Origin of the sequence: Streptomyces tauricus (assembly GCF_014650955.1) — a bacterium.
GTDB classification, from domain to species: domain Bacteria; phylum Actinomycetota; class Actinomycetes; order Streptomycetales; family Streptomycetaceae; genus Streptomyces; species Streptomyces tauricus.
In genome coordinates this window covers 1-57671 of sequence record NZ_BMVY01000012.1, presented here as the reverse complement: position 1 = coordinate 57671, position 57671 = coordinate 1, and the positions used below count along the sequence as shown (strand labels likewise).

34 protein-coding genes and 1 pseudogene (1 of these 35 running past the window's edge) are annotated in these 57671 nt (G+C 72.1%); 19 read left to right on the top strand and 16 right to left on the bottom strand.

Features of this window, described 5'->3' with window-relative positions:
* Both IE278_RS19965 and IE278_RS19960 read right to left on the bottom strand, forming a co-directional pair.
* A protein-coding gene (locus IE278_RS19965; RefSeq protein ID WP_189774191.1) for an acyl-CoA thioesterase crosses the window boundary here: on the bottom strand, nt 1-279 show its start. It extends 594 nt beyond the left edge of the window; only the first 279 of its 873 coding nucleotides appear in the window; the start codon lies at nt 277-279; the stop codon falls past the left edge of the window.
* Nucleotides 280-298: 19 nt separating this feature from the next.
* Nucleotides 299-2812 (bottom strand): DEAD/DEAH box helicase, encoded by a 2514-nt coding sequence (locus IE278_RS19960; RefSeq protein WP_189774189.1) that lies wholly within the window; start codon nt 2810-2812, stop codon nt 299-301.
* 145 nt (nt 2813-2957) lie between these two features.
* On the opposite strand from IE278_RS19960, the gene IE278_RS19955 reads away from it, so the two are divergent.
* On the top strand, nt 2958-3752 hold the full coding sequence (locus IE278_RS19955) for a metal-dependent hydrolase (protein ID WP_189774187.1): 795 nt from the start codon (nt 2958-2960) through the stop codon (nt 3750-3752).
* A 152-nt stretch (nt 3753-3904) separates the two neighbouring features.
* Here the strand turns inward: IE278_RS19955 and IE278_RS19950 are convergent, their stop codons facing one another.
* The 4 genes from IE278_RS19950 to IE278_RS19935 form a co-directional block, all read right to left on the bottom strand.
* On the bottom strand, nt 3905-4186 hold the full coding sequence (locus IE278_RS19950; RefSeq protein WP_189774186.1) for a type B 50S ribosomal protein L31: 282 nt from the start codon (nt 4184-4186) through the stop codon (nt 3905-3907).
* A 55-nt stretch (nt 4187-4241) separates the two neighbouring features.
* Nucleotides 4242-4712 (bottom strand): DUF5709 domain-containing protein, encoded by a 471-nt coding sequence (locus IE278_RS19945; RefSeq protein ID WP_189774185.1) that lies wholly within the window; start codon nt 4710-4712, stop codon nt 4242-4244.
* Between the two features lie 281 nt (nt 4713-4993).
* Nucleotides 4994-6784, bottom strand: coding sequence for an ABC transporter ATP-binding protein (locus tag IE278_RS19940; protein WP_189774184.1), 1791 nt, complete (start codon nt 6782-6784; stop codon nt 4994-4996).
* Nucleotides 6781-8598, bottom strand: coding sequence for an ABC transporter transmembrane domain-containing protein (locus IE278_RS19935; protein ID WP_189774183.1), 1818 nt, complete (start codon nt 8596-8598; stop codon nt 6781-6783). The genes IE278_RS19940 and IE278_RS19935 overlap by 4 nt, the downstream gene beginning before the upstream one ends.
* Before the next feature lie 201 nt (nt 8599-8799).
* Between IE278_RS19935 and IE278_RS19930 the strand changes: the two genes are divergently transcribed.
* Nucleotides 8800-9543 (top strand): L,D-transpeptidase family protein, encoded by a 744-nt coding sequence (locus IE278_RS19930; RefSeq protein ID WP_189774182.1) that lies wholly within the window; start codon nt 8800-8802, stop codon nt 9541-9543.
* Nucleotides 9544-9668: 125 nt separating this feature from the next.
* A pseudogene (locus IE278_RS19925) lies at nt 9669-11306 on the top strand (peptide-N4-asparagine amidase); the annotation flags it as partial.
* Nucleotides 11307-11319: 13 nt separating this feature from the next.
* Here the strand turns inward: IE278_RS19925 and IE278_RS19920 are convergent.
* Both IE278_RS19920 and IE278_RS19915 read right to left on the bottom strand, forming a co-directional pair.
* Nucleotides 11320-12792, bottom strand: coding sequence for a Gfo/Idh/MocA family protein (locus IE278_RS19920; protein WP_189774179.1), 1473 nt, complete (start codon nt 12790-12792; stop codon nt 11320-11322).
* A gap of 113 nt (nt 12793-12905) precedes the next feature.
* A complete protein-coding gene (locus IE278_RS19915) occupies nt 12906-13412 on the bottom strand; it encodes a MarR family winged helix-turn-helix transcriptional regulator (protein WP_189774177.1) in 507 nt (168 codons plus the stop codon).
* Nucleotides 13413-13507: 95 nt separating this feature from the next.
* Here IE278_RS19915 and IE278_RS19910 point away from each other — a divergent pair, with 95 nt between their 5' ends.
* The gene (locus IE278_RS19910) at nt 13508-15307 is read left to right on the top strand and encodes an ABC transporter ATP-binding protein (RefSeq protein ID WP_189774176.1); all 1800 of its coding nucleotides are present in this window, start codon (nt 13508-13510) and stop codon (nt 15305-15307) included.
* Between the two features lie 43 nt (nt 15308-15350).
* Entirely contained in the window at nt 15351-16196 is an 846-nt protein-coding gene (mltG, locus tag IE278_RS19905; RefSeq protein WP_189774173.1) for an endolytic transglycosylase MltG, read from the top strand.
* 193 nt (nt 16197-16389) lie between these two features.
* On the opposite strand, the gene IE278_RS19900 is transcribed toward mltG, so the two are convergent.
* Both IE278_RS19900 and IE278_RS19895 read right to left on the bottom strand, forming a co-directional pair.
* Nucleotides 16390-17523 (bottom strand): NAD(P)-binding domain-containing protein, encoded by a 1134-nt coding sequence (locus IE278_RS19900; RefSeq protein ID WP_189774172.1) that lies wholly within the window; start codon nt 17521-17523, stop codon nt 16390-16392.
* Nucleotides 17524-17599: 76 nt separating this feature from the next.
* Nucleotides 17600-18199, bottom strand: coding sequence for an ATP-binding cassette domain-containing protein (locus tag IE278_RS19895; protein WP_189774171.1), 600 nt, complete (start codon nt 18197-18199; stop codon nt 17600-17602).
* A 346-nt stretch (nt 18200-18545) separates the two neighbouring features.
* On the opposite strand from IE278_RS19895, the gene IE278_RS19890 reads away from it, so the two are divergent.
* From IE278_RS19890 to pgm, 3 genes are all read left to right on the top strand, one after another.
* Nucleotides 18546-18968 carry a YjbQ family protein gene (locus IE278_RS19890; protein WP_189774170.1) on the top strand — a complete coding sequence of 141 codons (423 nt, stop codon included), beginning with the start codon at nt 18546-18548 and terminating at the stop codon, nt 18966-18968.
* Between the two features lie 193 nt (nt 18969-19161).
* Nucleotides 19162-19821, top strand: coding sequence for a CHRD domain-containing protein (locus IE278_RS19885; RefSeq protein ID WP_246570412.1), 660 nt, complete (start codon nt 19162-19164; stop codon nt 19819-19821).
* Between the two features lie 253 nt (nt 19822-20074).
* Nucleotides 20075-21715 carry a phosphoglucomutase (alpha-D-glucose-1,6-bisphosphate-dependent) gene (gene pgm, locus IE278_RS19880; protein ID WP_189774169.1) on the top strand — a complete coding sequence of 547 codons (1641 nt, stop codon included), beginning with the start codon at nt 20075-20077 and terminating at the stop codon, nt 21713-21715.
* Between the two features lie 86 nt (nt 21716-21801).
* On the opposite strand, the gene IE278_RS19875 is transcribed toward pgm, so the two are convergent.
* Nucleotides 21802-22266, bottom strand: coding sequence for an SDR family oxidoreductase (locus IE278_RS19875; RefSeq protein ID WP_189774168.1), 465 nt, complete (start codon nt 22264-22266; stop codon nt 21802-21804).
* 119 nt (nt 22267-22385) lie between these two features.
* Nucleotides 22386-23096, bottom strand: a complete 711-nt coding sequence (locus tag IE278_RS19870; protein ID WP_189774167.1) for a GntR family transcriptional regulator — start codon at nt 23094-23096, stop codon at nt 22386-22388.
* Nucleotides 23097-23241: 145 nt separating this feature from the next.
* On the opposite strand from IE278_RS19870, the gene manD reads away from it, so the two are divergent.
* The 6 genes from manD to IE278_RS19840 all read left to right on the top strand — a co-directional run bounded on the left by manD (nt 23242) and on the right by IE278_RS19840 (nt 30578).
* Entirely contained in the window at nt 23242-24450 is a 1209-nt protein-coding gene (manD, locus tag IE278_RS19865; protein WP_281403184.1) for a D-mannonate dehydratase ManD, read from the top strand.
* Complete coding sequence (locus IE278_RS19860) at nt 24447-25925, top strand: mannitol dehydrogenase family protein (protein WP_189774164.1); 1479 nt, start codon at nt 24447-24449, stop codon at nt 25923-25925. Before manD ends, IE278_RS19860 begins: the two co-directional genes overlap by 4 nt.
* 69 nt (nt 25926-25994) lie before the next feature.
* Complete coding sequence (locus IE278_RS19855; RefSeq protein ID WP_189774162.1) at nt 25995-27389, top strand: MFS transporter; 1395 nt, start codon at nt 25995-25997, stop codon at nt 27387-27389.
* Nucleotides 27386-28447 (top strand): L-idonate 5-dehydrogenase, encoded by a 1062-nt coding sequence (locus IE278_RS19850; RefSeq protein ID WP_246570410.1) that lies wholly within the window; start codon nt 27386-27388, stop codon nt 28445-28447. Before IE278_RS19855 ends, IE278_RS19850 begins: the two co-directional genes overlap by 4 nt.
* Before the next feature lie 45 nt (nt 28448-28492).
* Nucleotides 28493-29560 carry a sugar kinase gene (locus IE278_RS19845; protein ID WP_246570408.1) on the top strand — a complete coding sequence of 356 codons (1068 nt, stop codon included), beginning with the start codon at nt 28493-28495 and terminating at the stop codon, nt 29558-29560.
* A gap of 202 nt (nt 29561-29762) precedes the next feature.
* Complete coding sequence (locus tag IE278_RS19840) at nt 29763-30578, top strand: SAM-dependent methyltransferase (protein ID WP_189774160.1); 816 nt, start codon at nt 29763-29765, stop codon at nt 30576-30578.
* Between the two features lie 49 nt (nt 30579-30627).
* Here IE278_RS19840 and IE278_RS19835 read toward each other — a convergent pair whose 3' ends face one another.
* The 3 genes from IE278_RS19835 to IE278_RS19825 all read right to left on the bottom strand — a co-directional run bounded on the left by IE278_RS19835 (nt 30628) and on the right by IE278_RS19825 (nt 45079).
* Complete coding sequence (locus IE278_RS19835) at nt 30628-31548, bottom strand: Sco1979 family transcriptional regulator (RefSeq protein WP_189774158.1); 921 nt, start codon at nt 31546-31548, stop codon at nt 30628-30630.
* Nucleotides 31549-31704: 156 nt separating this feature from the next.
* The gene (locus IE278_RS19830) at nt 31705-43818 is read right to left on the bottom strand and encodes a non-ribosomal peptide synthetase/type I polyketide synthase (RefSeq protein WP_189774156.1); all 12114 of its coding nucleotides are present in this window, start codon (nt 43816-43818) and stop codon (nt 31705-31707) included.
* Between the two features lie 148 nt (nt 43819-43966).
* A complete protein-coding gene (locus IE278_RS19825; RefSeq protein WP_189774154.1) occupies nt 43967-45079 on the bottom strand; it encodes a mannose-binding protein in 1113 nt (370 codons plus the stop codon).
* A gap of 614 nt (nt 45080-45693) precedes the next feature.
* Between IE278_RS19825 and IE278_RS19820 the strand changes: the two genes are divergently transcribed.
* From IE278_RS19820 to IE278_RS19805, 4 genes are all read left to right on the top strand, one after another.
* Nucleotides 45694-46413 carry a type VII secretion system-associated protein gene (locus tag IE278_RS19820; protein ID WP_246570407.1) on the top strand — a complete coding sequence of 240 codons (720 nt, stop codon included), beginning with the start codon at nt 45694-45696 and terminating at the stop codon, nt 46411-46413.
* The gene (locus IE278_RS19815; RefSeq protein WP_189774150.1) at nt 46410-47678 is read left to right on the top strand and encodes a ricin-type beta-trefoil lectin domain protein; all 1269 of its coding nucleotides are present in this window, start codon (nt 46410-46412) and stop codon (nt 47676-47678) included. The genes IE278_RS19820 and IE278_RS19815 overlap by 4 nt, the downstream gene beginning before the upstream one ends.
* A 166-nt stretch (nt 47679-47844) precedes the next feature.
* Complete coding sequence (locus IE278_RS19810) at nt 47845-51162, top strand: right-handed parallel beta-helix repeat-containing protein (protein ID WP_189774148.1); 3318 nt, start codon at nt 47845-47847, stop codon at nt 51160-51162.
* Nucleotides 51159-52418, top strand: a complete 1260-nt coding sequence (locus IE278_RS19805; protein ID WP_189774146.1) for a S8 family serine peptidase — start codon at nt 51159-51161, stop codon at nt 52416-52418. Before IE278_RS19810 ends, IE278_RS19805 begins: the two co-directional genes overlap by 4 nt.
* Before the next feature lie 94 nt (nt 52419-52512).
* On the opposite strand, the gene eccCa is transcribed toward IE278_RS19805, so the two are convergent.
* Nucleotides 52513-56550, bottom strand: coding sequence for a type VII secretion protein EccCa (gene eccCa, locus IE278_RS19800; protein ID WP_189774143.1), 4038 nt, complete (start codon nt 56548-56550; stop codon nt 52513-52515).
* A 476-nt stretch (nt 56551-57026) separates the two neighbouring features.
* On the opposite strand from eccCa, the gene eccD reads away from it, so the two are divergent.
* On the top strand, nt 57027-57671 hold a 645-nt coding region (gene eccD, locus IE278_RS19795), incomplete at its 3' end, for a type VII secretion integral membrane protein EccD (RefSeq protein ID WP_189774141.1).

The following is a 57671-nucleotide window of genomic DNA, read 5'->3' as shown; positions in this document are numbered from 1 at the left end:
GGTGACTCGGCGCGTGGTGAACGACCGCCCGTCGCGTACCCGTTCGACCTGGTACACGATGGGCACGCCCGGCCGGCCCGGACGCAGGAAGTACGCGTGCAGTGAGTGCACGGGCCGGTCCGAGTCCGTGGTGCGGCCGGCGGCGACGAGGGCCTGGCCCGCCACCTGTCCGCCGAAGACCCGCTGCAGGGACTCCTCCGGGCTGCGGCCACGGAAGATGTTGACCTCGATCTGCTCCAGGTCGAGCAGATCGACGAGCCGTTCCGCTGGATTCGTCATGTGTCGCGTTCTCCTGTGCTCACAACTGGCCGACGGCGGTGACCTTGACGATGGCACGTCCCTCGGCATCGGAGGCCACGAGGTCGATTTCCGCGCTGATGCCCCAGTCGTGGTCGCCGTTCGGGTCGGCGAACGTCTGCCGGACCCGCCACAGGCCGTTCTCCGGCTGCTCGTCGATGAGCAGGAGCTTGGGGCCGCGTGCGTCGGGGCCGGTGCCGAGGTCGTCGTACTCGTCCCAGTAGTCGTCCATGGCCGCGCCCCAGGCATCGGCGTCCCAGCCCGCCTCGGAGTCCAGCTCGCCGAGCTCCGCGACGTGGTCGAGGGCGGCGAGTTCGACGCGCCGGAACATGGCGTTGCGGACGAGGACCCGGAAGGCGCGCCCGTTGGCCGTGACAGGTTTGACCTGGTCGGCCTTCTCCTGGGCCTCTTCGGCCGTCATGACCTCGGGGTTGGCGAGCTGCTCCCACTCGTCGAGGAGGCTGGAGTCGACCTGCCGCACCATCTCGCCGAGCCAGGCGATCAGGTCCTCCAGGTCCTCCGACTTCAGGTCGTCGGGGACGGTGTGGTCGAGGGCCTTGTAGGCGCTCGCCAGGTAGCGGAGCACGATGCCCTCGGTGCGGGCGAGTTCGTAGTGGGACACGAACTCGGTGAAGGTCATGGCCCGTTCGTACATGTCGCGGATGACGGACTTCGGGGAGAGCGGATGGTCGCCTACCCACGGGTGGCTCTTGCGGTAGGTGTCGTATCCGTGGAACAGCAGCTCTTCCAGCGGCTTGGGGTACGACACGTCCTGGAGCCGCTCCATGCGCTCCTCGTACTCGACACCGTCCGCCTTCATCGCCCCCACGGCCTCGCCGCGGGCCTTGTTCTGCTGGGCCGCGAGGATCTGCCGCGGGTCGTCCAGCGTGGACTCCACGACGGACACCATGTCCAGGGCGTACGAGGGGGATTCCGGGTCCAGGAGGTCGAACGCGGCGAGCGCGAAGGTCGACAACGGCTGGTTGAGGGCGAAGTTCTGCTGCAGGTCGACGGTGAGGCGCACGATGCGTCCCTCCGCGTCCGGTGTGTCGAGCTTTTCCACGACTCCGCCGTCGAGGAGCGAGCGGTAGATGGCGATCGCCCGCCGGATGTGCCGCAGCTGCTGCTTGCGCGGCTCGTGGTTGTCCTCCAGCAGATGACGCATCGCGTCGAACGCGTTGCCGGGCCGTGCGATCACGGACAGCAGCATCGTGTGCGTGACCCGGAAACGCGAGGTCAGCGGCTCCGGATCGGACGAGATCAGCTTCTCGAACGTGTTGTCCGTCCAGCCCACAAAGCCTTCCGGGGCCTTCTTGCGCACCACCTTGCGGCGCTTCTTCGGGTCGTCACCGGCCTTGGCGAGGGCCTTCTCGTTCTCCACCACATGCTCGGGGGCCTGCGCCACGACGAAGCCCGCCGTGTCGAAGCCGGCCCGGCCGGCCCGGCCCGCGATCTGGTGGAACTCCCGCGCGCGCAAAGTCCGTACGCGCGTGCCGTCGTACTTCGCCAGAGCGGTGAACAGCACGGTGCGGATGGGCACGTTGACGCCGACACCGAGGGTGTCCGTGCCGCAGATGACCTTCAGGAGGCCGGCCTGCGCCAGCTTCTCGACCAGGCGGCGGTACTTGGGCAGCATGCCGGCGTGGTGCACACCGATCCCGTGCCGTACGTAACGGGAGAGGTTGCGGCCGAACTTGGTGGTGAAGCGGAAGTTGCCGATCAGCGCGGCGATCTGGTCCTTCTCCTCGCGCGTGCACATGTTGATGCTCATCAGCGCCTGCGCCCGCTCCACGGCCTGCGCCTGCGTGAAGTGCACGATGTAGACGGGCGCCTGCCTCGTCTCGAGAAGCTCGGTCAGCGTCTCGGTGAGCGGAGTCAGCTTGTACTCGTAGGAGAGAGGGACCGGACGGGTCGCCGAGCGCACCACCGAAGTGGGGCGGCCGGTCCGCCGGGTCAGGTCCTCCTCGAACATGGAGACGTCGCCGAGCGTCGCGGACATCAGGATGAACTGAGCCTGCGGCAGTTCCAGGATCGGGATCTGCCAGGCCCAGCCGCGGTCGGCCTCGGCGTAGAAGTGGAACTCGTCCATCACGACCTGGCCGACATCGGCCCGCTTGCCGTCGCGCAGCGCGATCGAGGCGAGGACCTCGGCGGTGCAGCAGATGACCGGGGCGTCGGAGTTCACGGACGCGTCGCCGGTCAGCATGCCGACGTTCTCGGTGCCGAACATCTTGCACAGCTCGAAGAACTTCTCCGAGACGAGCGCCTTGATCGGCGCGGTGTAGAAGGTGACCTCGTCCCGGGCGAGCGCAGCGAAGTGCGCACCCGCGGCGATCATGCTCTTGCCGGACCCGGTGGGGGTCGACACGATCACGTTCGCACCCGAGACCACCTCGATCAGCGCCTCCTCCTGGTGGGGGTAGAGCGTGAGACCGCGTTCCCCGGCCCACGACTCGAAGGCTTCGTAGAGGGCGTCGGGATCTGCGGTCTGCGGCAGCTGATCGATAAGGGTCACACACCCATCTTGCCTGTCATCCCACCCGATGAGGGAATCGGATGCGGGGCCGAAGATCACGAACGCTACGCTGTGTCGCCGACCAGGTGTCAGCCCACGCGGACAACTGGCAGTCGGCACAAGAGGAATGGGGCGGGGCACGGCCATGATGGGACCAGCACACTCACTGTCCGGGGCGGCGGCCTGGCTGGGCGTCGGCGCGGCGGCGGCCGCCTCCGGACACACGATGCCGTGGCCGGTCCTGGTGGCCGGCGCGCTGATCTGCGCGGGTGCCGCGCTCGCCCCGGACCTGGATCACAAGGCCGCCACGATCTCGCGCGCTTTCGGACCCCTGTCCCGGGGCCTGTGCGAGATCGTCGACAAGCTCTCGTACGCCGTCTACAAGGCGACGAAGAAGCCCGGCGACCCGAGCCGTTCCGGTGGTCACCGGACCCTTACCCACACATGGCTGTGGGCGGTGCTCATCGGCGCGGGAGCGTCGGTCCTCGCGATCACGGGAGGCCGCTGGGCGGTGCTGGCGCTGCTGGCCGTCCACATGGTGCTCGCCATCGAGGGACTGCTGTGGCGGGCGACGCGTGGCTCCAGTTCCGACGTCCTGGTCTGGCTGCTGGCGGCGGCGAGCGCGTGGATCATCGCAGGAGTGCTGGACAAGCCGGGCAACGGAGCCGACTGGCTCTTCACGGAGCCGGGCCAGGAGTACCTGTGGCTCGGACTGCCGATCATCCTGGGAGCGCTGGTGCACGACATCGGGGACGCGCTGACGGTGTCGGGCTGCCCGATACTGTGGCCGATCCCGGTCGGCCGCAAGCGCTGGTACCCGCTCGGGCCGCCCAAGGTGCTGCGCTTCAGGGCGGGCAGCTGGGTGGAGCTGAAGGTGCTGATGCCGGCGTTCATGGTGCTGGGCGGAGTGGGCGGCGCGGCCGCGCTCAACTTCATCTGAGGCGGGCGCGTCCCGGCGGCCGTGCCGCCAGAACGCGTGCCACCAGGACGAGTGGCGCCACCAGGACAAGCGCCGCCGCCGGGACGAGTGGCGCCGTCGACGGACACCGCGCAGCTGTCACCCGCCGCCGGAAGGCACCCGTTCCACCCGGGTCAGGACGCGTCGTCCCCGCCCGAGGCCTTGTCCTGGCCTCCGCCGCCGTACCGCTTCTCGAAGCGGGCGACGCGTCCCTCGGTGTCCACGGTCCTCGCCGTGCCCGTGTAGAAGGGGTGGCTCTCCGAGGAGATCTCCACATCCACGACGGGGTAGGTCCGGCCGTCGTCCCACTCGATGGTCTGGTCGCTGGCAGCGGTGGACCGGGTCAGGAAGGCGTACCCGGCAGCGCGGTCGCGGAAGACGACGGAGTGGTAGTCGGGGTGCTTGTCCTGCTGCATGAGTGCTCCTTGCGTGGGGGAGGGGTGCGCGGACGGGACAGCGGGGGAGACGGGGTCAGCCGGGCAGCGAGTCCTCGTCGACGATGTGCATGGCGGCCTCCTCCGCGGAGGCAGCCGCTCCGTCTATGCCCACGTCGGTGGCGATCAGCCCGCTCTCCCCGTCCTCGTGCGCTCCTTCTCCGGGGGCCACGAGACGTCCGGAGCGCAGGGCGCCCACTTCGTTGTCCAGGGGTTCGCCGTCCGAGTCGGGGCAGTCTCCGATGCCGTCGCCTTCGGGTGCCGCGATGTCCGGGAGTTCTTCCGCGAGACGTTCGTCGAGGGTTTCGCCGCGGTGGCGCTCGGCCGCTGTCACGTCGTTGCGTTCCACCGCCCAGGGGCGTTCCGGAGGTGACCAGCCGCGGTCCAGAGGGTCGCTCACACCGTCGGTTTCAAGGGTGTCCTCGGCGTCGAGCAGTCCGGCGTCGTCCTGAACCTCGGATCCGTCGGGCTGGTAGACATCGTCTCCCCAACCGTCGGCGCTGTCCACGGGTACCTCCAGGTGGTGCGGGCCGGCCTGCTGTCACCGCGTTCGGCGGCGGGTACGCGGACCGCTCGGCCCAGGCCTCGCCCGTACGGAACACGTGGAACCGGGCGGTTCCCGAGCGCTCCCCGAGCCGGTGCCGACCTCCACACTTCCACCCACCTGCGACACCGCGCAACGCCACGGAGCCCGGCCGGGCGCGTCGGCGCGCTCGTAGGAGCGCGGGGGGAGGGCCGGTCCGCTCACGGGCGGACCGGCCCCTTCGGGCGGCCCGCCCGCGTGGGCGGTCAGCCGTGCCAGGACCGCCACAGTGCCGCGTACGCGCCGTCCGCGGCGACCAGCTGGTCGTGGCTGCCGAGTTCGCTGATGCGGCCGTTCTCGACCACGACGATGACGTCCGCGTCGTGGGCGGTGTGCAGCCGGTGGGCGATGGCGACCACGGTGCGGCCGTCGAGGACCCGGGCCAGGGAGCGCTCCAGGTGCCGGGCCGCCCGCGGGTCGAGGAGCGAGGTGGCCTCGTCCAGGACCAGGGTGTGCGGGTCGGCGAGCACCAGGCGGGCGAGCGCGATCTGCTGGGCCTGGGCCGGTGTGAGCGCGACGCCGCCCGAGCCGACCTCGGTGTCGAGACCGCCGTCCAGCGCCCGTGCCCACCCGGCGGCGTCGACCGCGCCCAGGGCGGCCCACAGCTCGGCGTCGTCGGCACCCGTACGGGCGAGGAGGAGGTTGTCGCGCAGGGCGCCCACGAACACGTGGTGCTCCTGGTTGACGAGGGCCACATGGGAGCGGACGCGTTCCGCGGACATCCGGGACAGTTCGGCGCCACCCAGGGTGACCTGGCCCGTGCGGGGCGCGTAGATCCCGGCGAGCAGCCTGCCCAGCGTGGACTTGCCCGCGCCGGACGGGCCGACCAGGGCCAGCCGGGTGCCGGGCGCGACCTCCAGGGAGACCTCGCGCAGCACGTCGACGCCCGCCCGGTAGCCGAAGTGCACCTCGTCGGCGTGCACGTCACGGCCGTCGGGGGTCAGCGACCCGTCACCCGCGTCCGGCTCGATCTCCCGGACGCCCACCAGCCGGGCCAGCGACACCTGGGCCACCTGCAGCTCGTCGTACCAGCGCAGGATCAGGCCCACCGGGTCGACGAGCATCTGCGCGATCAGGGCGCCCGTCGTCAGCTGGCCCACGTCGATCCAGCCCTGGAGGACGAAGTACCCGCCGATCATCAGGACCGAGCCGAGGACCGTGGTGTGCGTGGCGTTGATGGCGGGGAAGAGCACCGACCGCAGCCAGAGGGTGTACCGCTCCCACGCGGTCCACTCCGCGACCCGCTGGTCCGACAGGGCGATCCGGCGCTCACCCAGGCGGTGCGCCTCGACGGTGCGCCCGGCGTCCACGGTCTCGGCGAGGACGGCGGCCACGGCCGCGTAGCCGGCGGCCTCGGAGCGGTAGCCGGACGCGGCGCGCTTGAAGTACCAGCGGCAGGCGACCACCAGGATCGGGACGGCGACCAGCACGGCGGGCGCGAGCGGCGGCGCCGTCACGACGAGCCCGCCGAGCAGCAGCGCCACCCACACCACGGCGATGGCCAGCTGGGGCACGGCCTCACGCATGGCGTTGGCCAGCCGGTCGATGTCCGTGGTGATCCGGGAGAGCAGATCGCCCGTACCGGCCCGCTCCAGGACGCCGGGCGGCAGCCCCACGGCCCGTACGAGGAAGTCCTCGCGCAGGTCGGCCAGCATCCGCTCGCCGAGCATGGCCCCCCGCAGCTGCACCTGGTGCACGAACACGGCCTGGACGACCAGGGCGAGGACGAACAGGGCGGCGGTGCGCTCCAGGTGCAGTTCGCGCGCGGCGGTCGCGCCTTCGGAGACGTGCTGGACCAGGTTGCCCAGCAGATAGGGGCCCACCATCGAGGAGACGACGGCGACCGTGTTGACGGCGACGAGCACCAGGAAGGTACGGCGATGCCGTTGGAACAGTTCGGCCACGTAGGCGCGTACGGTCGCGGGGGCGCCGACGGGCAGGGTCTCTGCGGTCGTCGGGGCCGCCGGGTCGTAGGCCGGTGGCGCCACGCCGATCATGCCGTCTCCTCGATCTCTTCCAGTTCCTGGATCTCGTCAAGTTCCTGGAGTTGCTTCAGTTCCTGTCCGGCGGCCTCGTCGTCGGTCTCACGGGTCACCACGGCGCGGTATCGCGCGTCGCTGTGCAGCAGTGCGCGGTGCACGCCGACCGCCGCCACCTCGCCCTCGTGGACGAGTACGACCCGGTCCGCGTGGTCCAGGAGCAGCGGCGACGAGGTGAAGATCACCGTCGTGCGTCCCTCCCGGAGGGAGCGGATCCCTTCGGCGATCCGAGCCTCGGTGTGCGAGTCGACCGCGGACGTCGGTTCGTCCAGGACCAGCACCCCGGGGGCCGTGACCAGCGACCGGGCCAGCGCGAGACGCTGGCGCTGGCCGCCCGACAGGGACCGGCCGCGTTCGGTGATCCGGGCGTCCATCGGGTCGTCGGCGTCCAGCGAACCCTGCGCGAGCGCGTCCAGGACGTCGCCGCACTGGGCCGCGGACAGCGCCTTCTCGGGACTGACGTCTCCCGACGAGGGCACGTCGAGCAGTTCGCGCAGCGTTCCGGAGAGCAGGACCGGATCCTTGTCCTGGACGAGGACGGCACTGCGGGCGGAACCGAGGGGCAGTTCGTCGAGCGGTACGCCGCCGACCAGCGCGGACGGCAGCTCCGAGGACTCCGCCGTATGACCGCCGAGCCGTTCGGCCAGTTCGCCTGCGGCGTCCGGGTCACCGCACACCACCGCGGTGAACCGTCCCGCGGGCGCGAGCAGTCCGGTCGCCGGGTCGTACAGGTCACCGGTCGGCACGACGGCCTCACGCGATCCCTCGCCGTCCGTGGCCCGTTCGAGCGACAGCACCCGCGCCGCGCGCCTGGCGGACGGCCGGGAGAAGGAGTACGCCATCGCGATCTCGGTGAAGTGCCGCAGCGGATAGGTGAGGATCATGACCGCGCTGTACACGGTGACCATCTCGCCGACGGTGATCCGGCCCTCGCGAGCCAGGTTCACGCCGTGCCAGACGACCACGATCAGCAGCAGACCGGGCAGGAAGACCTGGATCGCGTGGATCAGCGCCCACATGCGGGCACTGCGTACGGCGGCGTGCCGGACCTCCTGCGAGGCACGGCGGTAGCGGTCGAGGAACAGTTCCTCGCCGCCGATCCCGCGCAGCACGCGCAGGCCCGCCACGGTGTCCGAGGCCAGCTCGGTGGCGCGCCCCGCCTTCTCACGCTGGAAGTCCGCGCGGCGGGTGGCCCGGGGCAGCAGCGGCAGCACCGACAGCGCCAGGACGGGCAGGCCCACGGCGACGACGACGCCTAGTGCCGGCTGGTAGACGACCAGAGCGACGCAGACGAGTACGACGGTCACCGCGGCCGCGGTGAACCGCGACACGGCTTCCACGAACCAGCCGATCTTCTCGACGTCACCCGTGCTGACCGCCACGATCTCTCCGGCCGCGACGCGTCGGGTCAGCGCGGAGCCCAGCAGAGCGGTTTTGCGGGCCAGCAACTGCTGGACGCGGGCTGCCGCGGTGATCCAGTTGGTGACCGCGGCCCGGTGCAGCATCGTGTCGCCCAGCGCGATACCGAAGCCGCACAGGGCGAGCAGTCCGCCCGCGAGGCCGAGGCGCGCACCGGAGTGGTCCACGACGGCCTGGACGGCGAAGCCGACACAGAAGGGCAGTGCGGACACGGACAGGAAGTGCAGCAGCCCCCAGACCAGGGCCTTCATCTGTCCACCGAGCTGATTCCGGCCGAGCCATACCAGGAATCGGGGCCCCGAGCGTGCGTCCGGCACACCCGGATCGGGATACGGAAGGTCTTGAATCTGCATGACGTTCCAAAGGGCTCGTAGTACGGAGGTGGAGAGGCGACAAGGGAAGGCAACAAACCGTGCAAGGTTCGCGTCGCAGCGTGTCCGCAGGCAAACGCTTTTCCGTCGCAAGGCAAAGATTCGGCCCGGACCGCCCGGATATGCCCGGTAAGCCGAGGGGGTCGGCACGGCCGTCCGCGGCGTGGTGCGACGATGGACGGTATGCACATACGCGGAGGGATGCGTACGACGGCCGTGGCCGCGGTCCTGGGCGCCCTGGTCATGCCACTGGCGGCCTGCGGCGGTTCGGACGACGGAAGCGGGAAGAAGAGCAACGGCCAGGCGGGGGACGGGTCCTGGCCCGAGCAGGCGCGCACGGTCGACCTCAAGCGCATCCCCGACGTGGGGGACAAGCTGCGGAAGAAGATCCCCGCGAACTCCCGGCAGGTCGTCGCGGTCTACGGACAGGGCGAGGACTCGGCGAAGTCCACGATCGTCCTCTACACCAAGTCCGGCTCCACCTGGGACAAGACGCGCAGCTGGGAAGGGCACAACGGCAAGAAGGGCTGGACGACCGACCACGCGGAGGGCGACAAGCGCAGCCCCGTCGGAGTGTTCACGCTCAGCGACGCGGGCGGTGTCCTCGCCGACCCCGGCGCCAAGCTCCCGTACACGCAGTCCTCGGGTTTCCAGGCCCCGCACTACTGGGCCAAGTCGCACTGGAACGACTTCGACTACGTCATCGCCATCGACTACAACCGCGTCAAGGGCACCTCGCCGAACGACCCGACCCGCCCTCAGGGCCAGTCCAAGGGCGGCAGCATCTGGCTGCACATGGACCACGGCAGCGGTACGTCGGCCTGCGTCAGCCTGTCCAAGTCGGGCATGAAGTACCTGCTGCGCACCCTCGACCCGGCCAAGCACCCGGTCGTGGTGATGGGCGACAAGGCGGACCTCAGGGCCTGACAGCCCCTCACGACCGGTCCCGTAGAACCGAGTCGGGCGGCGGGCCCCGGTCGGCGTAGCTCATATGGCCAGAGTGTGGCGAGGCAGCATTGCGGGCCGGGCCGACTCCCCGTAGAACACCGCTCATGAGAAGACGGATCATCATGTCCATGCTCGCCGGAGCGACCCTCGTGGCGAGCACCCTCCTCGGAGCGAACCCGGCCCTGGCCGCCCGGCCGACGGAAGCGCGGCCCACGGAAGCCCGGACGGCCACCCCGCTCGCCGACCCGCCCGCCGAGTTCGGCACCGACTGGCACGACCCGGTGACCGCCGCCCCGCCCGTCTCCAGGCCCGGCGGCGCGTCCTGCGAAGTGACGGTCGCCGAGGCGCAGTTCCGCGATTTCACGCCGTACAGGGGCACGTACGCGCCCCCGAGCGGGTGCGGAGACCGCTGGAGCAAGGTCGTGCTGCGCCTCGACGGCAAGGTCAAGGGACGGCAGTACGACCGGCTCGGGTATCTGCACATCGGCGGCGTCGAGGTCTTCCGTACGTCCACCCCGCAGCCCTCGCCCGACGGCATCGAGTGGTCGGTGGAGAAGGACGTCACGCGCTACAGCGACACGTTCCGCGCGGGCCAGGACGTCGAGATGCTGATCGGGAACGTCGTCGACGACACCTACACGGGAATCATCGACGTCAAGGTGACTTTGACCTTCTACCCGGCCGGGAAGCAGCACACGGTCAGGGCCGCCGCGACTCCCGACCGCGTCCTGACCCTCCAGGACGGCACCCTCACCACACCCCGCAACAGCGAACGCATCGTCGCCGAGGTGTACGCCACGGGGTCGGGCGGCGGCTGCGAGGAGTACTGGTATCTGACCGTGCCCGACGCCGCGCCCTACTCCTGCAAGGCCGGCGACGGCCCCTACCGCGAGGTGCGGATAGAGGTCGACGGTGAATTGGCGGGCATCGCCGCGCCGTTCCCCACCGTATGGACCGGAGGCTGGTCCAACCCCTTCCTCTGGTACGTGATCCCGGGCCCGCGGGCCTTCGACATCAAGCCCGTCGAGTACGACCTGACCCCGTTCGCGGGGCTGCTCAACGACGGGCGCCCGCACCGGATCGACGTCTCCGTAGTGGGCGTTCCCGAGGGGCAGAGCGGCTGGAGCACCCCGGTGAACGTCCTCGTCTGGCAGGACGCCAAGAGCACGCACGTCACCGGGAAGCTCACCGCCCACCAGGCCCGCGACCTCACGAACTCCTCGACGTACATGCCCGGTTCCGAGCACCGGCTGGACACCGACGCCGGGCACCGGCTGACCGTGTCCGGGTACGTCGACACCTCGCACGGCCGGGTCGCGACCACGGTCGACCGTGAACTGGCCAGTACCTCCGTGCACCGCTGGACCGACGGCGAGGCCACGGACGCGCTCGACGGGATCTGGACCGACGACGAGAAGGTCACCGTGGACGGGCGCGGGCCCGCCGTGACGACCCGTACGGACCGCACGTACACCATGGACGGCACCACCACCCTCGGTGCGGGCGACCGGCTGCGGACCGTGCTGTCGCTGGGGGACCGGGCGTCCGTCGTGGAGACCCGCGGTGGCCGGCGCACCGCGTGGTCCCGGCTCGACGACAGCTATACGGGCGACGCGACCTACACGGCGAACGTGCCGCGCGACCAGCGGCACGCCGTCGGCACCACGAGCGAGCGCTACCGGCTGTACGGCTCGGACGGATGCTACGACCGACGTCTGGTGACCGTGCAGGGCGTACTCACCGGCCCCGCGGGCCCTACCCGTCCTGCGGCTTCGGCGAGTCCATGCCAGGGCGCTCCTTCTTCCACAGACCGCGGGTGAAGTCCGGGATCGCCTGCGGTGCCCCGTGCGCCTTGATCGAGGCGTGGCTCAGCGGCACCGGAGCGGTCCAGATGGCGGCGTCGTAGACATCGAAGTCCGGTACGAGCCCGAGCCGGATGGACTGCATCAGCCGGAACAGCATGATGTAGTCCATCCCGCCGTGTCCGCCGGGCGGGTCGGAGTGCTCCTTCCACAGCCAGTGGTCCCACTCCGCATACGCCGAGAAGTCGCCCCAGACGTCATCTGTGTGGTCGGGCTCTATATAGATCCGCTCCGGGTAGTCCTCGAACACACCCTTCGTGCCGCCGAGGCTGTTGATCCGGGAGTACGGATGTGGCGTCGACACATCATGTTCGAGCCGGATCACCCGCCCCTTGGCGGTCTGTACGAGGCTGATGGTCCGGTCGCTCTCGATGTACGTCTCCTTCCAGCTCGGGTCGCCCGGCGGCATGTGCTCCGCGCGGTACTCGGCGAGGCCCAACGAGGGCGTGCCGAAGCTGGAGATGTGGGTGACGCGGTCACCGCGGTTGACGTCCATGTAGTTGGCGACCGGGCCGAAGCCGTGGTTCGGGTAGAGGTCTCCGCGCAGCCGGGTGTGCCACAGCCGCCGCCAGGGACCTTCGTAGTAGTCCGGGTCGAACATCAGGCCGCGCAGATCGTGGTTGTAGGCCCCGGCGCCGTGCAGCAGCCGGCCGAACTTCCCCGCGTGGGCCATGCGCAGGACCCGCATCTCGTTGCGGCCGTAGCAGCAGTTCTCCAGCTGCATGCAGTGTCTGCGGGTGCGTTCGGAGAGGTCGACCAGCTCCCAGAGCTCGTCGAGCCGCATCGCGACCGGACACTCCACACCGACGTGCTTGCCGCTGAGCATCGCCGTGCGCGCCATCTCGAAGTGCAGGTCCCAGGGTGTGGCCACGTACACGAAGTCGAGGTCACCGCGTTCGCAGAGGTTGACGAAGTCGTGCTCCCCCTTCGTGTACGTCGCCGGGGCGGGCTGTCCCGCGGCCACCACCTTGGCCGCGGCCGACGCGGTCTTGTCCTTGACCGGATCGCACAGGGCGACGACCCGGACGCCGTCGAGGGCCAGGAACAGGTCGATCATGCCGCCGCCGCGGTTGCCCAGTCCGATGATCCCGACCCGTACCGTGCCGCGGCCCTCGAAGGGCACGCCGATCATGGTTCGGCCCCGCGCGGCGGGTGCGGAGGACTGGGCCGGGCCGGTGTTCGCGAGGGCTTCCGCCGGCGCCCCGGATCCGGCGGCGGCGTGGGCGGTGCCGCCTCCCGCGACCGCGCCGAGCCCCAGCCCCAGGCCCAGTCCCGTGCCGGTGATGCCCGCCGTGCGCAGTACCGAGCGCCGGGAATGGCCTTCGGGGTTGTCGTCGGATTCCGGTGTCGTGTTCTCGTCGTGCATCGGACCTCCTCGGTGGGGGAGCGCGGGTTCGCCGCGCTGTCACCCTCCTAGGGGGTCGGCCGGGGGACAAGGGACGGAAGTGGCCAGGGAGTTGGACTTTCCGCGCCGGCCCGTCAGCAGTCGCGCCCCGGCCCCCGGGCGGCATCGGCCCCGCCGGCCGGGACGGAGGCACTGTCGGCAGGCACGGAGGTACCGTCGACCAGCGTGTCCAGCAGTCCCCCCAGCACCGCGCGCTGCTCGTCCGTGAGGGGCGCCAGGATGTCCTCCGCGGCCGCCCGGCGCGCGCTGTGCAGTTCCCGCAGCGCCCGCCCGCCGTCCTCCGTCAGCTCGATGCGGATGACCCGCCGGTTGGTGGGATCCGGTACACGCCGGACCTTGCCGCTCGCCTCCAGAGCGTCGACCAGGGTGGTCACGGCCCGCGGCACCACCTCCAGCCGCTCGGCCAGGTCCGCCATGCGGGGTGGCGAGCCGTAGTGGGCGAGGGTCCGCAGCAGCCGGGACTGGGCCGGGGTGATGCCGAGCCTCCGCGTCTCCAGATGGTGCTTCTGGATGCGGTGCACACGGCGGGTCAGCCGCAACAGCTGCTCGGCGAGCAGACCGTCGGCATCGGGGGAGTCCATGACGGGAACAATATCAGGACCTAGTTCATTGTGAGTATAGGTAACAATGAGCTATGCTCCGTCAGTCGAATTCCTCTCACATCCCGTAGGAGCCCATGCCCCGCGACGACATCAACTGGACGCCGCCACCCGCCGAGCCGGGACAGCCCCGGCAGGTCCGCCGCATCCTCACCCTCTTCCGTCCCTACCGCGGCCGGCTGGCCGTCGTCGGCCTGCTCGTCGCCGCCGCGTCCCTGGTCTCGGTCGCCACGCCCTTCCTGCTCAAGGAGATCCTGGACACCGCGATCCCGCAGGGCCGCACCGGCCTGCTGAGCCTGCTCGCACTGGGCATGATCCTCAGTGCCGTGCTCGGCGGTGTCTTCGGTGTCCTGCAGACCCTGATCTCCACCACGGTCGGCCAGCGCGTCATGCACGACCTGCGCACGGCCGTCTACGACCGGCTGCAGCGCATGTCGCTCGCCTTCTTCACGAGGACACGTACCGGCGAGGTCCAGTCGCGGATCGCGAACGACATCGGCGGGATGCAGGCGACGGTCACCTCGACCGCCACCTCGCTGGTCTCCAACCTGACCAGCGTCGTCGCCACGATCGTCGCGATGGTCGCCCTCGACTGGCGGCTGACCGTCGTCTCGCTGCTCCTGCTGCCGGTGTTCGTGTGGATCAGCCGCCGCGTCGGCAACGAACGCAAGAAGATCACCACCCAGCGCCAGAAGCAGATGGCGGTCATGGCCGCCACGGTCACCGAGTCGCTCTCCGTGAGCGGCATCGTGCTCGGCCGCACGATGGGTCGCTCCGACTCCCTCACCCGCTCCTTCGCGGAGGAGTCCGAGAGCCTCGTCGACCTGGAGGTCCGGTCGAACATGGCCGGGCGCTGGCGGATGGCCGTCATCGGCATCGTCATGTCCGCCATGCCGGCCGTCATCTACTGGGCCGCGGGCATGGCCCTCCAGCTCGGCGGACCCGCGGTCTCCATCGGCACCCTGGTCGCGTTCGTCTCGCTCCAGCAGGGACTGTTCCGCCCGGCCGTCAGCCTGCTGTCCACCGGCGTCCAGATCCAGGCCTCGCTCGCCCTGTTCCAGCGCATCTTCGAGTACCTCGACCTGCCCATCGACATCACCGAGCCCGAGAAGCCGGTCCATCTCGACCAGGTCAAGGGCGAAGTGCGCTTCGAGGGCGTCGAATTCCGGTACGACGACAAGAGCGGCCCGATCCTCGACGGCATCGACATCACCGTGCCCGCGGGCAGCAGCCTCGCCGTCGTCGGCCAGACGGGCGCCGGGAAATCCACACTCAGCCACCTCGTCCCCCGTCTGTACGACGTCACGGGAGGCCGCGTCACCCTCGACGGAGTGGATGTGCGCGACCTGGACTTCGACACCCTCGCGCGCGGGATAGGCGTCGTCTCGCAGGAGACGTACCTCTTCCACGCCACGGTCGCCGACAATCTGCGGTTCGCGAAGCCGGACGCCACCGACGAGGAACTGCGCGCCGCCGCGAAGGCCGCGCAGATCGACGACCACATCACGTCCCTGCCCGACGGGTACGACACGGTGGTGGGGGAGCGGGGGCACCGGTTCTCCGGCGGGGAGAAGCAGCGGCTGGCCATCGCCCGCACCATCCTGCGCGATCCGCCGGTCCTGATCCTCGACGAGGCGACCAGCGCCCTGGACACCCGCACCGAGCGAGCCGTGCAGGAGGCCATCGACGCGCTGTCGGCCAACCGGACCACCATCACCATCGCGCACCGGCTGTCCACCGTTAGGGGCGCCGACCAGATCGTGGTCCTCGACCGCGGGCGCACCGCCGAACGGGGCACGCACGAGGAGCTGTTGGAGCGGGACGGACGTTACGCCGCACTGGTCCGCAGAGACGCCCAACTGGAGCCAACAAGATGAAGATATGTCGAGTTTAGGACGATATACGGGTTAACGTGCCCGCATGCAGAACTACACTCCGCCCACTCCGCCCCGGAGCACGATCCGACTGACGCGCCGGGGCCGGACCGCCCTCATCGCGACCGGCGCCGTCGTGGCGGCCACCGCCGTGGCGGTGCCGCTGCTGAGCACGGACGACAAGAAGGAACCGCGGACTCTGGTGATCCCCGAGGGCTACCGCACCGGCCAGGTCTACGCGGCCATGGACAAGGCCCTCGCCCTCCCCGCGGGCTCCAGCAAGAAGTCCCTGGCCAAGGCCCGCCTCAAGCTGCCGAACGACGCGAGCGGCAACCCCGAGGGCTATCTCTTCCCGGCGACCTATCCCCTCGACAAGAAGTCGACCCCCGTCTCCCTGCTCACGTACATGGTCGACACGGCGAACAAGAAGTTCGGCGGGGGCACGGTCACGGCCGGGGCCGAGCGCAACGCGATGAACGTCTACCAGACCGTCACCGTCGCGAGCATCGTGCAGGCGGAGGCGGCCACCAAGGCGGACATGGGCAAGGTGGCCCGGGTGATCTACAACCGGCTCGACCGGGGCATGCCGCTGCAGATGGACTCCACCATCAACTACGCGCTCAACCGCAGCACCCTGCGGACCAGCGAGAACGACACCCAGCTCGAAAGCCCGTACAACACGTACGCCCGGATGGGGCTGCCGCCGACGCCGATCGCCAATCCCGGTGAGGAGGCCATGCGGGCCGCGGTCGCGCCGACCCAGGGCGACTGGCTGTACTTCGTCACGGTCAAGCGGGGCGACACACGCTTCACGGCCGACTACGAGGAGCACAAGAAGAACGTCGCCGAGTTCAACCGCGCCGGCAAGGGCGCCTCGGCGTCGTCCAGCTGAGCCGGGCCGTCACCACGGCGTGGCAGGTGCTCCCGGGGCCCGCCGCGCCCCTCCGGGGGCGCGGGAAGTGATCACGGAGTTTGCTCGCTCACGTCGTCGCACGGGCGCGGCGCACCCGCACACATCCCGTACGCCGCCCACCCGTACGCAGTCCGCGCGCATCCCGTACGCATCCCGTACGCGGCCCGTACGTTCAGCCACCGGCCTCCACGGCGACCGGCGTGGCCGGCGCGGCCACCGGGGCGCCCTTCTGAGCGTCCGACAGCAGCCGTCTGATGTCCCGTACCGCCGCCCGCCCGGCGCGGTTGGCGCCGATCGTGCTCGCCGACGGCCCGTACCCGACCAGATGGATCCGTGGATCGGCGGCCACGCGGGTTCCTTCGACGCGGATGCCTCCGCCGGGCTCGCGCAGCCGCAGCGGGGCCAGATGCTCGACCGCCGCGCGGAAACCGGTCGCCCACAGGATGACGTCCGCGTCCACCCGACGCCCGTCGTCCCACTCCACGCCGTCCTCGGTGATCCGGTCGAACATCGGCAGCCGGTCCAGGACCCCGTCCGCGAGGCCCTGCCGGATCGCGTCGTTGAGCGGCAGCCCGGTCACCGACACGACACTCTTCGGCGGCAGCCCCTGACGGACCCGCTCCTCCACCAGGGCGACCGCCTCCCGGCCCACGTCCTCGCTGAACGGCCCCTCCCGGAAGACCGGCGGCCGCCGCGTCACCCAGGTGGTCGCGGCCGCGTACGGTGCGATCTCCAGCAGATGCTGCGTACCGGACGCGCCCCCGCCCACGACGACGACGCGCTGCCCGGCGAAGTCCCGCGGGCCGGCGTACTGGGCGGTGTGCAGTTGCCGCCCCCGGAACGTCTCCTGACCGGGATAGCGCGGCCAGAACGGCCGGTCCCAGGTACCGGTCGCGTTGATCAGCGCCCGCGCCGACCACGTACCGTCCGACGTCTCGACGAGCAGCCGGCCCGCGTCGCCCTCGCGTACGGCCCGCACGTCGACCGGCCGCCGTACGCGCAGGTCGAAGGCGTGCTCGTAGGCGTCGAAGTACTCGGCGACGACCTCGGAGGACGGCCGGTCGGGGTCCGCGTCCGTCAGCTCCATGCCCGGCAGCGAGTGCATCCCGTGCACCTTGCCGTACGTGAGCGACGGCCACCGGAACTGCCAGGCGCCGCCCGGCCGCGGCGCGTGGTCCAGGACCACGAAGTCCCGCTCCGGCTCGAAACCGGTGCGCCGCAGGTGGTAGGCGCCGGACAGACCGGCCTGGCCGGCGCCCACGACGACGACATCGACTTCCCGTACCCGCGCTCCGGTGTTGTTCACGCTTCTACCAACTGTGCGGGCGGCGCGGATCTTCCCGGACGCATCCTCCCCGCGGGGTCTTCTCGGGGAGGCCGGTTCAGGCGGCCGGTTCGGTGCCCAGACGCGCCAGCAGTTCGGCGCGCAGTGCGGCGAAGCGCGGACCGGTGCGGTCGCGCGGCCGGTCCAGCCCGACCGCGGTCTCGTACGCGATGACGCCCTCGTCCATCACGAGGACACGGTCGGCGAGCAGCACGGCCTCCTCCACGTCGGACGTGGCCAGCAGTACGGCACAGCCGCGGCGCTGCCACAGTTCGCCGACGAGCCGCCGCGCCTTGGCCCGGGCCCGTGCGTCCAGGGCGCCGAACGGATCGTCCAGCAGCAGAAGATCGGGCTCACGCGCCACCACACGGGCAAGTGAGGCCCGTCTCCCATTCCATGGCCTCGGCCTCGGGCCCGTGTGCGGCTCAAGGGCGGCGAGAGCCTTGCGGCGCGGTACGAGCACGGTGCCCCGGAGGTCGCGGTCGAGTCCGGCGAGGATGCGCAGGAGGGTGGACTTGCCGCATCCACGAGGACCCACGAGCGCCACGAACTCGCCCTGTCCGATGTCCAGTCGGAGGTCGTCGATGACGACGCGGCCGTCGAAGGCGCGGGTCAGCCCTTCGACGCGTACCGCCTGCGGGGCATGGCTGAGGCTCATGGGATTCCATGACTGGAGAGCTTCGGGGAGCCGCCGTCGCGCGCAGCGCGAAGCGGAGAGGGCGAAGCGGGGAGGGAGAACGGCTGAGGAGGCGTCAGCTGCCGGTGCGACACGCGGCGGAGGCCACCCGCAGCAGGTCGATGTGACCGCGCGTGGTGAGCAGAACTGAGCGCAACATCCGCCGAACGTAGCCAGCTGGACCGCGTACGGTCAACGCCGTCTCGCGGACCGGAACCGGGTGTCCGGAACCGACGGCACGGCCGTTCCAAAACCCTCCCGAAGACTCCCGAAGCCCTCCCGGAGCCGTCGCGGGTGTGGAGTTCGCCGTGTGGGTCAGGATGGGTTCATGTCCGATGCCTTCACCACCCGTGTCCTGAACATCACCTCCGGCTCCACGGAAGCGGTCGTCGACCTCACCCGTGACTGCGAGACCTTCCTCCGGGAAGCGGCGGGCGGCCGTGACGGCCTGCTCAATGTCTTCGTCCCCCATGCGACAGCGGGCGTGGCCGTCCTGGAGACGGGCGCCGGCAGCGACGAGGACCTGATCGCCGCGCTCCACACCCTGCTTCCCGCGGACGACCGCTGGCAGCACCGCCATGGCAGCCCCGGCCACGGCAGGGACCACGTCCTGCCGGCGATCGTGCCCCCGCACGCCACCCTGCCGGTGATCGGGGGGCGGCTGGAACTGGGGACGTGGCAGTCGGTGTGCCTGGTCGACACCAACAAGGACAACCCCGACCGCACCGTGCGGCTGAGCTTCCTGGGGTGAGCGGGAGCGCCCTTCCGACGAGAGGCTCCGAGGCCCCCGGGCGCCGGGCTCGGTGTCAAGGTCGCGTTGCGAGTGCGCGGAGGCCGTCTCAGGAATGTCTCAGGGCTGTCATGGGGTGAGGGGTGTCGGAAGGGCAGTCCGTGTTGTGGGTGACGGACCGCGAAACAGCCGCGGTCGCAGCACGGGGAAAGGCATGACTGCCATGAAGAGCAAGCGCTTTGGACTGATCGCCGCATCCGCTGTCGCGGGGGCGCTTCTGCTGACCGCCTGCAACGGCGAGGACGCCGTGACCGGCGCCGGCTCCGCCGCGAGCGCCGAGGCCGGCGGTGGGCACGCGTCATCCGGTACGGGGCACGGCGGTGCGCAGGGCGTCGGCACGTGGGAGAAGAACGCGCAGGACGCGGCCTTCTTCGGTTCGGTGATGACCGGTGCCGACGAGGTCCCCGTCGAGGGCGGTCCCGCGGTGGGGGACAAGGACGGGCACGCGCTCGCCCTGATGCGGATCCAGGGCGACCAGGTCTCCTACGCGTTCACCTTCGCCGGGGTCCAGACGCCGACCTTGGGACACCTCCACAAGGGAGTCAAGGGTGTCAACGGCGAGGTGAAGATCCCCTTCTTCACGAAGAAGCTGGAGGACGGCAAGAAGTTCGTCTTCGGCACGGTCACCGTCGACGACAAGGACTTGCTGGCGGGCATCAAGGCCAACCCGGAGAACTGGTACTTCAACCTCCACACCGGTGAGTTCCCCGGCGGGGCCGTCCGCGGCCAGGCCTACAAGCTGCCGTCGGGTGTCGACGTTCCCGACACCATGAACGAGGACACGCTCACCGCCGTCATCAAGGACGTCGCGTAGGCGGGTAGCCGGGTACGCGGGTAGGTGGGGTGAGGGTCCGGCAGTCCGCGAGGCGGCCGGGCCCTCGCCCCGACCAGTTCGCGAGGCGGCCGGGCGCTCGCCCCGACCGGGCTTCCGGTCGGACCTCCACCCGGGCATTCGCCCCCCTATCCGTACGCGCGCGGTGTGCGTCCCGGGAGGCCGGGCAGGGGAGAATGGGTCGGTAGGCAACGGACTCGACGGTCGACCTTGTTTGAGGCTTAAGGAGCGGGACATGCAGGACGCGCGTGCAGGGCAGGTCGCCGGACCCGGTGACCTCGTCGATGTGGCCCGCCTGGTCACGGCGTACTACGCGCTGCACCCCGACCCGGCCGAGCCCGGGCAGCGGGTCGCGTTCGGTACCTCGGGGCACCGCGGCTCGTCACTGGCGACGGCGTTCAACGAGGACCACATCGCGGCCACCAGCCAGGCCATCTGCGAGTACCGCACCGCCCAGGGCACCGACGGCCCCCTCTTCCTGGGCGCCGACACCCACGCCCTGTCCGAGCCCGCGCGGGTCACGGCGCTGGAGGTGTTCGCCGCCAACGACGTGAGCGTCCTCATCGACCAGGGCGACGGCTACACACCCACCCCCGCGGTCTCGCACGCCATCCTCACCCACAACCGCGGCCGCACCTCGGGTCTCGCCGACGGTGTGGTGGTCACCCCCTCGCACAACCCGCCCGCCGACGGCGGCTTCAAGTACAACCCCCCGAACGGCGGACCCGCGGGCTCCGAGGCGACCTCCTGGATCCAGGACCGCGCCAACGAGATCATCACCGCGGGCATGAAGGACGTACGCCGCGTCCCCTACACCCGTGCCCTGGCCGCCCCCGGCACCGGCCGTCACGACTTCCTCGGCACCTACGTCGCCGACCTGCCGAACGTGCTGGACCTGGACGCGATCCGGGCGGCCGGCGTGCGCATCGGCGCCGATCCGCTGGGCGGTGCCTCGGTCGCCTACTGGGGCCGGATCGCCGAGCAGCACCGGCTCGACCTGACGGTGGTCAACCCGCTCGCCGACCCCACCTGGCGTTTCATGACGCTGGACTGGGACGGCAAGATCCGTATGGACTGCTCCTCGCCGTACGCCATGGCCTCGCTGATCGAGCAGCGCGACCGGTTCGACATCGCCACCGGCAACGACGCCGACGCCGACCGGCACGGCATCGTCACCCCGGACGGCGGCCTGCTCAACCCCAACCACTACCTGGCCGTGGCGATCTCCTACCTGTTCTCGCACCGCGAGCAGTGGCCCGCCGGGGCGGGGATCGGCAAGACCCTCGTATCGTCCGGGATGATCGACCGGGTCGCGGCGGACGTCGGCCGGAAACTGGTCGAGGTCCCGGTCGGGTTCAAGTGGTTCGTGGACGGCCTGTCCGACGGGACGCTCGGCTTCGGCGGCGAGGAATCGGCGGGCGCGTCCTTCCTGCGCCGCGACGGCTCGGTGTGGACCACCGACAAGGACGGCATCATCCTGGCCCTGCTCGCCTCCGAGATCACGGCCGTCACCGGCGAGACGCCCTCCCAGCACTACGCGCGGCTCACCGAGCGCTTCGGCGCCCCCGCCTACGCGCGCATCGACGCCCCGGCCTCCCGCGAGGAGAAGGCGCTGCTCGCGAAGCTGTCCCCGCGCCAGGTCACCGCCGACACCCTCGCGGGCGAGCCGGTCACCTCGGTCCTCACCGAGGCACCCGGCAACGGCGCCGCCCTCGGCGGGGTCAAGGTCTCCACCGCCAACGCCTGGTTCGCGGCCCGCCCTTCGGGCACCGAGGACGTCTACAAGATCTACGCGGAGTCCTTCTCCGGCCCTGAGCACCTGCACCAGATCCAGGAGGAGGCCAGGTCCATGGTGCTCGCGGCCCTGACGGCCTGACACGGGCGCCGGCCCCTCGACTTCGGGTGGAGGCCGTCGGGCCGGCGCCGTGAGCCTCACCGCCGGCGCGACGAGTTGCGCCCGCGCTATGACAAGGGCCCAAGGGTGAAGCCGCCGTCTGCGACGAGTTCGGAGCCGGTGGCGAAGCGGGCCCGGTCCGAGGCGGCGAAGAGGATGAAGTCGGCGGGGGCCGCGGCGCGGATGCCGAGCAGCGCGCCGGTGACATCGGTGTCGAACACCCGCTGGAACTCGTCGAGCGGGATGCTCTCCACGGTGCCCACGCGCAGGTAGGCGGCGTTGTTGATGAGGATGTCCAGCGGGCCGAAGCGTTCTTCGGTCCGCTGGACGGCCTCGGTCCGGTCGGACTCGCTGGTGACGTCGAGCCGTACGCCGAGGGAGGGGCCGTCCAGTTGGGCGGCGAGCCGGTCGGCGCCCGTTCGGGCGGCGGCGACGGTGTTGGCCCCGGCCGCGGAGAAGCGGGTGGACAGCGTGATGCCGAGTGCGCCCGTGGCTCCGGTGATGAGCACGGTCTTACCGGTGAAGTCGAACATGGCGGGTTCCTCTCACTTACCGGCGAGGCCGGAGACGTCGGCGGCGTCGGTGCCGTCGATGACGTCGGTGAGGGCCGCCGCCCGGGATTCGCGCGCGGCCGGCCGGGGCTACGGCGCGCTCACTCCCAGACCACGATGTTGCGGCGCACCGGCACGGACGACGCGTCCGTGGCGAACAGTTCGGGCGAGTGCGCGCGGATGCGCTCGATGTCGTCGAAGACGGCGCGCAGATGCGTGCGCATGGCGGTGCGGGCGAGCGGCACGTTCCCGCCCGTGATCGCGTCGAAGATCTCGCGGTGCTGGGCGACGAACACGGCGGGCGACTCGTTCTCGTGAAGACCGAGGCGCCGGGCCCGGTCCAGGTGGCCCTTGGCGGCGGCGACGGTCGTCCAGACGTTCCCGTGCCCGCTCAGCCGCATCAGACCCTGGTGGAACGCCTCGTCCAGGTCGAAGAACTCCTCCAGGCCGAGGTCCGACCGGCGCTGCCGGTCGAGGTTGGCTCGCAGTTCGCCGACGACCGCGGGGTCGAGTGCCGCGGGCAGATCGTCCAGCGAGGCGAGTTCCACCGCCTCGCGCAGGAACTGCGCGTCGGCCACCTGTGCCGGATCGACCCGGGACACGAACGACCCGATCTTGGGGAAGACCTGCACCAGGCCCTCCTGGGCCAGCAGGATCAGGCTCTCCCGCACCGGCGTGCGGCTCACGCCCAGCGACGCGGCGAGTTCGTTCTCCGAGAGGGCGGCGCCCGGGGCGAGTTCGAGGGTCAGGACCAGCTGGCGCAGTTTCAGATAGATGTCGCGCCGGTTCGTCCGCCCGTTCGTTTGAGCCATGTGCACATCGTACGTAGAACCGCGGCACAAGTATTGCCGTACTGCGATACGGATGCTTGTATACAAGTACTCCGCGACCAGGAGTGCCGAGAAACAGCAGAGCTGTGACGTACAGAGAAATGCAGAGAAGTACCGAGGAGTGCCTGTGAGCAGGATCGAAAGCGTCGAGGTCTTCGTCGCCTCCCCCGGCCGGACCTTCGTCACGCTGCGGATCACCACCACGGACGGGGTGACCGGCCTCGGCGACGCCACGCTCAACGGCCGGGAACTGGCCGTCGCCAGCTACTTGCGCGACCACGTGGTCCCGCTGCTGATCGGCCGGGACCCCGCCCGTATCGAGGACATGTGGCAGTACCTCTACAAGGGCGCCTACTGGCGGCGCGGGCCCGTCACGATGACCGCGATCGCCGCCGTCGACACCGCCCTGTGGGACATCCTGGGCAAGACCGCCGGACTGCCCGTCCACGCGCTGCTCGGCGGCCGGTCACGCGACGGCGTACTCGTCTACGCGCACGCCAGCGGCACCGACGTGCCCTCGCTCCTCGACGACGTGCAGCGCTATCTGGAGCTGGGCTACAAGGCCGTACGCGCCCAGGCCGCCGTGCCCGACGTCGGGGGAACGTACGGGGTGCGCAAGGGCAAGGTCTACGAACCCGCCGCGACCGAACTGCCCGACGAACAGCCCTGGGACACCGAGGCCTATCTCGACTTCGCGCCCCGGTATCTGGAGGCGGTGCGGGAGCGCTTCGGCTTCGGCTTCCACCTCCTGCACGACGTGCACCACCGGCTCACCCCGAACGAGGCGGCCCGGTTCGGCAAGAGCGTCGAGGCCTCCCGGCTGTTCTGGATGGAGGACCCGACCCCGGCCGAGAACCAGGAGTCCTTCCGCCTCATCCGGCAGCACACCACTACACCGATCGCGGTCGGCGAGGTGATGAACTCGATCTGGGACGTCCAGCACCTCATCACCGAACAGCTCATCGACTACGTACGCACCACCGTCGTCCACGCGGGCGGCATCACCCATCTGCGCCGGATCTTCGACCTCGCCGCGCTCCACCAGGTGCGGACCGGCTCCCACGGGGCGACCGACCTCTCGCCCGTGAGCATGGCCGCCGCCGTGCACCTCGACATCGCCGTACCGAACTTCGGCATCCAGGAGTACATGGGCCACCCCGACGAGACCGCCGAGGTGTTCCGTACGGGAGTGACGCTCGCCGACGGCATGCTCCACCCCTCCGACGAGCCCGGCCTCGGCGTCGAGTACGACGAGAAGGCGGCCGAGCGCTTCCCCTACCAGCGGCGCTACCTCCCGGTGGCCCGCCGGCTCGACGGGTCGGTGCACGACTGGTGAGCACCGACGATCTGCTGAGCCGCGGGACCCTCTCCCGGCTCGCGCCCGCACTGCGGCCCGCCGTCGACCCGGCCGAACTACGCACCCGTGTCGTCCACTTCGGCCTCGGCGCCTTCCACCGGGCCCATCAGGCGGTGTACACCGAGCAGGCCGCCGCCCGTTCCGGTGAGCCCTGGGGCATCACCGCGGTCGCGCCCCGTTCGGCCGGGACCGTACGCGCCCTGCGGGACCAGGACTGTCTGTACTCGCTCACCGAACGCCGTCCGGACGGCCACCGCACACGCGTCGTGGGCTCGGTCGTCGGCGCGCTGGCCATGGGGCCGGACGCCAAGGCCGTCGACGCACTGTTCGCCGACCCCGAGATCACGGTGGTGACGCTGACTGTGACGGAGAAGGGCTATCACCGGTCGGCGTCGACCGGCGGGCTCGACCTCATGGCCGGGCCCGTGGCCGCCGACCTCGCGGCCGGCCCCGACGGGCCGCTCACCACGGTGGTCGGACGGCTCGCCGCCTCACTGGCCGCCCGGATGCGGGCGGGCGCGCCCCCGCTCACCGTCGTGTCCTGCGACAACATGGCGGGCAACGGCGCGGTACTGGCCCGGGTCGTCCACGACTTCGTCCGCGCGTCGGACTGGCCCGACCGCGCGGAGATCCTGGACCGGATGGCGGGGGCCGTCGCCTTCCCCGCGACCGTCGTGGACCGGATCGTGCCCGCCACCGGCGACGCCGACCGGGCGACGGCCACCGCCGCGCTCGGCGTACGGGACGCGCTCGCCGTGACGGGGGAGCCGTACCGCCAGTGGGTCCTCGAGGACTCCTTCACCGCGCCCCGGCCGCCCTGGGAGCTCGACGGAGCCCTGTTCGTGCCGGACGTGGCGCCCTATCAGCTCACCAAGCTGCGGCTGCTGAACGGCTCCCACTCCGCCCTCGCCCACCTCGGCCTGGCCGCCGGACTCAGCACGATCGCCGAGACCATGGCGACGGACTGGGGCGAGCGTGTCGTACGGGCGCTGTGCGCGGAAGTGGCACCCACCCTCCCCGCGGGCGGCCCGGACCCCGTCGCGTACGCCGACGACCTCGTCGTACGCTTCCGCAATCCCGCCATGCGCCATCTGCTGCGGCAGATCGGCTCCGACGGATCCCTGAAGATCACGGAGCGCTGGCTCCCCGCCCTGCGCGAACTGCGCGCCCACCACGCGAACACTTCGGTGACAACGGCGGCCCCGGTGCTCGAACTCGCCCTCGCCGGCTGGGCGCACGGCACCCGCCCGGCCGGACCGGCCGACGCCGAGGTCCCCTCGGATCCCGCCGCCGAGGCGCTCGCCGCCTGCTGGGCGCCCGCGACCAGCCCCGTCGAGACGGTACGCGCGCTGCTGCGCGTCCTGGGCGCGACGGATCTCGCGGACGACGACGCCCTCATCGCCGCCGTCACGGACCGGCTCCCGGCCCTGGCCGCCGGACGCGTCGAGCTCTGACCCTCCCCGGTTCCCGGTCCCGCCCCCCGTCCCCAACAGCTTCCTCGGTTACGAACAACGGAGTTCACGATGAAGGACAGCGTCATAGCCGCTCAGCAGACGCCTTCCGCCCAGCGCAGCACCCGCGATCTGACCCGCGCCGCCGTCTCGGGCTGGCTCGGTACGGCCATGGAGTTCATGGACTTCCAGCTCTACTCGCTGGCCGCCGCGATCGTCTTCAACAAGATCTTCTTCCCGGACGTCAGCCCGGCCATCGGACTCATCGCCGCCATGGCCACGTACGGCGTCGGGTACGTCGCCCGGCTCGCCGGAGCCGTCTACTTCGGGCGGATGGGCGACCGGCTCGGCCGCAAGAAGGTCCTCTACATCACCATCCTGCTGATGGGCGCCTCCACCACCCTGATCGGTGCCCTGCCCACGTACGCCACCATCGGCATCCTCGCGCCGATCCTGCTCGTCGTACTGCGGCTGGCACAGGGCTTCGGAGCGGGCGCCGAGATCGCCGGAGCCACGGTCATGCTGGCCGAGTACGCGCCCGTCAAGCGGCGCGGTCTGATCTCCTCGCTGGTCTCGCTCGGCACGAACTCCGGGACGCTCGCCGCGTCGGGCCTGTGGGCCATCCTGCTCGCCGTGCTCAGCGAGGACCAACTGCTCTCCTGGGGCTGGCGGTTGCCGTTCCTGCTGAGCTTCGGCCTGATGATCTTCGCGGTCTGGGTGCGGCGCAGCCTCAAGGAGAGCCCGGTCTTCGAGAAGCGCCCCGATGTCGTCGACGGCGTGGCGCTGGCCCGCGACGAGGTCGAGTCCGTGATCGCCACCGCCGACGAACACGAGGGCAGTGTCCTGGCGGCGGGCATCCGGCAGCGCAAGGGCAAGGCGTTCTTCCTCGCACTGGGCCTGCGCTTCGGCCAGGCCGGCAACTCCGGCCTGATGCAGACGTTCCTCGTCGGCTACATCGCCACCAACCTCGCGGTCGGCCGGTCCGTGCCGACGGACGCGATCGTGTACGGCTCACTGGCGGGCTTCGCCACCGTGCCACTGATCGGTCTGCTGGGCGACCGCTTCGGACGCCGCGCGGTCTACCTCGTCCTCTCCGCGCTGACCGTCGTCCTCGCCTTCCCGGTGATGCTCCTCATCACCTCCGGCTCCACCCCGGGCGTGATGCTCGGCATGGTCCTCGGTCTGAACGTCGGCGTCCTCGGTCTGTTCTCCCTCGAAAGCGTCACCATGGCCGAACTCTTCGGCTCCCGCACCCGGTTCACGCAGCTCGCGCTCTCCAAGGAGATCGGCGGCATCCTCGCCACCGCGATCGGACCGGTCCTCGCGGCCACACTCACCGCCGTCACCGACAGCTGGTGGCCCATCGCCGCCATGCTCATCGTCTACTCGCTCATCACCTTCGTCAGCGCGTACCTCGCCCCCGAGACACGCGGACGCGACCTGGTCCGGCTGGAGGACGCCGTATGAAGACGCTCACCCCTCTGATGAGGGCGGTCGTGGTGCACGGCCCCGACGACGTGCGCGTCGACGAACGGGCCCGGCCCACACCCGGCGCGGGCGAGGTGCTGCTGGCCGTGGAGTGGGGCGGAATCTGCGGCTCCGACATCGCGTACTGGAAGAAGGGCGCGTCCGGCACCGCCTCGCTCGCGCATCCGCTGGTGCTCGGGCACGAGTTCGCGGGCCGGATCGCCGCACTCGGTGACCAAGTCACCGGCCTCGACGTGGGACAGGCGGTCACCGTCCATCCCGCCCGGCCGGTCGGCGACGGCGTCCTTCCCGAGCGGATCGCCGGCCGGACGAACCTCTACCCGCGCGTCCGCTACTTCGGCTCGGCGGCCTTCGACCCGCACACCGACGGCGGGTTCAGCGAGTACCGGACGGTCGACGCGGACCAGATCCGGCCGCTGCCGGCCGGTGTGACCACCGAACAGGGCTCCCTCGCCGAGCCGTTGGCCGTCGCGCTGCACGCCGTCGGCCGGGTGCCGGAGCTGCGCGGCCGTACGGTCCTGGTCAACGGCTGCGGCCCGATCGGCTCGCTGGTCGTCGCCGCCGCCCGGTACCGCGGCGCGGGCCGGGTGATCGCCGCGGACCTCTCGTCGTCCTCGCTCGCCGTCGCCCGCGCCATGGGCGCCGCCGAGACACGTGACCTCTCCGCGGGACAGGTGCTGCCCGAGGACGTGGACGTGGTCTTCGAGGCGTCCGGCGCCCCGGCCGCGCTCGGACCGGTGCTGCGGGCCACGGCCAGGGGCGGCACCCTCGTCCAGGTCGGCAACCTGCCCGGCACGGCCGTGGCGGCGGCCCTCGGTGACCTGGTGACCCGGGAGATCACCTGGATCGGCTCGTACCGCTTCGTCGAGGAGATCGACGACGCGCTGCGCGCCCTCGGGGCCGGACTGGACGTGACCCCGCTGATCACCCACCGCTTCCCGTTGGAACGGGCCGAGGAGGCGCTCGCCGTCGCCGCCGACCCGGGCAGCGGAAGCAGCAAGGTCATGCTGCGGCTCGGCTCCGTCCGAACCCCGTGAACCCACGTCCCGCCATCCGCCGTCCCCATCCGCCAGGAGAAGCCCGTGCCCCTGCCGCCCCCTCCCCGCGCCGCCGACCGTGACGAGCGGGTGGCCGACGTCGTGTGCGTCGGCGAGACGATGGCCGTTCTCAGTCCGCCGGACACCGGACCGCTCGCCGAGCAGTCCCTGCTGAGCATGGCCGTCGGCGGCGCCGAGTCCAACGTCGCCTGCGGGCTCGCCGGACTCGGGCGCCGGGCCGCCTGGCTGAGCCGGGTCGGCGACGACCCGTTCGGCCGTCGCGTCCTGGCCGAACTGACCGCGCGCGGCGTGGACGTGAGCGCCGTGGAGACCGATCCGGCACGCCCGACCGGGGTCTACTTCAAGGACCCGGCCCCGGACCCTGGATCCGGCCCGGGCCACACCCGCACGTACTACTACCGGGGCGGGTCCGCGGCGTCCGCGATGGGACCGGACCTGGCCCACCATCCCGCGCTCCGCCGGGCCCGGATCGTGCATCTGTCGGGGGTCGCCGCGGCCCTCTCCGACAGCTGCGCCCGGCTGCTGGAGACGCTGCTCGCCGGACGGGACGACCGCGCCGCGCCCGGTCCGCTCGTCTCCTTCGACGTGAACCACCGTCCCGCGCTCTGGCGCCATGAACGTCATGAACGGCATGAACGGCATGAACGGCATGAAGGCGCGGACGCCGCACGCACTCTGCTGGCGCTCGCCCGCGCCGCGGACATCGTGTTCGTCGGCCGGGACGAGGCCGAGGAGCTGTGGGGCACCGCCCGTCCGGACGACATCGCGGAACTGCTCGCGCCCGCACCCGCCGTGGTCGTCAAGGACGCCGAGCACGGCGCGACCTCGTACGCCGGTGGTCTGCGGACGTTCGTGCCCTCGCTGCCCACCAAGGTGGTCGAACCGGTCGGCGCGGGCGACGCGTTCGCGGCCGGCTATCTGACGGGAGTGCTGGAGGACCGCGACGAACGCTCCCGGCTGCGCCTCGGCCACCTGGCGGCCGCCGCCGCGCTGCGGACCAGGGACGACGTGCCCGTCATGCCGTCGCGTACGGAGACCGACCGCTGCCTCGCCCTGGACGAGGACGTGTGGCCCGCCACGGCGCGCCGCTGAGAGAAGCAACCACCAGCACGGCGCCGGGGGGGAGAGCGGAGACAAGACGGCAATCGAGCCAACGAGTGGCCGAACAAGGTGCGTTGGGGGCTGGTGTTGCACATGAGGCGAGGCGTGAGGAATAACGTGGACGCCCACGACCGGCGTAGGACGGCTTCGTGGTCCGCACCCCACCCACGTACACGCACGCACAGGAGCGTCCATGACTGACGAGGCAGAGAACCCCGAGCGGGAGGCGTTCTCCAAGATCGATACCTCCGTGCCGCAGTCGGCCCGGATCTGGAACTACTGGCTGGGCGGGAAGGACAACTACGAGGTCGACCGGGTGGCCGGCGACGCGTTCCGTGCCGTCTTCCCCGGTATCGAGACCGGAGCGCGCGCCGCCCGGTACTTCCTCGCCCGTGCCGTCCGTCAGCTGGCCGCCGAGGAGGGCATCCGGCAGTTCCTCGACATCGGCACCGGACTGCCCAACGTGGACAACACCCACCAGATCGCCCAGCGGGTGGCGCCCGAGAGCCGGATCGTCTACGTCGACAACGACCAGCTGGTGCTGGCACACGCCCGCGCGCTGCTCACCAGCACACCGGAAGGTGTCACCAACTACGTCGACGCCGATCTGCGCGACCCGGCCACGATCCTGCGGGAGGCCGCCAGGACGCTGGACTTCGACCAGCCGGTCGCCCTCATGCTGATGGGCATCCTGGGCCACATCGAGGACTACGACGAGGCACGCTCGATCGTGCGGCGGCTGGTGGACGCGCTGCCGCCCGGCAGCTACCTCGTGCAGTACGACAGCACCGACACCAGCAAGGCGTACGTCGAGGCCATCCAGCAGTACAACGAGGGTGGCTCGATCCCGTACATCCTCCGCAGCCCGGAGCAGATCGAGGGCTTCTTCGAGGGTCTGGAGCTGCTCGAACCCGGTGTGGCGTCCTGTTCGCGCTGGCGCCCCGACACCGAGGCCCTGGGACTGCCCGCCGAGGTGCACCAGTACGGCGGTGTCGCCCTCAAGCGCTGAGGCGGCCCGTCGGCCGGCGCCCGCCGGCCGACGCCTCACCCTTCGGGGGTCAGGTCTCCTGGAGGATGCGGTGCAGGATCGTGGCCGTCTCGTCCGGCGACTCGGCTTCGAGCACCAGGCGGTTCATGACATCCCAGTAGCGCTCGATCTCGGCCGGCTTGTCGGGATAGAGGGCGGTGGCCAGCTGTTCGAGACAGACCACGTCGGGCAGTTGACCACCGGGCAGGCGCAGGATGGTGACCGGACCGCCCTCGGCCGCGTACCCGCCGGCGAGGAACGGGATGATCTGGACGGTGACCTGCGGGAGCCGGCACATCTCGATGAGATGCCTGAGCTGGGCGCGCATCGTGTCGACGCCGCCCATCGGGCGCCGGAGCGCCGCCTCGTCGATCACGGCCCACAATTGGGCGGGCGGCTGCCGGTGCAGGGTCCGCCGGCGCTCCATGCGCAGCGTGACGCGCCGCTCGATCTCCTGCGCGTCGGCGCCCGGGTGGGCGAGGCCGATGGAGGCGCGGGCGTAGGCGGGGGTCTGCAGGAGGGCCGGGACGCGCTGGACCTCGAAGCAGCGGATGACGCTCGCCGCCTGTTCGGCCCCGAGGAAGGTCTGCATCCAGGTGGGCACCACGTCGCTGTAGTACTGCCACCAGGCGGGGGCGTTGGCCTCTTCGGCCAGTGCCAGCAAGGTGGCGCGTTCGGCGTCGTCCGTGACTCCGTAGAGCGTGAGCAGATCGGCCACGTCCCGCAGTTTGCACCCGTGCCGGCCGGCCTCCAGACGGCTGATCTTGGACCGGGAGGCGCGGATGACATGGCCCGCGGCCTCGCGGGAGATCTCCTTCTCCTCCCGCAGCACGCGCAGCCGTGCGCCCAGCACCAGACGCGGTATCACGGGGCCGGCCGCGTGGCCGTCCAGAGCTCTGCGGTCGGAGACACCGCTGTCGAACGGTGAACCTACGGCCTCTGTGGTGCCCATGGGCATCTCCCTGCGGTGAACGCAACTCCGCGCGCATCCGAACACTGTGCCCCGCCATTCTAGGGGCTGTCCTGTACATGATCTTGGAATCGCGGACGGGACCGGGAGCGGACCGACGCGATCAAGCCCCGGACCGCCGTGGTGCGCGCTGATCGCTCAGGGAGCCCTCCTCGCACCGGCCAGGGGGTCCGGGCCGACGGTGTGGCCCAGCAGGTGCAGTGGGCCCGCTGTCACCCCCGCGCGTTCGGCGGCCCGCCAGTGGGCGAGGGCCACCGACCCGTCCACCAGGCCGTGCACCAGCGGCAGTTGCGGATCGGCCGCGTGCAGGAGGGATTCCGTGCGGCAGGAGGCCAGGGTCCCCTCCAGCCACGGCTGGGCCAGATATCCGGCCGCCGCCGGGGCCGGCAGCCCCTCGGCGATCTCCCGGCTGAGGTCGCCGAGATGGAGGAGCCCGCCGCCCAGGACGAGTACGTCCCGGCGTTCCCGCATGCGGGCCAGCGCCCGCCCGGTGTCGAAGCAGTGCGGGAAGGAGTCGTCGACCACGAGGGTGCCGGGCGTCAGCCGGTCGATGTCCAGGAGCGCATGGGTGCTGCTCACCGCGGTCACCAGCAGACCGGCCGCGTACACGGCGTCGGGCAGTGCGGGCCGGGATTCCACCACCTCCACGTCACCGACGTGGCCTTGCTCCCTCAGCCGTTGTGCGAGGTGCCGCAGCCGTGGTCCGCTGCCGGGGGCGTCGCAGAGCAGCAGCCGCCGTGGGGGCCGGGCCGCCCGGGAGAGCAGCAACTCCAGGGAAGCGGTGCCGATCGAGCCGAGGCCGACGAAGGCGACATCGAGATCAGCCAGGTCCTTTCCGGTGGCGTCGAGGGCCGCGTGCACCGTACGGACCACGGAGACGACGGTCGCCGCGTGCCCGGTCGTCACGACCGCCCGTCCCAGGTCCGGGGACCGGAGCACGTCGAAGCCGTAACCGGTCAGCGAGGGGATCATGCCGGCCAGGGAGACGCACCGGGCGCCGAGCGAGGCGGCGAGGGACGCCGCGCGGGCGGTGTGCGCGACGAGTCCGGGATCCCCGGCCAACTCGTCGGAGAACAAGGGCACACAGACGAAACCCGACCTGCCCAGAGGCGTGTGGACCGTCTCCAGCAGGCGGGGCGCGCCGTCGGGGAACAGCAGCGCGCGCAGGTCCTCCCGTCGCAGAGCCTCCTCGGGCAGGCCTGCCAGCCGGGCCAACTGGCCGGGGGCGGGCAGATAACCGACGAGGGCCGCGTCCATCGTGTCCCGGGGCGGGCTCGACGGGCGGTTCGTGTCGCGTGGGCGCACGGCGCGTACGAGCCGGTCCCGCAGCCCCCGGGCGAAGTCGTCCAGCGCCGGCCGGGACAGGGCCGCGGCCGATCCACGGACCGTCACCCGCAGTCCTGCGCCCTCCGGGCGGGCGGCCAGGAACACGTCCGTCGCCGACGACGGCGGGGCGAACGCGCTGTCCCCGTCCTCCCACGACACGGTCAGCGACTGCCCGTGCGGCGCGGCGAGGACGGAGAAGTCGAGGTACGTGAAGAAGAACTGCGAGGTCAGGGGCAGTCCATCGGCGTCGCGGGGCACGATGTCCTCGTGCCTGCGCGCCTCTTCGGCCTCGGCCACGACCCGCCGCAGAGCAACGCCGAGGTCCTGCGCCGGTTCGCCGGGCGGCGCGACCGCCGGCCGCACGGGCACGGCGGTGGCGAACGGGCCGAAAACGCGGTGTGCGTCGTGCGCCAGTCCCCGGTCGCGACCGCTCACCGCCAGACCGACGACGAGATCCTCCTGACCCGTGAGCCGCGTCAACTGCTGGTGGTACGCGGTCAGCAGCGGCGCGTACAGGGTGGCCCCGGCCTCCGACGCGAGCGCCCGCAGCGCCGCCGTCCGCCGGGCATCGAGGACGAATCCCGCCGACATGTATCCGGCCGATTCGAGTTCCGCCGACCCGGAGTCCGCGCCACCGTCCTTGACCGCGGTGCGCAGCGCGGGCTGGCGGTAGGGGGCGTCGAGCCGGGCCCGGCGCTCCGCCGCACCCGGCGCGGTGCCGGGCTCCGACTCGGCCGACAGCAGGGCGTGGTCACGGAAGGTGGCACGGGGCGCGGGCAGTTCGGGAGCGCGGCCCGCGGCCAGCCGGTCGTAGACGGCCGTCAGTTCCTGTACGAGGAGTGCGGCGCTGTAGCCGTCGCCGATGAGGTGGTGTGCGTGCACGAGGAGGACGTGTTCGCGCTCGGTGAGGGTGAGGACCCGGAGCCGGAGCAGCGGCCAGGCCCACGGTTCGAAGCGCCGCTCCGCCTCGGCCGCCGCCCGTTCGTCCACCTCGGCGGGGTCGGCGAGGGTCTCGAACACGACCGGTAGGCGCAGGGAGGGCGGGAGTTCCTGCTGGACGGGCGGCCGGGCGCCGGCGGGGAAGACGGTACGCAGCATGCCGTGCCGTTCCACCAGCGGGTCGACGGAAGCCTGGAACACCTCCGGGTCCAGGGGGCCGGACAGCCGCAGCCGCGCGGGCCAGGAACCGCCTCCTCCCGGCGCGAGGGCCTCCGCGAGGAGGAAACCGCGCTGGGCCGGCGTCACGGGGAAGGGCACCGCGTGATCCGTGGGCGCGGTCGTCGTCGTGGTCGCAGCCGGTGCCGGGTGCCGCTGTGTGCTGGGCGCGTCCACCGCGTCCACCGCGTCCACCGCATCCAACGCATCCAACGCATCCGCCGCGTCCACCGCGGCGGCCAGCTTCGTGAGCGTGCGGTTGTCGTAGATCACCGTCGGCCGGGGCAGCCGCGCCCTGCCCTCGCCGAGCCGGGCGAACACCTGAAGGACGAGCAGCGAATCACCGCCCAGGTCGAAGAAGTCGTCCTCCCGGCCGATGGAGTCGACCTCCAGCAACTCGGTCCAGATGGAAGCCAGTTGGCGCTCGGTGTCCGTGGCGGGGAGGACCTTCCCGCCGGTGGCCGCCACCGGTGGCGCCGAGGAGGGATCCGCCAGCGCGCGGCGGTCGACCTTGCCGGTACCGCTGAGCGGCAGCCGCTCCAAGACCGTGATCCGGGCGGGGACCATGTACGGCGGCAGAAGACCGGCCAAGTGGCGTCGCACGTCCGGCGGTTCGGGCTGCCCGGCACCCGGCCGGGCGGTGACGAACGCCAGCAGCCGCCCCTCGCGGGCGACCACCGACGCCTGCGCGATACCGGGATGCGTCTGGAGGGCTGCCTCGACCTCTCCCGTCTCCACCCGGTTCCCGCGGATCTTCACCTGTCCGTCGATCCGCCCCAGGAACTCCAGAGCGCCGTCCGCGCCGAACCGGACCCGGTCGCCGCTGCGATACCAGCGCCGACCGTCCCGTACGGTGAACGCCCGCGCGGTCAGCTCGGGTTCGCCCAGGTAGCCGGGTGTCAGACCGACTCCCGCGATCAGGAGTTCGCCCGGTTCCGCCGGGCGGCAGGGCACGCCGTCGGCGTCGACCACCGCCAACTCGGTACCGGTCACCGGCCGTCCGATCGGCAAAGTGTGCACGTCGTCGGCCGGACGCGTCGTGATGACGTGGCAGGTGGCGTTGATGGTCGTCTCGGTGGGGCCGTACAGGTTGGCGATCCGCTGCCGGTCGCCGAACAGGTCGAACCAACGGCGTACGTGCGCGGCGGACAGGGCCTCCCCGCCCACGTGCACCCAGCGCAGCGCCGACAGGTCCGGCCGTCCCGCTCCCCGCCGCACCCGCTCCTCGGCGGCCGACAGCAGTTGCTCCCACAACGTCGGGACGGAACTCCACACGGTGATCCGGGTCCGTTCCGCGTACGCCAGCAGCAGTTCCGGGTCCCGCAGCAGCTCCCTCGGTACGGCCACCACGGTGCCGCCGACCAGCAGGGGCGCGAGCAGTTGGCGTACGGATGCGTCGAAGCACGGGGACGCGGTCTGCGCCAGGCGGTCACCGGCGTCGTAGCCGAATGTCCCGAGGGCCCAGTCGAGGTAGTTCCCCATCGCCCGGTGCGTGACCGGGACCGCCTTGGGCCGGCCGGTGGAACCGGAGGTGAAGATGACGTACGCGATCGCGTCCGGGTCCGGGGTGGGCGTGGGTACGGGCGCTGTGGTGTCGGTCCGCGGCTCCGGCGGGCCGTCGGCGCGTATCGCGCGCACTCCGTCGTCGCCGAGCGACTTGGCGTCACGCGCGGTCGGTTCATGGCACACCACGGTGGAGACGCCCGCGCGCCGCAGCTGATCCCTCAGCCGGGCGGGCGGGTACGTCGCGTCCAGCGGGACCCAGCCCGCTCCGGCACGCAGGATGCCGACCACGCCGATCACGGTGTCCTGGCCGGGCTCGGTGAGCAGCCCGACCAGGTCACCCGCGCGTACGCCCTCGGTGTGCAGCCGTGTCGCCAGGAGCCGGGAGGCGCGGTCGAGTGCCGCGTAGGTGAGGGTGCTCCCGTCGGATGCCACGGCGGTCGCGTCGGGCGTGGCACGGAACCGGCGGAGCAGTCGGCCGACCACACCGCCCGGTTCCCCGGCCTCACGGGGGGACTCGGGGAACGGCGTGCACAGAGCGGCCAGCTCGGCGCGGTACTCCGCGTCCAGACGCGCCACCGTGCGCGGGTCGAACAGAGGCAGCGGGAAGTTCCACGACATGCGCAGCGTCGACTCGTCCGCCCAGCACAGCAGGCTCAGCCGGGTCGCCGCCGAACCGGTGCCGGCCGCCTCGGCCCGTACCCCGACCGGGCAGTCGGCAGGCAGGCGCGTGGGGAAGCGGGCGAAGCTGAAGCCCGCGGGGCTCGCCGTGCGGGGGCCCGCGCCGGGCAGGAGGGCGGCCAGATCGAGACTGCTCAGCCCGGAGTGCCGTTCGCTCTCCAGCCACACGAGGCGCAGCCGTCGCGCCAGCGCGACCACCGGTTCGTCGGGGGCCGTGTCGCAGAGCAGGGGGAGGGTGTCGGCGAGCGGGCCGACGAGCCGGTCCACGCCGGGGAAGCGCTCCTCGCGCCGGCCTCGTGCCACGTTCACCGCGATGTCCTGCCGCCCCGTCCACCGTGACAGGCAGCGCACGTAAGCGGCGAGCAGCAGATGGAACAGGGACACGTCGTGCGCGGCGGCCAGCCGTTCCAGGCCGCCGGTGAGGGCCGCGTCGAGCGAGCCGTAGTGCTGTACGAGCGGACCCGACGGCGGTGCGTCGGGATCGCCGTCGTAGAGCAGCCGCAGCGGTTCGCCGCCCCCGGCCCGGTGCTCGGCCAGGCGAGCGGTCCAGTAGCGACGGTCGGCATCCGACGCTGTGGTGCCGGCCGAGCGGGTGGCGCGGGCGTACCGGGCGAAGCTCGGCGCGTCCGGCGCCGGCTGCGGATCGTCTCCCCGCCACAGCGCGGTGTACGAGGACCACAGCTCCTCGGCCAGGACGTTCAGGCTGTAGCCGTCCGCCGCCGCGTGGTGGACCACCAGCAGCAGATGCGCCAGGCCCGTTTCCTGCTGGAGCAGCACAGCCCGTATCGGCGGTTCCACGCCCAGGTCGAAGGGCTGGTTGCAGAGAGCCGTTTCCAGGTCGGCGACCTGCTCGGCACCGCACTCGCGGACCTCGTACCAGACCGACAGCGGGGTGGCCGGCGCCGGACGTTGCACGGGGCCGGTGCCGGGATCGTCGATGCGCAGGCGCAGCATGCCGTGCCGTTCGGCCAGGCCCGCCAGTGCCTGACCGAGTACATGGGTGTCCAGGGGGCCGCGAACGGTCATCCGCAGATGTCCGCGGGCCGGGACACCGGGATGCAGCCGACTGCTGGTGTGCAGGGCCAGTTGTACGGGGGTGAGAGCGAAGGGGGCGGGGTCCGTGGCGGGTACGGGAGCAGACGCCTCCTCCTCCGCCTCCTTCGCCACCGCCTCCTCCTTCGCCGCCGGGGCGCTGTCCGTGTCCAGGTGGGCGGCCAGTTCCCGCACGGTCCGGTACTCGAAGAAGAGCGTGGCGGGCAGGGACCGGCCCGTCCTGCGTTCGAGCCGCTTGACCAGGTCGACCGCGCCCAGCGAATCGAGCCCCAGGGAGAGGAACGGTGCGTCGTCGTCGACGGTGGCCGCCGGGACGCCCAGCGACTGTGCCAGCAGTTCCCGCAGCACCGCGGCGGTGCCGGAGAGGGGCGTCGCCGTGTCGGCCGCGGACCGTGGCTCGCGCTGTGGCGGGCGCGTACTGGGCGGGCGGGTGTCGGACCGGTTCGGCCCGTCCGCGGGCCCGCCCATCGGCCGGTCCACCGGCCGGTTTGTCGGCCCGTCCGTCGTCCGGTCCGTCGTCCGGTCTGTTGCTCGGTCGGCCAGGACCAGTTGGGCTCGGCCGGTGCCGCACGCGGTGCGCAGGGCCGCCCACGCCGGAGCGGTCGCCAGTGGCCGGCCCCCCTCGTCGGCGAGGGCATCGGCGGCGAACGCGGCGGCGAGCCCCGTCTCGGCGAACGGCCCGAAGTTCACCGACAGCCACGGCCGCCCCGCCTGCCGTTCGGCGCCGGCGAACGAGTCGAGGAAGGAGTTGGCGGCGGCATAGGCACCAAGTGCGCCGGCGAGTCCCGGCAGTACCGAGGAGACGGAGGAGAACGCCACGCACGCCCCGGGCGCGCGGCCGTGCCGGATCAGCGCCTCCGACAACAGCACGGTGCCGAGCGTCTTCGCGCCCAGTGCCTCCATCGTCTCCTCCACCTTCGTCGCGCGCAGACTTCCGGGGCGCACGACTCCGGCCGCGTGGAAGACGGCGTCCGGCGCGGGCAGTCCGGCGACCAGCGCCTCGACGTCGTCCCGCGAGGTGAGGTCGGCCCGGTGGTAGCGGGCGTCGGCGCCGAGACCGGTGAGTTCCGCCAGCAGCCCGGCGGGCGGTTGCGGGGAACGGCCCGTGAGCAGCAGCACCGGGCGGCCACGCCCGGCGAGTTCCCGGGCGAGGGCGGTGCCGAGGCCTCCGGCGCCGCCCGTGATGAGGAAGGTGCCGTCGGCGGGCAGGAGGAGGGTGTCGTCGGCGGGCGGCCTGTCCTGGACACCTGTCAGGTTCGACGCCCGTGGTGTGACGGTCCGTACGAGCCGTTGTCCGTCCCGCCAGGCGACGGCACCGACCGCCTGGGGTGCCGTCGCCTCGGCGATGACGGCTCGCAGCCGCTGTCCGGTGTCGTCGAGGGAGGACAGGTCGACCCAGTTGGCCACCGCTCCCGCGGACTCCGACGGCACGGCCAGCGTCAGGCCGCCCAGTACCGCCTGGACCGGGTTCGGCCGTTCGCGGCCGTGTCCGGTGGCGTGCGCGTCCTCGGTCACGACGAGCAGACGACCGGCCCCGGTCAGGTCGAACAGGGTCAGCGCCTCGTGGAACGCCGTGACCAACTCGCGCTGGATCCGCTCGATCTCCGTGGACGTGGCACGCGCGGCGGGCCCGGCCAGCAGGATCACCGTCCGCGGGCGGTCCTCAGGGGCCGCGCTCGTCCGCACGCCCTGGTCCGCGAGGCGCCGGGTGAGGTCATACACGGCCGCCGGGTCCGGACCGGTCACCAGCACCGGTCCGCACGCGTCCGGTGACAGGGGTGCCTTCTGCCAGGTGACGTCGTGCAGCAGGCCGGGCCGCGTCGCCTCGGGCCAGTGGCGGCGCCGCTGGTACGGGTAGGGCGGCAGCGGAATCCGCCGCCGGCCCGCGTCGAGTTCCGTACGGTCCAGTGACGCGCCGCGTGCCCACAGGTGGGCCACCGTCTCCAGCAGCTCGCCCGCCCCGCCCGGGGCACTGTCCAGCGGAGTCCCGGAGCGCTCGGGGGCGAGGGGCGCGGAGATCACCAGGACGTCCCTGTCGGTGCCGTCCACCGGCTGCCGCGCGGCGGCGGTCGCTCGTACGAGACCGGCGAGGCTGTCCCGCGAGCCCAGTTCCACGAACGTGTCGTAGCCCTCGTCGAGCAGCCGGGCCACGGCCCGCCCGAACAGCACCGGCCGCAGGGCGTGTTCGCGCAGATGCTCGGGGTCCATGCGCGGCTGCCACTCGGTGGTGAGCGTACTCAGCACCGGTAGGCCGGACTCGATGACATTCAACTGGCGTGCCGCTTCGGCCAGTTCGCGCGTGATCGGCTCCATCAGCGGTGAATGGAAGGCCCGGGACACCTCAAGTGCGCGTACGCACGCGCCTCGCGCGGAGAGTTCCCGCGTCGCCCGCTCGACCGCGTGAGGGCTGCCGGACAGGACCAGCCTGCCGGGGCCGTTGTGGGCGGCGACCGCGAGTGTGCCGGGGGCCGCCGCGATCAGCGCCGCCACCTGCTCCTCGTCGGCTCCCCGTACCGCCGCCATCGCACCTGGCGGGGTCGACGTGCCCATGAGACGGCCGCGTTCCACCGCGAAGGTGAGCATGTCGGGGTACGGGACCCTCCCGCTGACACAGACGGCGGTGAGTTCCCCGACGCTGTGCCCGACGAGTGCGTCCGGCCGTACGCCCCAGGCGAGCAACTGCCGGGCGAGCGCGACCCCGTGGGCCACCAGCAAAGGCTGAGCCACCTCCGTCGACGCCTGGGCCCGCGCGTCGAGGCCTGGGTCGACACACCAGGCCGTCAACTCCCGCCCGTGCACCGCGCCGACGTGGGCCGAGGCCTCGTCGAGCGTGTCGCGGTACACCGGCGCCGTCGCGTACAGCGCACGGCCCGAGCCGGGTCGCAGCGAGCCCTGGCCCGGGAACACGAAGACGGTCCGCGGCCGGTGCGCCACCGTCCCGGTGACCACGCCCGGCAACCGGCCACCGCCGGGAGCCGTGGCGGCGGTCAGACGTTCCCGCAGGTCGCCGTCGGCCACGACGGCGAGGCGGTACGGGCCCTCGTCACGGGCCGTGGCCGCCGCCCGGCACACGTCGCCCTCGTCCAACTCCGGGTGCTCGTGCAGATGGTCGGCGAGGAGGGACGCCCACGCGTGAAGCCCGGCCGCGCCGCGTGCCGACAGGGTCAGCAGGTGCGGGCCACGGTCATCGGCCCGTTCGGGTGTCAGGGGCGGCGGTGCCTGTTCCAGCACGGCGTGCGCGTTCGTGCCGCCGAAGCCGAAGGCGTTGACGCCCGCCCTGCGCGGCCCGGACGGGCCGGTGGAGGGCCACGGAGACGCCTCGGTGACCAGCGCGAACCCGGACCGCTCGACGGCGGGCGAGGGCGGTGTGTGGTGCAGGGAGGCGGGCAGCCGGCCGTGCCGCAGGGCCAGGACCACCTTCACCAGTGAGGGCAGGGCCGCCGCGTTCAGCAGGTGCCCGACGTTCGTCTTCACCGAGCCCAGCAGTCGCGGCCGGCCGTCCTCGCGTGCGGGGAAGGCATGGGCCAGGGACCGCAGTTCGATGGGGTCACCGACGGCCGTGCCCGTCCCGTGCGCCTCGACATACGTCACCGACGCCGGATCGACGCCGCAGACCTCGTACGCGCGCGTGATCACCTCACGCTGCCGCAGGGGGTTGGGTGCCATCAGGCTCAGTGAGGTGCCGTCGTTGTTGACGGCGGTGCCGCGTACGAGGGCGAGTACGTCGTCGCCGTCCCGCTGGGCGTCGTGCGGGCGCCGCAGGACGAGGGCCGCGCCTCCCTCGCCGGGTACGAACCCGTCGGCGGCCGTGCTGAAGGCGCGGCTGCGGCCGGTGGGGGAGAGGGCCTGGGCGGCTTCCAGGGCCTCGTGTCCGTCGGGAGTGAGGTGCAGGTTGACTCCGCCGACGACGGCGATGTCGCACTCTCCGTCCGCGAGGCTGCGCCGGGCCAGATGCAGTGCGACGAGCCCCGACGAGCAGGCGGTGTCCACCGCGAGGGCCGGACCGTCCAGGTCGAGGCAGTGCGAGACCCGGGCGGCGACGAGGTTGGGGAGATTGCCCGTCAGCGTCGTCGCGGAGCGGGACGGGGCGGGGGAGGCGCCGTCGAGGATCTGGCGGTAGCCGCTGTCCCCGACGGCGGCGAAGACCCCGACGCGGAGGCCGCGCCGGCGCGGTCCGGCGTAACCGGCGCGTTCCAGGGCCTCGTGGGCGAGTTCGAGGAAGATCCGGGCCTGTGGGTCGAGCGTACGGGCCTCCTCGTCGCCGATGCCGAAGTGCGTGGCGTCGAAGGCGGCGGGGTCGTCCAGGAAGGCGCCCCAACGGCCGGTGTCCCGGCGGCCGGTTCCCCAACGGCCCTGTGGCACCTCGGTGACGACGTCACGGCCGGCCGTCAGCAGGTCCCAGAACTCCTCCGGTGTGCTCGCGCCGGGGAAGCGGCAGGCCATCGCGACGACCGCCGTCGCGGACGGCGCGTCGTCCGGCGCGGGAAGAACCGACGGTTCGTCCGTGGCGGGCCTGTGCGCGGCAGTGCCCTCCTCCCTGGTGGCCAGCAGGTGGTCGGTGAGCGCGGCGACGGTGTCGTGGCGCATCACGGCCGGCCCCAGTACGACCCCCAGGGACTCCTCCAGCCGGGCCAGCGCCTCCATGGCCTTCAGCGAGGTGCCGCCCACCTCGGAGAAGCGGTCCCTGTCCCCGAAGGACGCCTCTGGAAGGTGCAGTGCCTGGGCCCAGGCACTGCGCACCACTTGCCGCATGGCGGTGTACGAGCGGGGGGCCGCGGGGGTTGCGGGAAGCCTCCCGGGCGAGGGCGGCGGGGGCCACGACGAGGACGCCGCGGGCCGGTACGCGCCCTCCTCGAAGCGGGCCCGCATCCGCTGCCGTTGCAGCTTGCCGCTCGTGGTGCGCGGGAACGCCGACGGCGGCAGCGCGAGTACGCGTACGTCGTCGTGCCCCAGCGCGGTACGGATCCGCCGCGCGACCCCGTCCAGGACCTCGACGGCACCGCCGGGCGGCCGGGCCCAGGGCACGAACGCCACCACGCGTTCGCCGCCGGTCACCGGGTCGGTCGAGCCGATCACCGCCGGGCTTCCCGGAGGCAGCCCGGGGCTCGCGCTCGCGACCTCCTCCATGTCCGGGGCGTGGAAGGTACGGCCGTTGAGGAAGAGGACATCCTTGTGACGGCCGCTGACGCAGAGGCGGCCGTCGCGCAGGAACCCCAGGTCACCCGTCCGCAGCCACCCGTCCTCGGCGAAGGACAGGGCGGTCGTCTCCGGCAGCCGGTGGTAGCCGCGGGCGGTCTGGGGGCCCCGCACCTCGATGTGACCCACCCGCCGGTCGCCCAACGGCCGGCCGGTGTCGTCGGTGATCCGGACCGAGCAGCCCGGCACCGGCGGGCCGACGTCCATCACCTCCACGACGTCCATGGCTTCCGCGACGTCGACCGCTTCCACGACACCGGCCGCGTCCGAGATATCCGTCCCCGGCAGGCTTTTCCCGTTCGGCCCGCGCTCCACGGCGACGCCCCGGGCGAGTGCGGCGCGCTCCAGGGCGACGGGAACCGCCACTTCGCCCAGCGGCGGGAACGTGACGGCCAAGGTCGCCTCGGCCAGCCCGTACACGGGGGTCGCCGCCCGCGGGTCCAGCCGGGCGGGGCGCATCCTGGCGGCGAAGTCCCGCCACACCGTCGCGGAGATCGGTTCGGCCCCGACCAGGATCAGCCGTACCGGACTGAGATCGAGTCCGGCGAGTACGTCGTCGGGTACGCGCCGGACGGTCAGCGCGAGCGCGAAGTTGGCGGCCGACAGGACCGTGCCCCGGTGCCGGGCGGTCACGTCCAGCCACAGGCGCGGGTTCTTCGCGAACGACAGCGGGCCGATCTTCACCTGTTTCGTCCGCGCGGCCAGGGGTGCCAGATGGGTGCCGATGAGACCCATGTCGTGGAAGTACGGCATCCAGCTGACCAGGACATCCTGCTCGCACAGGGCCGAGACGGCGACTATCTGACGCAGGTTGGCCACCACGGCCGCGTGGGTCAGCTCCACACCCTTGGGCGCGCCGGTGCTGCCGGACGAGAACTGCAGGAACGCCAGGTCGTCCGGCGCCGGTTGCGCGGGTGAGGCCGGCGCGGGGCACTCGCGCAGCGTCTCCAGCCGCAACACCCTTACGGGGCACGGCAGTTCGGCGGCCACCTCCGCGCAGGCCGCGTCCACCATGACGGGCGGGCGGCCGAGGTGTTCCCACACCGGCCCGACCCGCCGTACGTCGGGCGCGAGCGGCACCGGTACCAGGCCGGCCGCCAGCGCACCCCAGAACATCGGCTGGAAATCCTCGCTGCGGTCCGCGAGCAGCGGCACACAGGTACCCGGGGCGATCCCCGCCGCACGGAGACCGCCCGCGACCCGCAGGGACTCTTCGAGGAGCTGCCGGAAGGTGACGGACACTTCGCCGCCGTCCCCGCGGACGTGGACGACGACTTGTCCAGGTGCCCGGTGGGCCGCGTCCAGCAGCACGTCCAGGAGCGTTTCAGGAGGAGTCATGAGTCCGTTCGTTCGTGCGTGGGCGGGTCGCTGGTGCGTGGGGGTGTGCGGGGGCTCCCCAGTATGAGGAAGCCGCAGGCCCCTGGTCCGTTCCCGAATTCGGGAACGGACCAGGGGCCTGGTGGGTCGTGCGACGGGCCGCGCGGGGTCAGGTCGACCAGATGACCGCGCCGTTGTGGAGGATGACCACCTTCGCGTCGGCACGCAGGACCAGTTGGGCGTTCGCGTGGCCGTGGCTCTTGGAGGCCCAGATCGGGCGGTCGTCTCCGTTGTGGATGACGAGGTTGCCGTCCTCCTGGAAGATCGCCCGGTGGTTGCTGCCGAAGGTCATGGACGCCCAGATCGGCTTGTTCTTCTCGTTGTAGACGACGAGGTTGCCGTCGCCCTGCATGACCATGCGGATGCGGTTGGTGCTCCAGGACTGGTTGGCCTGCAGAACGGTGGTCGCGTAGACGGTCTTGGTGCCCCAGTTCGGCTTCGGGTCCGCCTTCGGCTTCTCCTTGGCGGCCGGGGCCTTCGACTTCTTCGCGGCCGGGCTGCTCGTCCTGGCCTCCGGCACGGGTGCGACGGCCTTGGGGACGACCTGGGGTGCCTCGCTCTCCTTCTTCTTCTCCTTGCGCGGGGACGAACTGGGCGTCTCCGCCACGTAGTCGTCGAGGCCGGCGGGTGCGGAGGTCGCGTTCAGGACGGTGTCGGAACCCTCCGCGGCCAGCCCCTTGGTGTCGGGGCGCCCGTCGTCCTGCGCGCTCCCGGCCAGCAGCAGCGGTATGGCGATCAGGACGGCGCCGGCGATCGCGGCCCCGGCCAGCACCGGCTTGCGGGGGCGCCCGCTGTTGACCCCCGTGCCGGTCTTCGTACCCGGCGGGGTCGTCGCGACGGCCACCGCCACGGCGACGCCTTCGGCGGGAGCGGCCGAGGCGGACGGGGTGGCAGGAGTACCGGCGGTCTTCCCGGCCGCGGCGGCACCGGTCTCTCCGTCCGGGGTGGTGCCGCCGTCCGCGTCCGGGTCGGTGCCGCCCTCCGCGTCCGGCGTGGTGCCCTTCTTCCCGGCCGGGGCAGCACCTGACTTCGCCTCGGCGGCTTCGGGTGCCTTGGGGGCCTCCGGCGCCTCGGGGGCTTCCGGCGCCTCGGCAGGGGCCGGCGCCCGCTCGTCCGGTGCCGACGACGACGCGGGGGGCGCGGGTGTGGACTCGGCTTCCTCCGCGCCGGCGGCGGCCCCCTCCGCGTTCGCGCCGGGGGTGTGGTGCTGGTGGGGGGACATGCGGTACTCCTCCTCGGTGGCGGCCGCGGACCGATCCGATGCCCTCTGCGCTGCGAGGCATTCCCGTACGGGCCTGGCGTGGACGTCCGGATGGACGGCACGTGCACAAGGCGGTACAGGGCACTTGTACATGGACGGGTCCGATGGCGAACCCAACCTAGCCCGTCGCAGGGGCGACAGCAGCACCCTCAGTCCCAACCGCCCCATCGCTTTGTCCACCCACGCCTCACTGCTCCCGGAAAGTTCTCCACCCGGGCAGCAAACGGGCACGTGGTCGCCCGATACGGGCCTGCCCCAACGCCCCACGCACGGGGCGCGTGTGGCATCCTGTTGGCTCCCCGATCTGATCGATATCGGCATCGGCGTGCGCGCGTGTGGCGCGGCACCCAGCAATCCGTACGGACCGAAGAGTTCAGGTGAAGATGCGGCCCGGAGAACGGCAGGAGGGCAGGCACGACGCCTCGCCCGTGGTGCCAGACTCGCCCGTGGCGTCCGACTTGCCTGTGGCGCCCGAAGGTTCCGGCCCGACCGCGGTCACCGAGTCACCTGTCGTCGGCACAGCGGACACGACGGAAACCGCGGATACCGTCGACAGTGCTGACACTGTGGACGCTGTGGACATCCCCGAGATACCCGAGGCCGTACGGGCCGCCGCCCGCCGGGCTCCTGGTCACTGGATCGGGATGGTCGACCCGGAGTGGACCGAGGAGCGGACCCCGCCGGAGTGGGCGGTCCTGGGGGAGTGGCAGTCGGACGAGAGCGGGGGCGTGGGCGAGTACCGCGCCAACCCCGCGTACCGGCCCTCGGCCCAGGTGCTCGGCTGGCCGGAGCCGACCGACCCGGTGGACGCGGCGGCGCAACGGGCCGCCACCGGTTACGGCTCGGTGGACGAGGCACTCGCGGCGCTCGCCGAGGCGGAGGTGACCGTGGTGCGCGCGCCGGACGGCGGGCCGCTCACCGCCACCGGTCAGGACGGTGCGCCGGTGGTCCTGTTGTTCACCTCACCGGCACACGAGTTCATGTCCCCGGTACTTCGCCATGGCAGGCTTCCGGCGCGGCAGCTGGCCCGGTCACTGAGCGGTTCGGGCACCCAGCTGATGGTCAACGCCGGAGCGGCCGCGCCCTTGTTGGTCCCGGCGGACAGCCTTCTCGGTCCCGTACGAGGACCGGGCGCGGAGGAGGTTCCCGAGGCTCCCTCCGGCACAGGGGACCGTACGGGCACAGCGGACCGTGTCGACACCGGCTCTGTGACCGCGCCGCCCCTGACCGACAGTTCTCCTGAACTCCACCCCCACATCCCCCACAGCCCTCACATCGCAGGGAGGACCCCGTGACACGTTCGGCCGAGCAGCCCCCTGCCTCCCCGAGTTCCGGTTCCGGTTCCACTTCCGGTTCCGGTTCCGGTGGCGAGGAGGCGGCCACGACCGCTACCGCCGCCGTCGAGCCCCGGTCCCAGCCCGAGCCCGCAGCGGTGAAGACCACTACGGAGGCCGGTGAGACCGAAGGGCCCGCCCCCCAGGGCAAAACCACCGAGCCCGAGGCCGAGCCGCAAGCCGAAGCCGGGACCGAGCCCAAGGCCGGGACCGAGCCCGCCCGGACCAGGTCCGAGGCCGGTGCCGACTCCGAGGCCGGAGAAGCCGCTGGTGATCGGTCCGAGGCAGAGGCAGAGGCAGAGCCCGGTGCCGCCGCCGCGGCCAAGAGCCGGCTCCCCGCGCTCGTACGGACCATGACGGCGACCGCGATCGACCGGCCGCAGCAGCAGACCGGGCCCGTGGGCCGGCCGGGCAAGGCGGTGCTGGCCGGGGCCGCCGTCGCGGGCGCGCTGCTCGTGTCCGTGCCGCTGCTGATGCTCGGCGGGGACGACGACAAGGACCGCGGGGGACCGGCGTCGGCCGGAACCGTGCTGGGCGGGAACGCCCGGGACGTACCGGGCGAGTTCGCGCAGACCTCGCCCGACACCGGTTCCGCGGCCGACGGCAAGAAGGACCCCGTCCAGCCGGGCAAGTCGGCCCAGAACGCCGCCACGTCCGCCCCGGCGAAGAGCGAGGACAAGGGCGAGGACAAGGGCAAGGGCACGAGCGACGGCGGCTCGAAGAAGGACACCGCCCGGAAGGACACCGGCCGGAAGACGCAGCCGGAGGAGCGGAGCGGCGGGAAGACGACGTCCGGCGGGGGCAAGAGCCAGTCCACGAAGGCCGGCTCAGGGGTGACGCTCAGCGCCTCCGTCTCCCTGCGCAGTCACCTCTCGGGCAAGTGCGTCGACGTACCGGGCGGCGATTTCGGCGACGGCAAGAAGCTGTTCGTGTGGGACTGCAACGGCGGGGCCGCGCAGAAATGGCAGTTCGCCTCCGACGGCACCATCCGTATCAAGGGCCTCTGCATGGACGTGGCCAACGCGAACTACAGCGACGGCACTCCCATCCAGATCGCCAGGTGCAGTGGCAACGCCGCCCAGAAGTTCGTGCTGAACGGCAGCCACGACCTGGTCAACACCGTCGTCGGCAAGTGTGTCGACATCAAGGACAACAACCGGGGCGCCGGTGCCTGGCTGCAGCTGTGGAGCTGCGCGGGGACCGACAACCAGAAGTGGAGCGTCTGAGACAAGGCGCCCGCAGCCCGAGAGGAGCCCCGGAGAACCCGGGAGCACCCCTCTCGGCAACTGCCCGCCCCAGGGCGAGGCATGATGGCACCGTCGGTTTCACCGACACGCGCCCCCGGTGAGGGGGCGCCCGTAGCTGAAGCCCCCGTGGCAAGGAGGTTGGTGCGTGTCGCGCCAGGTACTGACGGTCGGTCCGGGGGACCGGGATCGTTACCGGACGATCGGTGAGGCACTCTCGGCTGCCCGTACCGGCGCGCTCATCAGCGTCCGGCCCGGGACGTACGCGGAGAACCTGGTGATCAACACCAGGGTCACCCTCACTGCCGAAGAGGGCCGGGGCACCGTGGAGATCCGGCCGCGCTCGGGCAGTGTGCTTTCGCTGCGCGCCGACGCCGTGATGCTCTCCGAACTGACCCTGCGCGGCGGCGACGCCGAGCAGCCGGCCGTGGACGTGCGGCGCGGCCAGGCCGCGCTCGACGGCTGCGAGGTCATCGGCTCCGCCTGGACCGCGCTGCTGGCCGGGGGCACCGGCTCGATCGCGCTGCGCGAGTGCCGGGTGAGCAACTCGCAGGGCGCCGGCATCGTGGTCACCTCGACCACGCCCACCACCGTGGAGTCCTGCACCTTCGAGCACCTGGGCACCAGCGGCCTCGTCCTCGCCGAGCAGGGCGAGGCACGTGTCCGCGGCTGCACGGTCCGCGACGCCCGCGGCAACGGCCTGCTCGCCAACGGCGAGTCCCGCGGCACCGTCGAGGACTGCGACATCTCCTCGACCGACAAGCCCTCCATCGCCCTGGAGGAGAACAGCTCCCTCTCGGTGATCCGCACGGTGGTGCACGACACCAGCACCGGAGTGCACCTGAGCAGCGGGGGCCGTACGACACTTGAGGACGTCCGCGTCACCGGCTCGTCGGGGAACGGGATCGTCCTGGCCAAGGGCACCGACCCGGTGCTGCGCCGCTGCCGCGTCTCGCGCACCCGCGGACACGGCGTGCTGGTCACCGACCGGGCGCGCGGCACCTTCGAGGACTGCTGGGTGGACGGCGCGCAGGGCGCGGCCCTGCGGGTCGCCGGGGCGGCCTCCCCGGCCCTCACCGGTCTGACGGTCCGCGACTGCGACCAGACCGGGCTGCTCCTGGAGGAGGACTCGGCGCCGGAGCTGGACCACCTGGAGGTGATCGGCGGCTCGCCCGCGATCGCCGTGCGCGGCGGCGCCAACCCGCTGCTGCGCCGGGCCCGGCTGGTGGAGCCCTCCGGCGACGGCATCGTGGCCTCCAAGGACGCCCGTGGCCGCGCCGAGGACTGCGAGATCGTCCGGCCCAAGGGCGCGGGCGTACGTGTGGCCTCCGGCAGCACCCTGTACCTGGCCGGCGGCGGGGTCTCCGACACGGCCACCAGCGGTCTGGTCGTGGAGGACGGCGGCAACGTCACCGTCCGCGACTTCCGCATCGAGATATCCGGCGAGGAGGGCGTGATCGTCGCCGCGGGAGGCGAACTGACCGCCAACCGCACCTCGGTGCACGCTCCCCGAGGCCACGGTTTCCTGCTCCGCGAGGGCGCGCTCGCCTCGCTCAGCGGCTGCGAGGTGTCCGGTGGCGCCCAGGACGGCTTCCGGGTCGAGTCCACCGCCCCGGTCTCCGTGGTGAACTGCCTGGCCCGCGAGAACGAGGGCGGCGGTCTGGTGCAGACCGCCCCCGGCGAGCGGCTGGCCGTGGAGGGCCTGAACAGCACCGGCAACGGCAAGCGGGACGCCTGGGGTTCCGGCAGCGCCGAGAACACCGACCCGGCCGGCTCCGGCGCCGCGGACGCGCCCCCGGCGGACCGCCCGGAGGGCCCGCTCGGCGCCCTGAACGCGCTGATCGGCCTGGAGAACGTCAAGCAGCAGGTCCGTACGCTGGTCAACCTGACCCAGCTCGCCCAGCGCCGTGAACAACTCGGCATGTCGGCGCCGCCGATGAGCCGGCACCTGATCTTCGCGGGGCCGCCGGGCACCGGTAAGACCACCGTCGCCCGCCTGTACGGGGCGATCCTCGCCGAACTGGGCTCGCTGCGTAGTGGGCACCTGGTGGAGGTCTCCCGCGCCGACCTGGTCGCACAGGTCGTCGGCGGTACCGCGATCAAGACCACCGAGACCTTCCAACGCGCCCTCGGCGGCGTGCTGTTCGTCGACGAGGCGTACACCCTCACCTCGGACAGCAACAACGGCGGCGCCGACTTCGGCCGCGAGGCGGTCGACACCCTGCTCAAGCTGATGGAGGACCACCGCGACGACGTGGTGGTGGTCGCCGCCGGCTACTCCCGCGAGATGGACTCCTTCCTCGCCTCCAACCCGGGCCTGGCCTCGCGGTTCTCGCGGACCGTCGAGTTCGAGAACTACTCGGTGCCCGAACTGGTCGCCATCATGGAGAACATGTGCGCCCAGCACCAGTACGAGCTGGGTGAGGGCACCGAGGCGGCGCTGGCCGCGCACTTCGAGGCGATGCCCCGGGACGCGGGCTTCGGCAACGGCCGTGCCGCGCGCGGGGTGTTCGAGGAGATGGTGGACAGACAGGCGGTCCGGCTCGCCTCCCAGCAGCAGGTCGGCGAGCGCGACCTGCGACTGCTCCTCCCGGACGACGTCTCCGCGACCGCCGCCACGAAGGCCGCCGAGACCGCGGCCCCCGCCGACGACCCGCTGACCCGCCTCGGTGACATGATCGGCCTGTCCGAGGTGAAGCGCGAGGTCGCCGACCTGGTCAACCTCATCACCACGGCCCGCCACCGTGCCGCCGCCGGGCTGCCGGTGCCCTCGCTCAGCAACCACCTGGTCTTCACCGGCCCGCCCGGTACGGGCAAGACGACCGTCGCCCGGCTCTACGGGGAGATCCTCACCCAGCTCGGCGTCCTGCAGCGGGGCCAGCTGATCGAGGCGGCCCGCGCCGATCTCGTCGGCCGCTACATAGGGCACACCGCCCAGCTCACCCGCGAGGTCTTCGAGAAGGCCCGTGGCGGTGTGCTCTTCATCGACGAGGCGTACACCCTCACCCCGCGCGGCAACGGCGCCGACTTCGGACAGGAGGCGGTGGACACCCTGCTGAAGCTGATGGAGGACCACCGCGACGAGGTCGTCGTCATCGTCGCCGGCTACACCGACGAGATGGAGCGCTTCCTCGCCTCCAACCCGGGCCTTTCCTCCCGCTTCCCGCGCCGGATCGCCTTCGCCGACTACTCCTCGGAGGAACTGGTCACCATCGTGCGGACCCAGGCCGCGAACATGGGCTACGAGTGCGGACCCGGCACCGGCCCGCTGCTCAAGGAGTACTTCGAGTCGCTGCCCCGGGACCGGTCCTTCGGCAACGCCCGGCTGGCCCGCCAGGTGGTCGAGTCGATGGTCACCCGGCAGGCGGGACGGCTCAGTTCGCTGGCCGCGCCCACCCTGGACGATCTGCGCATCCTCCTTCCCGGCGACGTCGTGGCCGTGGCACCGAAGGCGGCTCCCCGATGAGGTCGTCCGCCCGCGAGGCCGCCCGCCTGCTGTCCGGGGTCGGCTGCGTCGCCGCCCTGCTGCTGCCCACGGCCCTGCCGGCCCAGGCGGCACCCCTGTCACGGGTACCGGCGGCCGACGGGAAGAAGGGCCAGGAACTGCCCGGCATGCCTTCCGCGATCGACTCGGACGCGCCCTGCACCCCCGCCTCCCGCGAGAAGGCGAAGAAGCAGGACTGGTCGCGCCAGCGCCTCGATCTGGACCGGCTGCACGGGTACAGCACCGGTGCGGGTGTGACCGTCGCCCTGATCGACACCGGTGTCGACACCGGGGCCGTGGGCCTCGACGGCCGGGTCACCGCCGAGGGCACGGCCGGTGACGACTGCGTCGGACACGGTACGTTCCTGGCCGGCCTGATCGCCGGGGCCGACGGGGACGGCGGGGACGGCGCGGGCCTGACCGGTGTCGCCCCGGGCGCGAAGATCCTGGCCCTGCGCGGCACCGACCAGCGCGGTCAGGCGAGTTCCGCCCTGGTCGTGGCGGCGGTACGGGCCGCGATCGAGGCCGACGCCGAGGTCATCGCGGTCCCGGTGGCCCTGCCACGCCGTGACGCCGAGCTGACGCGCGCGGTCGCCGACGCCCGCCGTGCGGGTGCGGTGGTGGTCGCCGCGGCGACGCCGGATCCGCCACGGGGTGCCAACGACGAGATCCCGGCCCGTAGCTACTGGCCGGCCGCCGAACCCGGTGTCCTGTCGGTCGCCGACATGCTGCCCGCCGGGGTCCGGCCGGACAACGCGCTGCGCACGAGCGGGGTCGATCTGGTCGCCCCCGGCGCCGGGGTGGTCTCCGGCGGCCCGCGGGGTGACGGGCACTACCTCGGCGCGGGTGCCTCCGTGGCGACCGCGTACGCCGCCGGGGCGGTGGCGGCGGTGCGGGCCGCCCGGCCCGACGACTCGGCCGACGAGGTGGCCCGGCGGGTGACCGCGACCGCCTATCCGGCGGACATCCCGCAGCTCGACGCGTACGCCGCCGTCACCACGGTGCTCGGTGACTCCGGTGCGGCCGGCGGGGTGGAGCGGGCCGCCGATCCCGTGACCGTTCGTGACACGTCCGGGGCCGACCGGGCCACCGATCGGGCCACGCTCTTCGTGGTCCTCGGCACGGGTGGCGTGCTTGCCGTTCTGTGGGGAGCCTTCGCCCTTCCCAGGGCCCGGGCACGGGGGTGGCGGCCGGCCAGGGCGGGAGCGGCCACCCCGGCCGCCGTGGAGGAGGACTGAGCGGGCTGTCGGCTGCGCGCCCTCCAAGGGCAAAGGATTGCGCCGTTCCCCGCGCCCCTTCGAGGGGCGCGGGGAACGGCGCAATCCTTTGCCCTCAGTCAGTCTGAGGCGCAGGCTCGTCCACCAGCGCCGTCTGCATCAGACGCTCGCGGCGGCGCGCGATGTGCAGGGCCCGGCCCGGCGGCAGGTTCCGCGGCTTCGCGTTGCCGAAGAGGCGGCCCTCCGTGGGCGGGCAGGACAGCAGGACCGCCGGGTTGTTGGCCTCGTCGAGGCGGCGGATGAGACCGTCGCTGAGACCCCGGCCCGCGCCCATGGCACTGCGGGCGACGACCAGGTGCAGCCCCATCTCGAAGCCGAGCGTCAGGTACTCGAAGAGCGGCTCCATGGGGCTCTGGAAGGAGCTGCCGGAGACCATGTCGTAGTCGTCGACCAGGATGAACAGCCGCGGGCCGGTCCACCAGTCGCACTTGCGCATCCGGCCCGGGGCGATGTCGGCCCCCGGCACACGGGTCTTCATCGCCCGCGCCGCGCCCTCGATGGTCTCCTTGAGGTTGTCCAGGGAGATGACGTGCCCGATGCGGTACTCCTCCGGCACGGTGTCCACCAGCGTGCGGCGGTAGTCCACCACGATGATCTTCGCCTCGGTGGGCGAGTACCGGGTGGTGATGCCCTCCGTGATGCGGCGCAGCAGGTTGGTCTTGCCGCTCTCGGTGTCGCCGACCACGACCAGGTGCGGGGTGCGGCTGAAGTCGTGCCAGACCGGTTCCAGGGCGTCCTGGTCGATACCGAGGGGCAGCCGCATGCCGTCGCCCTCGGTGGACTCGGGCGCGGGCAGCTCGGAGAGCGGGAGCCGGTGCGGCAGCATCCGGACCTGCGGGGCGGGCGCCCCGGGCCAGTGCTTGGCGACCTCCGCGACCAGATGTCCGACGCCGTCGCCGAGGTCTTCGAGGGAGCCGCTGCCGTCGAGGCGGGGCAGCCCGGCCAGGAAGTGCATCTTGGTGTCCGCGGTGATGCCGCGACCACCGCTGCGCGGCACCGAACGGGCCTTGCGGGTGTCGATCTCGGAGTCCATCGGGTCACCCATCCGCAGTTCGAGACGGGTGGCGGCCTGGTCGCGGACCTGGGCGGACAGCTCCACCCAGCGGGTGGTGGTGATGAGCAGGTGGATGCCGTAGTTGAGGCCGCGCGCGGCCAGTTCGTTGAACTTCTGGATCAGGTCGTCGTAGTCCTGGCGGACCGTCGACCAGCCGTCGACCACCATGAACACATCGCCGAAGGGCTCGTCGGGGAACTCCCCGGCGGCCCGGCGCCGGCGGTAGGACTGCATGGAGTCGATGGTGTGGTCCACGAAGAACTGCTCGCGCCGGGCGAGCAGCGTCATGACCTCGGCGACCGCCCGGTGCACCCGCTCCGGGTTGAGGCGCGCCGCGACGCCGCCGACATGCGGGAGCGCGGCGAGTTGCGAGAGACCGCCACCGCCGAAGTCCAGGCAGTAGAACTGGATCTCGGCAGGTGTGTGGGTGAGGGCGAGGGCACCGATCAGGGTGCGCATGAGCGTGGACTTGCCGCTCTGTGAACCGCCCGCGATGGCGACATGGCCGCCGGCCCCGGAGAGGTCCACGACCAGCGGGTCGCGGCGCTGCTCGAAGGGCTTGTCCACCAGGCCGACCGGCACCCGGAGCCTGCCCGTGCCGGACCAGTTGGCGGCGGTCAGGCCGCGTACCGGGTCGGGGGTGATGCCGGACAGCAGCACGTCCAGCGGGGAGGGCTCGTCCAGCGGCGGCAGCCACACCTGGTGGGCGGCGGGGCCGGAGTCGCGCAGCCGGTCCAGGGCCACGGCGAGCAGGGTCTCCTCGTCCTCCTCGCTCTCCTCCGTCTCCGGTTCCGGTTCGGGCGACGCCTCGATCGTGCGGGGCACCACCCAGCCGCTGGTCCACGGCACCACCTGGCTGGCCACCCGGGCCTGGACCACGGCGCCGGTACGCCGCCGGTAGGTGCCCGAGGAGTAGCCGGCCCGGAACCGGGTCAGGGCCTCCACACCGGACTTCAGATAGCCGTTGCCGGGCGAGGCCGGGAGCTGGTAGGCGTCCGGCACACCCAGCACACCGCGGCTCTCCATGGCGGAGAAGGTCCGCAGACCGATGCGGTACGAGAGGTGACTCTCCAACTGGTGCATACGGCCCTCGTCCAGGCGCTGCGAGGCGAGCAGCAGATGGACCCCGAGGGAGCGGCCGAGGCGGCCGATCATCACGAACAGGTCCATGAACTCGCGGTGCGTGGACAGCAGTTCGCTGAACTCGTCGACCACCACGAACAGGCTGGGCAGCGGGGCGAGGTCGGCCCCGGCGGCGCGGGCCCGCTCGTACTCCAGGGCGGAGGTGTAGTTGCCCGCGGAGCGCAGCAGTTCCTGGCGGCGCATGAGTTCGCCGTGCAGGGCGTCCTGCATACGTTCCACCAGGGCGACCTCGTCGGCGAGGTTGGTGATGACGGCGGACGTGTGCGGAAGTTCCTCCAGGCCGAGGAAGGTGGCGCCGCCCTTGAAGTCGACCAGGACGAAGTTGAGGGTCTCGGAGGAGTTGGTCAGGGCGAGGCCGAGGACCAGGGTGCGCAGGAGTTCGCTCTTGCCGGAGCCGGTGGCGCCGATGAGCATGCCGTGCGGGCCCATACCGCCCTGCGCGGACTCCTTGATGTCGAGTTCCACCGGGCGGCCGTCCACACCGACCGCGACCGGCACCCGCAGCCGGGCGGAGCCGATGTGCTTGCTGAAGAGGGTCTGCGGGTCGTGCCGGTGCAGGTCGGGGATGCCGAGCAGCGTGGTCAGTTCGACGTCGGTCTCCAGCGGCTGCGAGATGTCCGTGCCCAGGCTGATCCGGCGGGCGGTCAGCAGCCGGGCCAGCGACTCCGCGCCGAGCGGGCCGAGCCGGTCGGGGCGGCCGAGCGCCACGGAACGCTCCTTGCGGCTGCGGTCGGTGCGCACCAGACTCACCTGGTCAGGCCCGACGGTCAGCCGCAGCGTGTTGCGGCCGGGCTTCCAGCGCAGCGACCCGGAGACGTCGATGACCACGGCGTTGCGATAGCCGTGCCCCTCCCAGCGATGGCCCTCGGGGACACTGACACCGTCCAGGACGACGACGGTGTACGGCTCGTCACGGCCGGGGCGGGCATCCGCGTCGAAGCCGGGACGCTCGGCGAACTCGGCGCCGAGCAGGTCGTCCAGCTCGGTGAGTTCGGCGGTGATCCGGCGGACCTGGCCCGCGCCGTCCTCCTCGTGCGGGTGCAGCGCGTGCGGCAGCCACTTCACCCACTCCCAGTCGGGCCGCCGCTCGTCACTGACACAGACCGCGATCCACAGCTCCTCGGGCGCGTGGAACACCGCGAGCTGGGCGAGCGCGGCGCGCACGAGGGCCCGTACGGCCTCGGCGCCGGGGCCCTCCGCCGGGATGCTGCCCCCGGCCGTGCCGCTCTCCCCCTGCGGGGGCACGCCCGGTTCGGTGGGTGCCGCCTGGCCGGGAGCCTCCGCCGGGCGCACCAGCACCCGGGCCGAGGAGCGCAGATAGAGACCGAGGGGCTGCTCGGGGACGGTGGAGTAGGCGCGGATGAAACGGCGCAGGGCGTGCGCGCAGAGCGGTTCGAGGTCCTCCACCGGGCGGGTGGAGACCGGCTGCAGGGTGAGCGCGAGCTGCTGCTCGCCGACCGCGAGCCGCGCCTCGCCGAAGTCCTCGTCGGCCGGACGGCGTTCCCACAGCCGGGAGGTGCGGGCCAGCGAGCGCAGCGAGGCGGGGTCGGGGTGGCGCCAGGCGAGCGCCCGCTGCTGCTCCGTGATGGTGGACCGGACCCGCTTGCGGGTCTGCGCCAGATACCGGAGGTAGTCGCGCCGTTCGCCCTTCAGGCGCTGCTTGCGCTCGCTGGAGCGGCGCATCAGCTGCCCCAGCAGCATCGCACCGGCGGAGAGCGCCATGACGCCCATCGCCAGATACATGAAGACGCCGTTCCCGCCGCCGGGGCGCAGGAACATCAGCATCATCGACACCGACATCAGTGCCATCGGCAAATAGGTCCATATCGCCGAGGTGTCGGGCACGGTCTCGGCGAGGACCGGTGGCTCCTGAAGGGTCAATTGCCCCTCGGGCATCTGCGGTCCGCGTCTGCGGGCCGGCCGGCGAAACAGCACGACACTCAAGGAACAGAACCTCCGGTTTTACTGGCTTTCCGGCCCGCACCGAATACCGGCGCACCCGGCAGTGGTAAAGACCGCACCGAGCCCATTCTCCGGGTCCCGCGTGATCCGCGGAAGGCGGGGTGAATGTTTCGAGCGGATAGCGGGGACGGTCAACTCCCGTGTTGGACAACTCCATACCGGACAATGAGTCCGGTCCGCAGCACGATCCGGCGGGCGTAGGCAGTAGTCTGCATTCACGGAACGCGACCTGTCCACGCGGGAGGGGCGGTCGCAGCCCGCGCGGACGAAATTCACCGGTCCGGCACCCCCGATCCCGACCGCTCGCGGGCCTTCCGTACTCTTCGCACATCCCTCTCCCGGGGAGGCCCACCCACCGTCCCGGGGAAGTCCTCCTGCCAAAGTCCCCACGGAAGACGAGAGTTCAGCTGATGACCGACAGCGCTGTGGCCGAACTGTGCCGCCTGACCGTACGTGCGCCGAGCGTCTCCGTCGATCTGGCCGTGCCCGCCGACGTACCGGTCGCCGATCTGCTGCCCACGCTGCTGCGTTATGTCGGCGAAGAGGCGGAAGAAGCCGGGCTCGACCACGCCGGCTGGGTGCTCCAGCAACTCGGCGACGCACCGCTCGACGAGGAGACCACCCTCGCCCACGCCGGGCTCTCCGACGGCGCCGTGCTCTATCTGCGCCCGCACACCGAGGCGCTGCCCGAGGCCCGGCTCGACGACCTGGTGGACGGGATAGCCGACACCGCGGGCCGGCGCCTCAACACCTGGCACCCCGAGGCGGCCCGCGCGCTCCTGGTCGGCACCGCCGTGGCCACCGTGGTGGCCGCCCTCGCGCTGGTGCTGTGGCCCGGCACCGCCAACTCCGGCTTCTCCCGGGTCGCCTACGCGGCCGTGACCGGCCTGCTGCTGCTCGCGGGCGCCGGCTCGGCCAGCCGCGCGGTCGGTGACCGCCTCTCCGCGACCGCCCTCGGCCTGCTGGTCGCGCCCTGCCTGGCACTGGCCGGCTGGCTGCTGCCCGGCGGCGACCTGACCGGCGCCGACGCCCGGCAGGTCGTGGGCGCGCGGCTG

Excerpts from the sequence above, each read along its gene's own strand:
- IE278_RS19955 (WP_189774187.1), top strand. The coding sequence starts at position 2,958 with ATGATGGGACCAGCACACTCACTGTCCGGGGCGGCGGCCTGGCTGGGC.
- IE278_RS19950 (WP_189774186.1), bottom strand. The coding sequence starts at position 4,186 with ATGCAGCAGGACAAGCACCCCGACTACCACTCCGTCGTCTTCCGCGAC.
- IE278_RS19940 (WP_189774184.1), bottom strand. The coding sequence starts at position 6,784 with ATGATCGGCGTGGCGCCACCGGCCTACGACCCGGCGGCCCCGACGACC.
- IE278_RS19935 (WP_189774183.1), bottom strand. The coding sequence starts at position 8,598 with ATGCAGATTCAAGACCTTCCGTATCCCGATCCGGGTGTGCCGGACGCA.
- IE278_RS19930 (WP_189774182.1), top strand. The coding sequence starts at position 8,800 with ATGCACATACGCGGAGGGATGCGTACGACGGCCGTGGCCGCGGTCCTG.
- IE278_RS19920 (WP_189774179.1), bottom strand. The coding sequence starts at position 12,792 with ATGCACGACGAGAACACGACACCGGAATCCGACGACAACCCCGAAGGC.
- IE278_RS19915 (WP_189774177.1), bottom strand. The coding sequence starts at position 13,412 with ATGGACTCCCCCGATGCCGACGGTCTGCTCGCCGAGCAGCTGTTGCGG.
- IE278_RS19910 (WP_189774176.1), top strand. The coding sequence starts at position 13,508 with ATGCCCCGCGACGACATCAACTGGACGCCGCCACCCGCCGAGCCGGGA.
- mltG (WP_189774173.1), top strand. The coding sequence starts at position 15,351 with ATGCAGAACTACACTCCGCCCACTCCGCCCCGGAGCACGATCCGACTG.
- IE278_RS19895 (WP_189774171.1), bottom strand. The coding sequence starts at position 18,199 with ATGAGCCTCAGCCATGCCCCGCAGGCGGTACGCGTCGAAGGGCTGACC.
- IE278_RS19890 (WP_189774170.1), top strand. The coding sequence starts at position 18,546 with ATGTCCGATGCCTTCACCACCCGTGTCCTGAACATCACCTCCGGCTCC.
- IE278_RS19885 (WP_246570412.1), top strand. The coding sequence starts at position 19,162 with ATGACTGCCATGAAGAGCAAGCGCTTTGGACTGATCGCCGCATCCGCT.
- pgm (WP_189774169.1), top strand. The coding sequence starts at position 20,075 with ATGCAGGACGCGCGTGCAGGGCAGGTCGCCGGACCCGGTGACCTCGTC.
- IE278_RS19875 (WP_189774168.1), bottom strand. The coding sequence starts at position 22,266 with ATGTTCGACTTCACCGGTAAGACCGTGCTCATCACCGGAGCCACGGGC.
- IE278_RS19870 (WP_189774167.1), bottom strand. The coding sequence starts at position 23,096 with ATGGCTCAAACGAACGGGCGGACGAACCGGCGCGACATCTATCTGAAA.
- IE278_RS19855 (WP_189774162.1), top strand. The coding sequence starts at position 25,995 with ATGAAGGACAGCGTCATAGCCGCTCAGCAGACGCCTTCCGCCCAGCGC.
- IE278_RS19850 (WP_246570410.1), top strand. The coding sequence starts at position 27,386 with ATGAAGACGCTCACCCCTCTGATGAGGGCGGTCGTGGTGCACGGCCCC.
- IE278_RS19840 (WP_189774160.1), top strand. The coding sequence starts at position 29,763 with ATGACTGACGAGGCAGAGAACCCCGAGCGGGAGGCGTTCTCCAAGATC.
- IE278_RS19835 (WP_189774158.1), bottom strand. The coding sequence starts at position 31,548 with ATGGGCACCACAGAGGCCGTAGGTTCACCGTTCGACAGCGGTGTCTCC.
- IE278_RS19830 (WP_189774156.1), bottom strand. The coding sequence starts at position 43,818 with ATGACTCCTCCTGAAACGCTCCTGGACGTGCTGCTGGACGCGGCCCAC.
- IE278_RS19825 (WP_189774154.1), bottom strand. The coding sequence starts at position 45,079 with ATGTCCCCCCACCAGCACCACACCCCCGGCGCGAACGCGGAGGGGGCC.
- IE278_RS19805 (WP_189774146.1), top strand. The coding sequence starts at position 51,159 with ATGAGGTCGTCCGCCCGCGAGGCCGCCCGCCTGCTGTCCGGGGTCGGC.
- eccCa (WP_189774143.1), bottom strand. The coding sequence starts at position 56,550 with ATGCCCGAGGGGCAATTGACCCTTCAGGAGCCACCGGTCCTCGCCGAG.